General features: G+C 65.5%; 49 protein-coding genes (2 of these 49 cut by a window edge). 30 read left to right on the top strand and 19 right to left on the bottom strand.

Annotated elements, in window-relative coordinates; genetic code table 11:
- On the bottom strand, positions 1–1,267 hold the 5' portion of the coding sequence (locus MF607_RS01565; RefSeq protein WP_242115643.1) for a TonB-dependent receptor domain-containing protein. Its footprint begins 1,196 nt before the window's first position; 1,267 of the gene's 2,463 nt are visible here — the first part of the coding sequence; the start codon lies at positions 1,265–1,267; the stop codon falls past the left edge of the window.
- Between the two features lie 147 nt (positions 1,268–1,414).
- Complete coding sequence (locus MF607_RS01560) at positions 1,415–1,783, bottom strand: tRNA-binding protein (protein WP_242115642.1); 369 nt, start codon at positions 1,781–1,783, stop codon at positions 1,415–1,417.
- A gap of 61 nt (positions 1,784–1,844) precedes the next feature.
- On the opposite strand from MF607_RS01560, the gene MF607_RS01555 reads away from it, so the two are divergent.
- The 3 genes from MF607_RS01555 (at position 1,845) to MF607_RS01545 (ending at position 4,793) form a co-directional block, all read left to right on the top strand.
- Positions 1,845–2,201 carry an FtsB family cell division protein gene (locus MF607_RS01555; protein ID WP_242115641.1) on the top strand — a complete coding sequence of 119 codons (357 nt, stop codon included), beginning with the start codon at positions 1,845–1,847 and terminating at the stop codon, positions 2,199–2,201.
- A 98-nt stretch (positions 2,202–2,299) separates the two neighbouring features.
- Entirely contained in the window at positions 2,300–3,349 is a 1,050-nt protein-coding gene (gene pdhA, locus MF607_RS01550; protein ID WP_242115640.1) for a pyruvate dehydrogenase (acetyl-transferring) E1 component subunit alpha, read from the top strand.
- A gap of 1 nt (position 3,350) precedes the next feature.
- A complete protein-coding gene (locus tag MF607_RS01545) occupies positions 3,351–4,793 on the top strand; it encodes a pyruvate dehydrogenase complex E1 component subunit beta (protein ID WP_242115639.1) in 1,443 nt (480 codons plus the stop codon).
- 15 nt (positions 4,794–4,808) lie between these two features.
- On the opposite strand, the gene MF607_RS01540 is transcribed toward MF607_RS01545, so the two are convergent.
- Genes MF607_RS01540 through MF607_RS01525 form a run of 4 tightly spaced genes read right to left on the bottom strand, consistent with a single transcriptional unit; the run spans position 4,809 to position 8,037 of the window.
- The gene (locus MF607_RS01540) at positions 4,809–5,540 is read right to left on the bottom strand and encodes a histidine kinase (protein ID WP_242115638.1); all 732 of its coding nucleotides are present in this window, start codon (positions 5,538–5,540) and stop codon (positions 4,809–4,811) included.
- Positions 5,537–6,130 (bottom strand): TadE/TadG family type IV pilus assembly protein, encoded by a 594-nt coding sequence (locus MF607_RS01535; protein ID WP_242115637.1) that lies wholly within the window; start codon positions 6,128–6,130, stop codon positions 5,537–5,539. Before MF607_RS01535 ends, MF607_RS01540 begins: the two co-directional genes overlap by 4 nt.
- Positions 6,127–6,522, bottom strand: a complete 396-nt coding sequence (locus MF607_RS01530) for a hypothetical protein (RefSeq protein ID WP_242115636.1) — start codon at positions 6,520–6,522, stop codon at positions 6,127–6,129. Before MF607_RS01530 ends, MF607_RS01535 begins: the two co-directional genes overlap by 4 nt.
- Positions 6,523–6,531: 9 nt before the next feature.
- Entirely contained in the window at positions 6,532–8,037 is a 1,506-nt protein-coding gene (locus MF607_RS01525) for a TadE/TadG family type IV pilus assembly protein (RefSeq protein ID WP_277925641.1), read from the bottom strand.
- A 97-nt stretch (positions 8,038–8,134) separates the two neighbouring features.
- Between MF607_RS01525 and MF607_RS01520 the strand changes: the two genes are divergently transcribed.
- The 4 genes from MF607_RS01520 to MF607_RS01505 are packed head-to-tail and all read left to right on the top strand — an operon-like array spanning position 8,135 to position 11,568.
- Positions 8,135–8,779, top strand: coding sequence for a squalene/phytoene synthase family protein (locus MF607_RS01520; RefSeq protein WP_242115634.1), 645 nt, complete (start codon positions 8,135–8,137; stop codon positions 8,777–8,779).
- Between the two features lie 41 nt (positions 8,780–8,820).
- Positions 8,821–9,282, top strand: coding sequence for an EF-hand domain-containing protein (locus MF607_RS01515; protein WP_242115633.1), 462 nt, complete (start codon positions 8,821–8,823; stop codon positions 9,280–9,282).
- A gap of 32 nt (positions 9,283–9,314) precedes the next feature.
- Positions 9,315–9,761, top strand: coding sequence for a MerR family transcriptional regulator (locus MF607_RS01510; protein WP_242115632.1), 447 nt, complete (start codon positions 9,315–9,317; stop codon positions 9,759–9,761).
- Between the two features lie 4 nt (positions 9,762–9,765).
- Complete coding sequence (locus MF607_RS01505; RefSeq protein ID WP_242115631.1) at positions 9,766–11,568, top strand: acyl-CoA dehydrogenase C-terminal domain-containing protein; 1,803 nt, start codon at positions 9,766–9,768, stop codon at positions 11,566–11,568.
- A 178-nt stretch (positions 11,569–11,746) separates the two neighbouring features.
- Here the strand turns inward: MF607_RS01505 and purC are convergent, their stop codons facing one another.
- A complete protein-coding gene (purC, locus tag MF607_RS01500; protein WP_055755990.1) occupies positions 11,747–12,526 on the bottom strand; it encodes a phosphoribosylaminoimidazolesuccinocarboxamide synthase in 780 nt (259 codons plus the stop codon).
- A 142-nt stretch (positions 12,527–12,668) separates the two neighbouring features.
- Positions 12,669–13,520, bottom strand: a complete 852-nt coding sequence (locus MF607_RS01495) for an alpha/beta hydrolase (protein WP_242115630.1) — start codon at positions 13,518–13,520, stop codon at positions 12,669–12,671.
- 145 nt (positions 13,521–13,665) lie between these two features.
- Between MF607_RS01495 and MF607_RS01490 the strand changes: the two genes are divergently transcribed.
- The 3 genes from MF607_RS01490 to MF607_RS01480 all read left to right on the top strand — a co-directional run bounded on the left by MF607_RS01490 (position 13,666) and on the right by MF607_RS01480 (position 18,418).
- Positions 13,666–14,247 (top strand): TetR/AcrR family transcriptional regulator, encoded by a 582-nt coding sequence (locus MF607_RS01490; RefSeq protein ID WP_242115629.1) that lies wholly within the window; start codon positions 13,666–13,668, stop codon positions 14,245–14,247.
- A gap of 60 nt (positions 14,248–14,307) precedes the next feature.
- Positions 14,308–16,560, top strand: a complete 2,253-nt coding sequence (parC, locus tag MF607_RS01485) for a DNA topoisomerase IV subunit A (protein WP_242115628.1) — start codon at positions 14,308–14,310, stop codon at positions 16,558–16,560.
- 124 nt (positions 16,561–16,684) lie between these two features.
- Positions 16,685–18,418, top strand: coding sequence for a putative bifunctional diguanylate cyclase/phosphodiesterase (locus MF607_RS01480; RefSeq protein ID WP_242115627.1), 1,734 nt, complete (start codon positions 16,685–16,687; stop codon positions 18,416–18,418).
- On the opposite strand, the gene MF607_RS01475 is transcribed toward MF607_RS01480, so the two are convergent.
- From MF607_RS01475 to MF607_RS01460, 4 genes are read right to left on the bottom strand one after another with little or no spacing between them, the layout of a single operon-like run.
- Positions 18,388–19,593 carry a CCA tRNA nucleotidyltransferase gene (locus tag MF607_RS01475; protein WP_242115626.1) on the bottom strand — a complete coding sequence of 402 codons (1,206 nt, stop codon included), beginning with the start codon at positions 19,591–19,593 and terminating at the stop codon, positions 18,388–18,390. The genes MF607_RS01480 and MF607_RS01475 overlap by 31 nt on opposite strands.
- A complete protein-coding gene (locus MF607_RS01470) occupies positions 19,584–20,174 on the bottom strand; it encodes a CoA pyrophosphatase (RefSeq protein ID WP_242115625.1) in 591 nt (196 codons plus the stop codon). Before MF607_RS01470 ends, MF607_RS01475 begins: the two co-directional genes overlap by 10 nt.
- The gene (locus tag MF607_RS01465) at positions 20,171–20,734 is read right to left on the bottom strand and encodes a DUF1285 domain-containing protein (RefSeq protein ID WP_242115624.1); all 564 of its coding nucleotides are present in this window, start codon (positions 20,732–20,734) and stop codon (positions 20,171–20,173) included. Before MF607_RS01465 ends, MF607_RS01470 begins: the two co-directional genes overlap by 4 nt.
- A gap of 41 nt (positions 20,735–20,775) precedes the next feature.
- Positions 20,776–21,273 carry a GNAT family N-acetyltransferase gene (locus MF607_RS01460; protein WP_242115623.1) on the bottom strand — a complete coding sequence of 166 codons (498 nt, stop codon included), beginning with the start codon at positions 21,271–21,273 and terminating at the stop codon, positions 20,776–20,778.
- Positions 21,274–21,415: 142 nt separating this feature from the next.
- Between MF607_RS01460 and MF607_RS01455 the strand changes: the two genes are divergently transcribed.
- Positions 21,416–21,787 carry a dihydroneopterin aldolase gene (locus tag MF607_RS01455; RefSeq protein WP_242115622.1) on the top strand — a complete coding sequence of 124 codons (372 nt, stop codon included), beginning with the start codon at positions 21,416–21,418 and terminating at the stop codon, positions 21,785–21,787.
- Positions 21,784–22,527: an SDR family oxidoreductase gene (locus MF607_RS01450; protein ID WP_242115621.1), complete on the top strand. Its 744-nt coding sequence runs from the start codon at positions 21,784–21,786 to the stop codon at positions 22,525–22,527. Before MF607_RS01455 ends, MF607_RS01450 begins: the two co-directional genes overlap by 4 nt.
- A 4-nt stretch (positions 22,528–22,531) precedes the next feature.
- Here the strand turns inward: MF607_RS01450 and MF607_RS01445 are convergent, their stop codons facing one another.
- Positions 22,532–23,389 (bottom strand): hypothetical protein, encoded by an 858-nt coding sequence (locus MF607_RS01445; RefSeq protein WP_242115620.1) that lies wholly within the window; start codon positions 23,387–23,389, stop codon positions 22,532–22,534.
- A 222-nt stretch (positions 23,390–23,611) separates the two neighbouring features.
- On the opposite strand from MF607_RS01445, the gene MF607_RS01440 reads away from it, so the two are divergent.
- From MF607_RS01440 to MF607_RS01420, 5 genes are all read left to right on the top strand, one after another.
- Positions 23,612–24,304, top strand: a complete 693-nt coding sequence (locus MF607_RS01440) for an energy transducer TonB (RefSeq protein ID WP_242115619.1) — start codon at positions 23,612–23,614, stop codon at positions 24,302–24,304.
- A gap of 86 nt (positions 24,305–24,390) precedes the next feature.
- Positions 24,391–25,182 carry a MotA/TolQ/ExbB proton channel family protein gene (locus MF607_RS01435; RefSeq protein WP_242115618.1) on the top strand — a complete coding sequence of 264 codons (792 nt, stop codon included), beginning with the start codon at positions 24,391–24,393 and terminating at the stop codon, positions 25,180–25,182.
- Positions 25,183–25,255: 73 nt separating this feature from the next.
- Positions 25,256–25,741, top strand: coding sequence for an ExbD/TolR family protein (locus MF607_RS01430; RefSeq protein ID WP_242115617.1), 486 nt, complete (start codon positions 25,256–25,258; stop codon positions 25,739–25,741).
- Between the two features lie 12 nt (positions 25,742–25,753).
- A complete protein-coding gene (locus MF607_RS01425; protein ID WP_242115616.1) occupies positions 25,754–26,182 on the top strand; it encodes an ExbD/TolR family protein in 429 nt (142 codons plus the stop codon).
- Positions 26,183–26,308: 126 nt separating this feature from the next.
- Positions 26,309–26,680 carry a tetratricopeptide repeat protein gene (locus MF607_RS01420; protein WP_242115615.1) on the top strand — a complete coding sequence of 124 codons (372 nt, stop codon included), beginning with the start codon at positions 26,309–26,311 and terminating at the stop codon, positions 26,678–26,680.
- A 127-nt stretch (positions 26,681–26,807) separates the two neighbouring features.
- On the opposite strand, the gene MF607_RS01415 is transcribed toward MF607_RS01420, so the two are convergent.
- On the bottom strand, positions 26,808–30,173 hold the full coding sequence (locus MF607_RS01415; RefSeq protein WP_242115614.1) for a TonB-dependent receptor: 3,366 nt from the start codon (positions 30,171–30,173) through the stop codon (positions 26,808–26,810).
- Positions 30,174–30,440: 267 nt separating this feature from the next.
- Here MF607_RS01415 and MF607_RS01410 point away from each other — a divergent pair, with 267 nt between their 5' ends.
- Positions 30,441–31,946, top strand: a complete 1,506-nt coding sequence (locus tag MF607_RS01410; protein WP_242115613.1) for a tryptophan halogenase family protein — start codon at positions 30,441–30,443, stop codon at positions 31,944–31,946.
- Positions 31,947–31,991: 45 nt separating this feature from the next.
- Here MF607_RS01410 and MF607_RS01405 read toward each other — a convergent pair whose 3' ends face one another.
- Positions 31,992–34,286 carry a glycoside hydrolase family 3 N-terminal domain-containing protein gene (locus tag MF607_RS01405; protein WP_242115916.1) on the bottom strand — a complete coding sequence of 765 codons (2,295 nt, stop codon included), beginning with the start codon at positions 34,284–34,286 and terminating at the stop codon, positions 31,992–31,994.
- Positions 34,287–34,558: 272 nt separating this feature from the next.
- Here MF607_RS01405 and MF607_RS01400 point away from each other — a divergent pair, with 272 nt between their 5' ends.
- From MF607_RS01400 to MF607_RS01375, 6 genes are all read left to right on the top strand, one after another.
- On the top strand, positions 34,559–35,656 hold the full coding sequence (locus MF607_RS01400; protein WP_242115612.1) for a LacI family DNA-binding transcriptional regulator: 1,098 nt from the start codon (positions 34,559–34,561) through the stop codon (positions 35,654–35,656).
- A 105-nt stretch (positions 35,657–35,761) separates the two neighbouring features.
- Positions 35,762–37,171: a sugar porter family MFS transporter gene (locus tag MF607_RS01395; protein ID WP_242115611.1), complete on the top strand. Its 1,410-nt coding sequence runs from the start codon at positions 35,762–35,764 to the stop codon at positions 37,169–37,171.
- A gap of 70 nt (positions 37,172–37,241) precedes the next feature.
- Positions 37,242–39,023, top strand: coding sequence for an IlvD/Edd family dehydratase (locus tag MF607_RS01390; RefSeq protein ID WP_242115610.1), 1,782 nt, complete (start codon positions 37,242–37,244; stop codon positions 39,021–39,023).
- 10 nt (positions 39,024–39,033) lie between these two features.
- A complete protein-coding gene (locus tag MF607_RS01385) occupies positions 39,034–40,173 on the top strand; it encodes a fumarylacetoacetate hydrolase family protein (RefSeq protein WP_242115609.1) in 1,140 nt (379 codons plus the stop codon).
- 23 nt (positions 40,174–40,196) lie between these two features.
- On the top strand, positions 40,197–40,991 hold the full coding sequence (gene xylB, locus MF607_RS01380; RefSeq protein WP_242115608.1) for a D-xylose 1-dehydrogenase: 795 nt from the start codon (positions 40,197–40,199) through the stop codon (positions 40,989–40,991).
- 1 nt (position 40,992) lies between these two features.
- Positions 40,993–41,883 (top strand): SMP-30/gluconolactonase/LRE family protein, encoded by an 891-nt coding sequence (locus MF607_RS01375; protein WP_242115607.1) that lies wholly within the window; start codon positions 40,993–40,995, stop codon positions 41,881–41,883.
- 5 nt (positions 41,884–41,888) lie between these two features.
- Here the strand turns inward: MF607_RS01375 and MF607_RS01370 are convergent, their stop codons facing one another.
- The gene (locus tag MF607_RS01370; protein ID WP_242115606.1) at positions 41,889–42,260 is read right to left on the bottom strand and encodes a MerC domain-containing protein; all 372 of its coding nucleotides are present in this window, start codon (positions 42,258–42,260) and stop codon (positions 41,889–41,891) included.
- Between the two features lie 41 nt (positions 42,261–42,301).
- Positions 42,302–43,324: a LacI family DNA-binding transcriptional regulator gene (locus MF607_RS01365; RefSeq protein WP_242115605.1), complete on the bottom strand. Its 1,023-nt coding sequence runs from the start codon at positions 43,322–43,324 to the stop codon at positions 42,302–42,304.
- A gap of 199 nt (positions 43,325–43,523) precedes the next feature.
- On the opposite strand from MF607_RS01365, the gene MF607_RS01360 reads away from it, so the two are divergent.
- The 6 genes from MF607_RS01360 to MF607_RS01335 all read left to right on the top strand — a co-directional run bounded on the left by MF607_RS01360 (position 43,524) and on the right by MF607_RS01335 (position 54,953).
- Positions 43,524–46,295, top strand: a complete 2,772-nt coding sequence (locus MF607_RS01360) for a TonB-dependent receptor (protein ID WP_242115604.1) — start codon at positions 43,524–43,526, stop codon at positions 46,293–46,295.
- A gap of 54 nt (positions 46,296–46,349) precedes the next feature.
- Positions 46,350–47,864 (top strand): tryptophan halogenase family protein, encoded by a 1,515-nt coding sequence (locus tag MF607_RS01355; protein ID WP_242115603.1) that lies wholly within the window; start codon positions 46,350–46,352, stop codon positions 47,862–47,864.
- Entirely contained in the window at positions 47,861–49,645 is a 1,785-nt protein-coding gene (locus tag MF607_RS01350; protein WP_242115602.1) for an alpha-amylase family glycosyl hydrolase, read from the top strand. Before MF607_RS01355 ends, MF607_RS01350 begins: the two co-directional genes overlap by 4 nt.
- Complete coding sequence (locus tag MF607_RS01345; RefSeq protein WP_242115601.1) at positions 49,645–51,249, top strand: alpha-glucosidase family protein; 1,605 nt, start codon at positions 49,645–49,647, stop codon at positions 51,247–51,249. The genes MF607_RS01350 and MF607_RS01345 overlap by 1 nt, the downstream gene beginning before the upstream one ends.
- A 17-nt stretch (positions 51,250–51,266) precedes the next feature.
- Positions 51,267–53,309: a glycoside hydrolase family 97 protein gene (locus tag MF607_RS01340; RefSeq protein ID WP_242115915.1), complete on the top strand. Its 2,043-nt coding sequence runs from the start codon at positions 51,267–51,269 to the stop codon at positions 53,307–53,309.
- A 144-nt stretch (positions 53,310–53,453) separates the two neighbouring features.
- The gene (locus MF607_RS01335) at positions 53,454–54,953 is read left to right on the top strand and encodes an MFS transporter (protein WP_242115600.1); all 1,500 of its coding nucleotides are present in this window, start codon (positions 53,454–53,456) and stop codon (positions 54,951–54,953) included.
- On the opposite strand, the gene glgX is transcribed toward MF607_RS01335, so the two are convergent.
- Positions 54,940–56,709, bottom strand: a complete 1,770-nt coding sequence (gene glgX / locus MF607_RS01330; protein WP_242115599.1) for a glycogen debranching protein GlgX — start codon at positions 56,707–56,709, stop codon at positions 54,940–54,942. The two genes, MF607_RS01335 and glgX, sit on opposite strands and share 14 nt — an antisense overlap.
- A protein-coding gene (gene glgA / locus MF607_RS01325) for a glycogen synthase GlgA (protein ID WP_242115598.1) crosses the window boundary here: on the bottom strand, positions 56,706–57,671 show its 3' portion. Its footprint extends 450 nt past the window's final position; 966 of the gene's 1,416 nt are visible here — the last part of the coding sequence; the start codon falls outside the window, past its right edge; it ends in the stop codon at positions 56,706–56,708. The genes glgX and glgA overlap by 4 nt, the downstream gene beginning before the upstream one ends.

The raw sequence follows: 57,671 nt of genomic DNA, 5'->3' as shown, positions 1-57,671 counted from the left end.
CGCCGCCGCCGAGCGTGAACACGCGGCTGGCGCGCACGTCGTTGGTGACGTTGTCGAGGCTGTTCAGCTTCACGTCGAACACCACGATCTGCGCGAGCAGGCCGTTACCGTTGAGCGCGGCGGGGTCGGTGATCGCCTGTCCAACGGACGGGCCGCTGGCGAAGCGCAGCGTCGCACCGGCGCCGCCGAGCGCGGTTGCGATGTCCGACGCAGCGGCCACGTTGGACGGGAAGTTCGACGAGAAGCCGCCGCTGATGTCGGCGTAGCGGAACCGGTCGGTCACGGTCCATCCGGACAGGTCGATCTGTGTTTCCACGCCGAACGCCTTTACCACCGGATGCTGGCCGTCGCGAAGGTCGCGCGTGACGACATTATTCTGGCCGTCGAGCGTCAGGTTCGTGGTGAAGTTGCGCGACAACAGCGCGTCGCGCGTGATCGAGAAGCCGGGCAGGCTGGCATAGCGCGGATCGGCGTTGCTGCCGGTGACCCGGACCGGATTGGGCAGATAGCCGACCGCGCGATCGTCGAGATATTTGCCGTAGAAGCGGATATAGCCGCCCGAGAAGGTCTTGGTCAGGTTCGCCTTGAACTGACCGCCGCGATTGCCGTCATAGCCGACCCGGCGCGGCCCTTCGCCCTGACGGTAGAAACCGCCGACGTGATAGCGCAGGCTGCTGTCGATCTTGCCGCCATAGTCGAAATCGACGCGATATTCCTGATAGTCGAGCCCCGCGCCGAATTGCAGCGCGCCCCCTTCCTGTTCGCCGGTCTTCGAGATCAGGTTGAGCACGCCGCCCGGCGAATTGGACGAGAAGGTGGAGGCCGATCCGCCCCGGATCGCCTCGACCGACGACAGGTTCAGGTCGGCGCGCAGAAAGATGTCGGCATTGCCGAAGGTGATGTCGCCGAATTCGAGGACGGGCAGGCCGTCCTCCTGTAGTTGCAGGAACTTCGCCCCGCCCGAGGCGATCGGAAGGCCGCGGATCGAGATGTTCGCATTGCCTTCGCCGCCCGAGCTTTCCGAACGGACGCCCGGTACGTTCCGGAAAATCTCCGCGGTCGAGCGCGGCGCGGCCTTCAGTATGTCGGCTTCGCGGAGCGAACTGGTGGAAATGGCGCTGTCGAGTCGGTCGCGACCCCGCGCGACCGCGGTGACGATGATGTCGCCCGCCGGCTTGGCGGCGTCTCTGGTCTGCTCGACCGGCTTGTCATTACCCGCCGTCGTCGACTGCGCATGCGCCGACGCCCCGGCGATGAGTGGCAGCACGCAGGCTGTGGTATAGAATAGGCGCAATTCCCTGATCCTCCCCGCAAATTGATCGGGGCTGCGCCTATTGCAATCGGTTTAAGGATGGGTTGACGTGTGCGCGCGGCCGACACGGCTCGCAAAGAATGACCGATGGGTAGATCGGTTCTAGAACAGCCGCCCGCCATCCGGCACCCGCTGATCGGGCGCGAACAGCACCACCGCGCCGCTTCCATCGGGAAAGCCCAGCGTCAGCACTTCCGACACGAACTTGCCGATCTGTCGGGGCGGGAAGTTGACCACCGCCGCGACCTGTCGCCCGATCAATCCCTCGCATCCATAATGTTCGGTGATCTGCGCGCTCGACCGCTTGCGGCCGATCACCGGGCCGAAATCGATGACCAGCTTGATCGCAGGCTTGCGCGCCTCCGGATAGGGTTCGGCGGCGACGATGGTGCCGACACGGATGTCGACCTTCAGAAACGTGTCGAAATCGGTCGGGTCGGTGAGCGTCGCAGGGTCGTGCAGCAGGTGCATATCGGCTCCTTGGGGCGGCAGGTGGCTTGCGTGGGGGCGGGCTATAAACGACATACGCGCCATGTCGCGTTCCTCGCCCCTTCGTCAGATGTTGAGACGTGCCGGTTGGCCGGCGCTGGTGATCCTCGTCATCGGGTTCTTCGCCTATCACGCGGTACTGGGGCCGAACGGGGTGCTCGCCTATCGCGATTATCAACGCAAGCTGGCGGTGCGGAAGGCGCAATATGCCTGTCTGGAGAAGGTGCGCGCCGATCTGCGCAACCGGGTCGAACTGCTCGATCCGCGCCATGCCGATCCCGACATGGTCGACGAACTGGTCCGGCGGAAGCTGAACGTCGCCCACCCGGATGAGTTCATCGTGCCGATCGGCGGTGAGGCGGCGGCGCGCACCCGCTGCGGAATCCGCATCGACGACTGAATCCGGACCGGAACGGGCTGGCTCGGTTGCGCGAGGGGATAATTCGCGCCATAGGCGGCGCTTCCTACCCATCCTTTCAGGAACGAGGCATCCGAACCGTGGCAAAAGCACCGGCGCAAGGCCGCACCAGCGAACCCGTCATTCCCAATCGCGAACGGCCGGGTGAGCCAAAGCGGTACGAGGCGTCGAAAGAGGAACTCCTCTCCTTTTACAAGGAGATGCTGCTGATCCGTCGTTTCGAGGAGAAGGCGGGGCAATTGTACGGCCTCGGCCTGATCGGTGGTTTCTGCCACCTGTATATCGGTCAGGAAGCGGTTGCCGTGGGGCTGCAGTCGGCACTCGAATCCGGCAAGGATTCGGTCATCACCGGCTATCGCGACCATGGTCACATGCTTGCGTACGGCATCGATCCCAAGGTCATCATGGCCGAGCTGACCGGACGCGAAGCCGGCATCAGCCGCGGCAAGGGCGGGTCGATGCACATGTTCTCGACCGAGCATAAATTCTATGGCGGCCACGGCATCGTCGGGGCGCAGGTGTCGCTGGGCGCGGGTCTCGCGTTCGGGCACAAGTACAGCAACGACGGCGGCGTCTGCATGGCCTATTTCGGCGATGGCGCCGCGAACCAGGGCCAGGTGTACGAATCGTTCAACATGGCCGAGCTGTGGAAGCTCCCGATCATCTTCGTGATCGAGAACAACCAATATGCCATGGGGACCAGCGTCAATCGCGCCTCGGCCGAGGACCAGCTGTACAAGCGTGGTGAAAGCTTCCGCATTCCGGGCATCCAGGTCGATGGCATGGACGTGCTGGCGTGCCGCGGGGCCGCCGAAGAGGCGCTGGCGTGGGTGCGCGCGGGCAAGGGGCCGATCATCCTCGAGATGAAGACCTATCGCTATCGTGGTCACTCGATGTCCGATCCGGCCAAATATCGCAGCCGCGACGAAGTGCAGGCGATGCGCGACAATTCGGACCCGATCGAGGGGCTGAAGCGCGAGCTGAACGCCGCCGGGGTGCAGGAAGACGAGCTGAAGGCGATCGAGGCCGAAATCCGCAAGGTGGTCAACGCCGCCGCCGACTTCGCCGAAAGCGCGCCCGAACCGAACCCGGAAGAACTGTACACCGACGTGCTGGTGGAGACCTACTGAGATGCCGATCGAACTGAAGATGCCGGCGCTGTCGCCCACGATGGAAGAAGGCACGCTGGCCAAGTGGCTCGTCAAGGAAGGCGACACGGTCAAGTCGGGCGACATTATGGCCGAGATCGAGACCGACAAGGCAACGATGGAATTCGAAGCCGTCGATGAAGGCACGATCGCCCAGATCCTCGTCGCCGAGGGTACCGACAATGTGAAGGTCGGCGCGGTCATCGCGGTCCTGGCGGGCGAAGGCGAAGACGTCGACGCCGCCAAGTCGGCCCAGCCGACCGAAGCGCGCGCCGGCGATGCCGCCGCCGCGACGCCGAAGGCCGACGAAAAGAACGACGACAAGGCTCCGCCGACCCCCGAAGGTACGTCGCAGCAGCATGCTGAAACCGGTGCGCGCCAGCTGTTCGACGCCGCCGATCAGGAAGGCGAAGCCGATCCCGAGATCCCGGCCGGTACCGAGATGGTCAAGACCACGGTCCGCGACGCGCTGCGCGACGCGATGGCCGAGGAAATGCGCGCCGACGACCGCGTGTTCGTGATGGGCGAGGAAGTCGCCGAATATCAGGGTGCGTACAAGGTCACGCAGGGTCTGCTCGCCGAATTTGGCGACCGTCGCGTCATCGACACGCCGATCACCGAATATGGCTTTGCCGGCATCGGCACCGGTGCGGCGATGGGCGGGTTGCGCCCGGTCATCGAATTCATGACGTTCAACTTCGCCATGCAGGCGATCGACCACATCATCAATTCGGCGGCCAAGACCAACTACATGTCGGGCGGCCAGATGCGCTGTCCGATCGTGTTCCGCGGACCCAACGGCGCGGCGAGCCGCGTCGGTGCGCAGCACTCGCAGAATTACGGCCCGTGGTATGCCAGCGTTCCCGGCCTGATCGTGATCGCGCCCTATGACGCGGCCGATGCGAAGGGGTTGCTGAAGGCGGCGATCCGCTCGACCGATCCGGTCGTCTTCCTAGAAAACGAACTGATGTACGGCCGTTCGTTCGACGTGCCCAAGCTCGACGATTTCGTCCTGCCCATCGGCAAGGCGCGGATCATGAAGCCGGGCAAGGACGTGACGATCGTCAGCTATTCGATCGGCGTCGGCCTCGCGCTCGAAGCCGCCGAGAAGCTGGCCGGCGAAGGCATCGATGCCGAAGTGATCGACCTGCGCACGCTGCGCCCGCTCGATACCAGGACGGTGCTCAAGTCGCTGAAGAAGACCAACCGGCTGGTCGTGGTCGAGGAAGGCTGGCCGACCTGCTCGATCGCGTCGGAAATCGCCGCGGTGGTGATGGAACAGGGCTTTGACGACCTCGACGCGCCGGTGCTGCGCGTCACCAACGAAGACGTGCCGCTGCCTTACGCCGCGAACCTCGAAAAGTTGGCGCTCATCACCAGCGACAAGGTCGTCGCGGCGGTGAAGAAGGTCACCTACAAGGCCTGATCCCGATCGACCCCGTCACGTCGCGCTGTAGGCATCGCAGTAATAGCGCGGCGCGGCGGGGTCCGGATTATAGATCTGATCGAAATTACGTCGATCGCGCACGACGAACGCCGCCGTCGCATGGATGCGTGCCGATCCGCCGGGTAGCCACGCGGTGCCTACGACCGGGCGATATTCGTAATTCACTTCGATATACATGACGCCCGACCCGGCCGGCGACTGGACCTTGGGATCCTGATCGCCCATGCCGTTCGGCATCTTCACCCCGGCATTCTGTGAACCCGTGCCGATGCCGTCGTCCCGGTCCATCGTGCCGTGGGTGCGATCGTAGCTGGAATCATAGTCCGGACCGCTTTTCAGGCCGATGCAGCGTTGCCAGTGCAGATACTGTACCCCGTCTGAATTCTGTTCGAGGCTGGAGATGGTGATCCGCCCGCGCGTCGTCAGCTCGAACCGGTCGCCCTGCAGCCGGGTGGCGGTAAGCACGTCGTTGATATCGATCTCGCGCAACTGCTTGATGCTGTCGCTGTTCATGTCGCCGACGCGTGACGCATTATCGGCAAGGTTCTGGGCGATCTGGTTGATGCGCATGGTAGTCAACGCGAGGTTGGCCGTTTCGGTGGCGTAGAGGCCGACGCCCAGAAGCAATGGGAGGCCGAGCGCGAATTCCAGCATGGCGACGCCACGCCGGTCGCGAAGCAGGGCACGCAGAGACGGGCGAGGTAGCGTCCGGGGCGGCGTGGTCATGGCAGGCACACGCGCGGAATCGACCGTACCGTCTGTCGGGCATAGGGCTGGTTCTTCAGCAACGTGGAAGCCTCGATCGTCATGGTCGGCGGGAAGCCGAGCAGTTCCGCGACGGGGAACGGGCGGGTATAGACGACGCGCATCGTGTAGCGGGTCACGTCGTCGGCGCCCCCCTGACCCATGCGCGCCGGATTGGTGTCGTAGGTGCCGTTGCCGTTGATGTCGTCGAAGCATTCGCCCGAATCGAGCCGCCCGTTGCCGTTGGCGTCCTGGATGGGTTCGGGCTTTATCAACGCGAAGGCCGAATAGTTTTCGCGCGAGGACGTGAAGGTCGCGTCCTTCGCGATGCTGCCGACGGCGGCCTTCACCTGATCGTCGATCGCGCGCTGGTCCGACGCATTTTCCTCCAGCGTCGAATCGCGTCCGGCCTTCTGCACGGCGCCGTCGAGGATTGCCTGGACATAGGGTTGGTAGAGCAGGTCGCCGAGCCCCATCAGCAACATCATCAGGACCGGGGCCAACAGCGCGAATTCGGTCACGCTGACGCCGCGACGGTCACGATACACGTGGCGAGGCGAACGCATCCTCATCGCGAAATCCGCAGCATGGCGACCGCCTTCGCGATCTTCTTGAACGCATCGGACAGCCCGGTTCCTGACGTGGTGGCCAATGCCTGATCCGAGGAGGAAGCACAGCTTTTCAGTTCGGCCGTGCTGCCCATGCTGAGGGCAACCGTCCATACGTCGATCCCCATCGCCCGCGCCTTGTCGCACAGGGCGAGGAAGCGGGCGTTGTGGTAGGGCTTCAGGTCGCTGTCGCCATTGGCGATGCGGCGATCCCAATATTCCATCCCGTAGAGGCCGTAGATCGTGTCATTGGGACTCATGTCGCCGTCGGTAAGGAAGACGATGACCTGCTTCGCGGCCGAACGACTGCCCTGGCCGCCATTGTCGCTGGCGAAGATCCCGTCGCGCGACAGCAATCGCAGCGCTCATAGCATGCCGGTATCGTGTTCGGTTCCCCCCAATGGCGAGAAATCGGCATCGTTGATATAGGTCCGCACCTGGTCCCGGGACAGTGCAGACAGCCGCTGTACGGGTTTGCCGCAGCTTACGAGGCCGGCCTTCAGATTGCCGTCGGAACCCAGCCAGTAGTAGTCGTTGATTTCGCCCTGGCTGTAGAGCGTGCCACGGTATTTGTTATTGTTATAATAGCGAGAATAGGCGACTTCCGGCCATAGCGGCTGCCACCGGTCCTGCCCCGACGGCTTGAGGCTGGGGTCGAGATTAGGAGGGAGGCTGTTGGCGTCGAACTGCCGCGATCCGCTGGTAGTTCGGTCGGTTTCCTCGATACAGCCGAGCCATGCGTTGTCGGTCGGTCTGATCCGCGTCGAGTTGCGAGCCGATGCGGCGGAAATATAGTCGCTCACATCAAGTGCATAGGGTTCGTATGCCCATACCGGGCCAAGCGACGACCGGGTTTCGGTGCAGCGCTCGCGATCGCTGTCCCATTCGCGCGTCGTGAGCGTGGCGTTGCCCTCCGAATCGAAGGTCAGCCTGGTCGCCGGGTCCCGAACCGGCACGAATGCTTCGCAACTTTCCCGTGAAACTCTGACCCTGTCAGAGGTGGAGCGAACCCGATATTCGTCAACGATATGTCTGGTCTGATAGGTTGCGGTGTCGTTGCGGCCATTGCTGCCGACCAGATAGCTGGCGGACATCGCGCGGATCGCGGCACCGGCATTCACCCCCGTTGCGTACGGCACGAAACCATAGCGGATGCGCGTGTTCGCCTGCTTGGCGGTTTCCATCGTATCGTAGAAATCAATGACCGCGGTCCGCAATGCCGCGATCCGCGAACCTCGTTTTTCCTTCAGGGCATAGCCCTTGCTACCGGCATAGCCCGGCGTGGTATCGGCCGTCGAACTGCCGGGGCGATCGTAGCTGTACGACTCGGCCCTGCTTTTCTCGCAGTCCGCTGCGCTTTCGCTTGGCAGGCACATCATCGACCCGGTGGTATCGAGGACGAACATGATGTCGGTATCGGCGATGTCGAGACGGGCTTCGCATGCGACCGCCAGCGTCACATCCGGCGCGCCGAACATCTTCATGACCGTCATTGGCACGACCACCTGCGCATCCCCGGCGACGCGGTTGTCGCCCGTGCGGTGCGGGGTGAACTTCGCGTCGGTGATGCCGAGCCAGCCATTGGCGACGTTGCTCAGGAAAAACGCGTTGGCCTGTTTCGTGGCCTTTTCGTCGAGCGTCGTGCCCTTGGTGTCGTCCATGAACTTGCGGCCGGCGAGGACGCCCGCGTCGCATGCCTGTTGTAAACGGTTCTTGACCATATAGACCCGGGCGATGTCGACGCCCGATCCGCCGAGCGCGGTGATGGGAATGAGCGCGATCGCCATCATGGCCAGCGTGTTGCCGCGGCGATCCCGCGCCAGTCGCGTCAGAATGCCATCTGGACACCGCCCATGCCGTCGCCCGTTCATCCTGTGCTTGCCCGTCCTGTCGACAACGTGAAACCGCAATTCCCTGATTTCCATCGCAGGTCGGGGTTGACGGCCGGTTAAGACACGGCTTGGGACGATGGCCATGGAGACCGATCCCGAACGCCGTCTCGCGCTTGCCTACGCCCCGGATGACGGACGGCGGGCGGCGCTGTCGGCGCTGCTCGCGCTCGACGCCGCGCTGGCCGAAGTCGTCCGTACCACGACCCAGCCTGCGATCGGACAGATCCGGCTGGCATGGTGGCGCGAGCAGCTGGCGAAGCTCGATCATGCGCCGCCACCCGCCATGCCGGTGCTGACCGCGCTTGCCGGGAACGCGTTGCCGCGCGGCGTGACCGGTACGGCGCTGGCGAAGGTGGTCGAGGGATGGGAAGTGCTGATCGAGGAGGAAACGCTCGATCGCGATGCGCTGCACCGGTTCGGGGCGGAGCGGGGCGGGCAATTGTTCCGACAGGCGGCGCTGATCCTTGGCGGCGATGCCGGACGGGCGGCGACGCTGGGGCAGGGCTGGGCGCTGTCCGATCTGATGCGGCATCTCGACGACCGGAGCGTTGCCGAGGCGGCAGGCGCGCTCGCCCGCACGGCACTGGCGACGCCGTTGCGCGGGGTTGCCAGGCCGCTCGGCCTGCTGGCGCTGTCGGCGCGGCTCGATCTGGCACAGGTTGCACCCGGTGGGCCGAAGCGCGCGGCGCGGCTGGCCTGGTTCGGACTTGCCGGGCGATAGGGGCTGTCCGATACAGGCGGCGGGCAGCATAGGGGTAAGCGATGTGGCGGTTCCTGGCCGGGGTTGGGTCGGCATTGGCGCTGGTCGCGGCGGGACTGTTCCTGTTCCGAGGCGACGCCGCCACCGAGACGCTGCCGCCACCGCCTGCGCCGCCCGCCATCGGCCAGACCGCCGATACGGAAATGCCCGAACCGCCCGCCGCAACGGCGCGCACGCGCGAACAGAAGCGGTTCGACCGCTATGACAAGGACCGCGACGGCCGCATCACCCGGGACGAATATCTGGCGTCGCGGCGCAAGGCCTATGCGAAGCTCGACACCAATGGCGACGGGCGGCTGAGCTTCGAGGAATGGGCGGTCAAGACGACGACCAAGTTCGCGGCTGCCGACAAGGGGCGCGACGGCGCACTGGACGCCGCCGAATTCGTGACGACGGCGGTCAAGCGCAAGCCGGCGAGGCGGGCCGACTGCCCGCCGGCGTCGCCGCCTGCCGACGAAAGTTGACGTTCACGTCAACGTAAACTAGTTTGCCGGACATGATCGCTGCAACCGCTTCATCGTCCGAGTCGTCCGGAGAAGCCGATCGCTTCTCGATCACCGACCTGTGCGGCGAGTTCGGTGTGACCGCCCGCGCACTGCGCTTCTACGAGGATGAGGGGTTGATCGCGCCCGAGCGGCGCGGCCTTTCGCGCATCTATTCGCAGCGCGACCGGGCGCGGCTGGCGTGGATCCTGCGCGGCAAGCGCGTCGGATTCAGCCTCGCCGATATCCGCGAGATGATCGACCTGTACGATATCGGCGACGGGCGCGTCGTGCAGCGGCAGGTGACGGTCCAGAAATGCCGCGACCGGATCGCGCTGCTCGAAAACCAGCGGCGCGACATCGATGCCGCCATTGCCGAACTCAGCGACTTCGTGACCACCATCGAAGCGCTGCCGCACCAGACCGCCCCGTCAGAGGGCGTATCCCCGGAGAAGGATTGACCCGATGCCCAGCTATACCCCGCCGGTCCGCGACACCCGCTTCATCCTCGACCATGTACTCAAGATCGGCGACCATGCCGCGCTGCCCGGTTTCGCCAATGCGACGCCGGACACGGTCGAGGCGGTGCTGGAAGAGGGCGGCCGCTTCGTCACCGAGGTGCTGTTCCCGCTGAACGCTTCGGGAGACCAGCAGGGTTGTACCCGCCACGCCGATGGCAGCGTGACGACGCCCGACGGGTTCAGGGACGCCTATCGCCAGTTCGTCGAATCGGGCTGGGGCACGCTGTCGGCGCCGGAACAGTTTGGCGGGCAGGCGATGCCGCATGTCGTGGCGACGGCGTTCGAGGAGTATCTGATCTCCGCCAACATGGCTTTCGCCATGTATCCGGGGCTGACGCATGGCGCGATCGCCGCGCTGCTGGTCAAGGGTTCGCCCGAACAGCAGGCAATGTACGTGCCGAAAATGGTGTCCGGCGAATGGGGCGGCACCATGAACCTGACCGAACCGCAATGCGGCACCGATCTGGGCCTCATCAAGACGCGGGCGGTGCCGAACGAGGACGGGTCCTGGGCGATCACCGGCACCAAGATCTTTATCTCGTCGGGCGAGCATGACCTGACCGACAACATCATCCACCTCGTCCTTGCCAAGACGCCCGGCGCACCGGAAAGCTCGAAGGGGATTTCGCTGTTCGTCGTGCCCAAGTTCCTCGTCAACGAGGACGGATCGCCGGGCGCGCGCAATCCGGTTACCTGTGGCTCGATCGAGCACAAGATGGGCATCCATGCCAATTCGACGTGCGTCATGAACTATGACGGCGCGAAGGGCTGGCTGGTCGGCGAGGAGATGAAGGGTCTGGCGGCCATGTTCATCATGATGAACGCGGCGCGCCTCGGCGTCGGTTTGCAGGGGCTGGGCGTGGCCGAGACCGCCTATCAGAACGCCGTCATCTATGCCGGCGACCGGCGGCAGGGGCGGGCGCTGACCGGTCCGGCGCAACCGGAGGAAAAGGCCGACACGCTGTTCGTCCATCCCGATGTCCGCCGGATGCTGATGGAGGGCAAGGCGCTGACCGAGGGGTTGCGGGCGCTGTGCCTGTGGGGCGCGTTGCAGGTCGATCTCGCGCATATGAGCGACGATGCGGCGACGCGCGAACTGGCCGACGATCTGGTGTCGCTGCTGACCCCGGTCATCAAGGGCTATGGCACCGACAAGGGCTATGACGTCGCGACCAATGCGCAACAGGTTTATGGCGGGCATGGCTACATCGCCGAATGGGGCATGGAGCAATATGTCCGCGATGCCCGGATCGCGATGATCTATGAAGGCACCAATGGCGTGCAGGCGATGGACCTGGTCGGGCGCAAGCTGGCGCAGAATGGCGGCCGGGCGATCCAGCATTTTTTCCGCATCGTCGGGGAGGAAATTGCGGTGGCCAAGGGTGCGGACGCCACACGTGACTTCGGCGAGCGGCTGGAGCGGGGGCTGAAGGACCTGCAGGCGGCGACGATGTGGTTCATGGCTAACGGGATGCAGAACCCGAACCATGTCGGCGCGGGCGCGCATTCGTACATGCACATCATGGGGATCGTCGCCACCGGCCTGATGTGGCTGCGCATGCTGACCGCCGCTGAGGCGCTGGCGGCGTCGGGCGAGGGTGATCCCAAGTTCGTCGAGGGCAAGCGGGTGACCGCGCGCTTCTATGCCGAGCGGATCATTCCGGACACCGGCGCGCTGCGGCGCAAGATCGAGGGCGGGGCTGACGCGGTGATGGCGCTCGACCCGGCGCTGTTCGCGCGGGGGTAGGCTTTCCCGCCATACGTACCCCCGCGCAGGCGGGGGTATCTTTCGACCAATACCGGCCACCATGGCCGACAAAACACGTCACCCCAGCGCAGGCTGGGGTCTCTCAGGGTCACTGCAATGCGGTGCCCACGAAAGAGACCCCAGCCTGCGCTGGGGTGACGTATTGGTCAAAGTGTCCTTACTTCTCGCGCTTCTTCCGATGCGTCTCGAGATCGAGCACCGCTGAATCCGCGCCCTCCGGCAACAGGCCCAGCCGCCGCGCGACTTCCTGATAGGCCTCGACCTCGCCGCCGAGGTCGCGGCGGAAGCGGTCCTTGTCGAGCTTTTCGTTGGTGGTCATGTCCCACAGGCGGCAACCATCGGGGCTGATTTCGTCCGCCAGGATGATCCGGCTGAAATCATTGTCCCAGATGCGGCCGAATTCGAGCTTGAAGTCGACCAGCCGGATGTTGATCGCCGCGAACATGCCCGACAGGAAGTCGTTCACGCGGATCGCCATGTCGGCCATCTCGTGCAGTTCGTCCTGCGCCGCCCAGCCGAAGCACAGGATATGTTCGTCCGACACCATCGGATCGCCGAGCGCGTCGTCCTTGTAATAATATTCGATGATCGTGCGCGGGAGTTGCTGGCCCTCTTCGATGCCCAGCCGCTTGCTGATCGAACCGGCGGCGACGTTGCGCACGACGACCTCGATGGGCACGATCTCCACCTGCCGGATCAGCTGCTCGCGCATGTTCAGCCGGCGGATGAAGTGGGTCGGCACACCGATATTGCCGAGCAGCGTGAAGACATGCTCGGAAATCCGGTTGTTCAGCACGCCCTTACCGTTGATCGTACCCTTTTTCTGGGCGTTGAAGGCGGTGGCGTCGTCCTTGAAATACTGGATCAGCGTACCCGGTTCCGGACCCTCGTACAGGATCTTTGCCTTGCCTTCGTAGATCTGGCGGCGGCGAGCCATGCGATTCCCTTCGACGAAACTGCCCGGCCGCCGATGTTCCGGCGACCGGTGGATAAAGCCGCCGCATAGCGGAAGGGGACCGGCCGCGCAATCAGGCCGCGGGCGCGATCCGCCGCCACACGGACCGGGACCGGCGCGCGATTTAGGCGAACAACGCCGCTTCGATCGCGGCTCTGGCCATTGTCCAGGCGGGGGTGCCGGGCGCGATCAACTCGACATGACCGGTATCGTCGATGCGATGTTGCCCGACCCGATCGCCGGCCGCCCGGGATGCAGCCGCGAAATCAGGGGCCATTCGTGCCGGAACGATGCGGTCCTGCGCGCCGTCGATCAGGTCGATCGGCACCCCGACCGGCAGCAATTCGGCGACCGACGTATCGGCGAAGCGGTCCGGCCGGTCGCCGCCGACCAGTTGCGCGATGACGTCGGTCCCGCAACCATTGTCGGGACTGGCTTCGACTGCGGCGAGATCGGGCAGACCGCCGAGGCTGACGACATGCGCGATCGGCAGCGGATCGCCGGTCGCGAGCGGGCTTTGCGGCGGCAGACGATGGCGTGCCGCCAGCCAGAGCGCCAGATGCCCGCCCGCCGAATGCCCGACCGCAACGATCCGCTCGACATTCAGCCGACAGGCGTCGGCATGGTCGCGCAGCAGGTCGGCCGCCGCCGCCGCATCGCGAAACGTTCCCGGATAGCCGCCGCCGTCGCGATCGACCCCGCGATAGTCGATGTTCCATATAGCAATGCCTGCATCGCGCAGGTCCGCGGCAATCCAGTCCATCAGCCGTCGATCGGCGATCGCGCTCTGCCAGCAACCGCCATGGACCATCAGCACCGTCGGCCAGCGTTCGGCCGGATCACCGCGTGGCAGCCACAGATCCGCCACCTGCAACTGGTCCGGCCCATAACGGAACGTCCGGTCGGGCGCGGCTTTCGGCCTGGTCGTCAGGTCCGGCCAGGTCATCGGGGTCCATGAAGCGACGGGTTCGTTCATTACGGGCATCCCAGCGGTTGGAGGTCGCAAACGTACGAAACGGAGAAAATCGTATAATAAAAGTCGCGCATGTGGATTAATTTGGTCTAAGGAAGGATTGGGGAAGAGAATGGCGGGCATATGCCGGCCGCAAAGGGGCGTTACCGTGGGTAGAACTCGTACCATCGAGCGTGACAAGCTGTTGGATGCCGCCGAGGCGGTAACGCTGGAAAAGGGGCCGGCCGGCCTGACCATCGCTGCCGTCGCCGAGCAGATGGGCATCACCAATGGCGGTGTGCAATATAGTTTCCGCAGCAAGGAATCGCTGATCGCCGCGATGTTCGAACGCTGGCAGGAGGAATATGCGGAGCGGATCGCCGAACTGGGCGCCAGCGATCCTACCGGCCCGTGCGCCGTGCGCAAGCATATCGATTATGCCGCCGACTATGCCGACCGCTCGCGACGCGGCGCGCCCAGCCTGCTGGTGACGCTGCTCAATTCGCCGCAGCATATGACGCTGGTTCGCAAATGGTATCGCGATCGCGTCGACATGATCGACGTGGCCGGCGAACGCGGCCGTCGCCTCCGGCTGGCGTTCCTGGCGATGGAAGGCGCGTTCCTGATGCGCCTGTTCGGGCTGATGGAGATGGGTGACGCCGAATGGCAGTCGATCGTCGCCGATGTCGTCGCGCTGGCGGACGGCGAGCCGGAACGGGATGGGGCAAAGGTGGGGCGCGCGGCCGCCTGATCCCGGTTCGTTCCATTTCGGCCCTCGCAGGAGCGCGGTTCGCCTGCTATCGCGGTTGCGATGGCAAGTGAACTGACCGATCCTTCGACGCCGATCGGCGTCTTCGACGCACCCTTCGACAGCGCGCTGTCCGAGCGTTATCTCGTCTATGCGCTGTCGACGATCACTGCCCGGTCGCTGCCCGATGTGCGCGACGGGCTGAAGCCGGTGCACCGCCGGCTGCTCTGGGCGATGCGGCTGCTCAAGCTCGACCCGGCATCGGGGTACAAGAAGTGCGCGCGCGTCGTCGGCGACGTGATCGGGAAATATCATCCGCATGGCGACCAGTCGGTCTATGATGCGATGGTCCGCCTCGCGCAGGATTTCGCGTTGCGCTACCCGCTGGTCGACGGGCAGGGCAATTTCGGCAATATCGACGGCGATAACGCCGCCGCCTATCGCTATACCGAGGCGCGGCTGACCCAGGTCGCGATCGACCTGATGGCCGGCCTCGACGAAGACGCGATCGATTTCCGCCCGACCTATAATGGCGAGGAGCAGGAACCCGAACTGTTCCCCGGCATGTTCCCCAACCTGCTGGCCAATGGCGCCAGCGGCATCGCGGTCGGCATGGCGACCAGCGTGCCGCCGCACAACGCCGCCGAACTGTTCGAGGCGGCGATCATCCTGGTCGACCAGCCCGAAGCGGATGACGCCGCCGTGCTCGCCCATGTCCGCGGTCCCGACTTTCCGACCGGCGGCATCGTCGCCGACCCGCCCGCCGCGATCCGCGAAGCCTATGCCACCGGTCGTGGTGGATTCCGGGTCCGTGCGCGTCACCTGATCGAGCGGGAGAAGGGCGGCGGCTGGCAGATCGTCGTGACCGAAATCCCGTACGGCGTGCAGAAGGGCAAGTTGATCGAACAGATTGCCGCGCTCATCAACGACAAGAAGCTGCCGATCCTGACCGACGTCCGCGACGAATCGGATGCCGAGATCCGCATCGTCCTCGAACCGCGCAGCCGCACCGTCGATCCGCAGGTGCTGATGGACGGTCTGTTCCGTCTGACCGACCTCGAATCGCGCGTGCCGCTCAACCTCAACGTGCTCGACAAGGACCGCACCCCGCGCGTGATGTCGCTGCGTGAGGCGTTGAAGGCGTGGCTCGATCACCAGTTCGTCGTCCTGCGCCGCCGCAGCGAGCATCGCCTTGCGCGGATCGCCGACCGGATCGAACTGCTCGACGGCTATCTCGCCGCCTATCTCAATCTCGACCGGGTGATCGCGATCATCCGCACCGAGGATGAGCCGAAACCGGTGCTGATCGCCGAGTTCAGCCTGACCGACCGGCAGGCCGAGGCGATCCTCAACATGCGGCTGCGCTCCCTCCGCAAGCTGGAGGAGATGGAAATCCGCGGCGAGCGCGCCAAGCTGGAGAAGGAGCAGGCCGAACTGACGCTGCTGCTGTCGAGCGAAGCGCGCCAGCGCACGCGGATGAAGCGCGACCTGTCAAAGATGCGCGACCGCTATGGCAGCGAGACCTTGCTGGGGAAGCGCCGTACCGCGATCGAGGAATCCGCGCCGGCGCGCGAAATCCCGGCAGAGGCGATGATCGAGCGCGAACCGCTGACCGTCATCCTGTCGCAACGCGGCTGGGTCCGGGCGCTCAGGGGCCATGTCGACCTCGCCTCCGCCGATACCGCGCGGTTCAAGGAGGGGGACGGTCCGGCCTTCGCCTTCCACGCGCACACCACCGACAAGCTGTTGCTGACCACCGATGGCGGACGTTTCTACACGCTGGGCGCCGACAAGCTGCCCGGCGGGCGCGGCTTCGGTGAACCGGTGCGGGCGATGATCGACCTCGACGGCGATGCGCGGATCGTCGCGCTGTCACGCGCGGCGACGTCGGACCGGCTGCTGCTGGCAGCGACCGACGGACGCGGTTTTGCCGTCAGGGTTGCCGATGTGCTCGCCGAAACGCGCAAGGGCAAGCAGGTGATGACGCCGCGGCCGGGCGCGAAGCTGAAGGTCGTGCGGCCGATCGCGCCCGAAGACGATTATGTCGCGGCGATCGGTGACAATCGCAAGCTGGTGCTGTTCCCGCTGTCCGAACTCGCCGAAATGGCGCGCGGGCAGGGCGTGCAGTTGCAACGGTTTCGCGATGGCGGCCTGTCGGACGCCCGCACGCTGCGTTTCGCCGACGGGCTTAGCTGGACGATGGGCGGCGAGACCGGGCGGATCCGCACCGAAGGCGACTTGGCGCCTTGGCGCGCGGCCCGCGGTGCCGCCGGGCGGATGCCGCCCAACGGTTTCCCGCGCGACAACCGGTTCTGATCCGACGGTCGTTTTCGCCACGACCGGCAATTCCGGGCCGGTTCAGTGCGTTCGCGCATCATCCTTTGGAATCGTTTGCCGGACTTCAGAAGCTTTTAACCACTCTCGCCCTATAGCGAGGCAAATGGCTTTCGGTCGGCAGTTCCTTTCCGCGTTCAAGGCGCATCCGTTTCCGGACGGTCCCGCGGCTGCCCGGGTGGAAACTGCCTATGTGCCGGGCACATCGGACGGGCCCGATCCGGGGGCGCTCGACCTGATCCCGGCGCCGACCGCGATCGCGCAGCTGGTCGAGGGTCGGTTGGTGTTCACTGCCAGCAACGTCGCGTTTCGCGCCGCCGGTTTCGTCGGGGCGGGGCAGGCGGCACTGCTTGGCGGCATCGGCGAACAGATCGCGACGTTCCTGCAATCGACCGAAACGCGCTGCCGCCTGTCGCTGCAGGTCGGCGATTCGGTCGACAGCCGCTATTATGACGTCACGCTGGCCCGCCGGCCCGAGGCTGTCGCGCTGGCGCGCTGCCTGATCACCCTCCTCGACCAGACCGCCGAACAGCGTACCGAGGCGAGCCTGCGGCGCGAGATGAACACCGATTCGCTGACCGGTCTCGCCAACCGCATGGGGTTCGGCGATCTGGTCGACGAACGAATATCGGGCGGAAATCGGGCCCGCTATGCCGTTCTGGCGATCAATCTCGACCGGTTCAGCCGCGTCAACGCCTGTATGGGATCGCTGTCGGGCGACGAACTGCTGATTTCGGTCGCGCGCCGGTTGAAGGGCGTGCTGCGCGGGTGCGACGTGCTGGCGCGGACCGGGGGCGACGAATTCGCGGTGTTGCTGATGCTGCGTGAGGGGCCGGACGATGCGATGCTCGTCGCCGGGCGGCTGCAACAGGCGCTGGTGCAACCGTTCCAGCTGTCCGATTTCAGTATCCGGGTCGACTGTTCGATCGGCATCGCGCTGGGCGAGGATGCCGAGGACGAGGCGGAAGACCTGATCCGCCATGCGCAGTTCGCGCTCAAACGGTCGAAGCGTACCGGCCAGACCGAAATCTATCGCCCGCATCTGTTCGACATCGTCCGCAGCCAGTTTTCGATCGAAACCCGCCTGCGCAGCGCGTTGGAGGAGGGGCAGCTCCGGCTGGCGTTCCAGCCGATCTACGACCTGTCGAACGGCCGCATCAACAGTTTCGAGGCGCTGGCGCGGTGGCGGACGCCGGATGGTCAGGATATCTCGCCAGTCGAATTCATTCCCGTCGCCGAAGAATCGGGCCTGATCGTGCCGCTCGGTCGCTGGGCAATGGATGAGGCGGCGCGGACGCTTGCCGCGTGGGATCGCCAGTGGGGCGGACAGTGCGACGCCAAGATGGCGGTGAACCTGTCGGCGGTGCAGCTGCAACGCGACGATATCGCCGGGATGTTCGCCGATGTGCTGGCGCGACACGACATGCCCGGCAGTCGGTTCACCATCGAATTGACCGAGAGCGCGTTCATCGTCGACCCCGACCGGACGTTGCAGACGATGCTGGCGCTCAAGGAAATGCACGCCACGATCGCGATGGACGATTTCGGTACCGGCTATTCGAACCTCGCCTATCTGCAGAAGCTGCCGATCGACAAGCTCAAGATCGACCGCAGTTTCGTCTCAGGTATGCTCGCCGATCGCGACAAGGTGGCGATCGTCCGCGCGATCCTGAGCCTCGCGCAAGCGCTCGGCATGCGGACCACTGCCGAGGGGATCGAGACGCAGGAACTCGAACAGACGCTCGTCGCGCTCGGCTGTGCCTTCGGTCAGGGCTATTTCTATTCGAAGCCGATCGAGGCCGATGCGGCCTATGCGATGCTGGTCGCGCGCAACGCCTGAGCGACGACCTCGTCGGCGATAGCGCCGGTGCGTACCGCGTCCGGAAACCCTTCCGCGATCCAGCGATCCTCTACCGCCCGCAACGCCTTTGCCACATCGGGGCCGCGCGCAAGGCCGCGTTCGACCAGCGCCCCGCCCGACAGCGGCAGCGAAGGGCGGGTCCAGTCGACCAGACTCGCCGCCGCCGCGACCTCGCCCGACAGCAGCAACCGGTCGATCGCGCTCTCCACGCCCAGCCGATATCCCAGCGCCTGTGGCGGTTGTGCGCCGTCCTGGCCCAACGCGGTCGCGACGCGCTTGCGATGGGCGTTCGACAATTTCAGCCGCGCGGTAACCGCTTCGGCATTCCCGGTGCGAAGCAGCGCCGCAAGCCGGCGGATCGGTTCGGGTGCGATGGCGGCGGTTGCTTCGCTGGCGGCCAGCGCGGCGAGACGCTCGACCGCCGCGGCATCGATCTCCGGCAGGACGGGGGTCCAGATGCCATGCTCGACCATCAACCGCATCACCGCGACGGCATCGCGCGCGACCAGCAGTTTGAGCAGCTCATCGGCGATCCGTTCGCGTGACAGCGCCATCAGGTCGTTGGCCCGGTCGATACATGCGGCCAGACCTTCGGCGTCGGGCGCATCGCCGAACCGTGCGAGGAAACGATAGAAGCGCAGGATGCGCAGATGATCCTCGGCGATGCGTTGCAACGGATCGCCGATGAACCGCACCCGGCCGGCGCGCAGGTCGGCGATACCGTCGAAATAATCGTGCAGGGTATGGACCTGCATATCGGCATAGAGAGCGTTCATCGTGAAGTCGCGCCGCGCGGCATCGGCTTGCCAATCGTCGGTGAAGGCGACTTCGGCATGGCGTCCGTCGGTGGTCACGTCGCGGCGCAGCGTCGTCACTTCGACGACGGTGCCGTCGGCGACTGCGGTGATCGTGCCGTGCGCGATCCCGGTCGGCACCGCCTTGATCCCCGCCGCCTCCAGCCGGCGCACGACCTCCTGCGGCGGATGGATCGTCGCGACGTCGATGTCGGACACTGGGAGTCCCAGCAACGTGTCGCGGACCGCCCCGCCCACATAGCGCGCCGCGCCGTCGCCCGCGCCCAGCGCTTCGGCCAGTCGATCGAGGCCCGGACGTTGCATCCAGTCGGCATCGGGGAGCGTGTCGGTCAGGGCCATGTCAGTCGTCGCGCCAGATTGAGGATCATCGCCGCCGTCGCACCCCAGATGCGGCGCTCGCCGAACATCAGTTCATAGTAGAATCGCTCGGTACCCTCGTGCCAGCGACTGCCGACCGAGAAATTGTCCGCATCGAGCAACAGCCGCAACGGCACCTCGAAGATCGCCTCGACCTCCTGCGGCGCCGGGACCAGCGGCAGGTCGGGCGGCACCGTCGCCAGCACCGGCACGACCTCGAACCCGGTCACGGTATGATAGCGGTCGAGCGTCGCGACCACCGTCGCTGCCGAGGTCGGCAATGCGATTTCCTCCGCCGCCTCGCGCAGCGCCGCCGCCACGGGGCCGCCGTCCGCCGGATCGATGCTGCCGCCGGGAAACGCCACCTGCCCGGCATGGGTGCGCAGATCGCCGGTCCGCTGGGTCAGCAATATGCCCGGTTCGTCGCGCTCGGTCACCGCGATCAGCACCGCCGCCGCCCGCCACCCGGTCGCCGGCATCGGCGCTGCGCCGTTCAGGTCGCCGGTCAGCAGTGCCTCAGCTGGTTCCGCCAGCCGCGCGCGCAGCCGGTCGGCCAGTGTCATGCCGGTTCGAACGGAAAGAATGCGCCCTCGCTCCACAGCCCGCGTCGCCCGTCCGGTCCGGTCGCCAACTGCTCGACCAGTTCGTAGAAGACCGGCCGCGCGATCAGCGCATCCATGCCTCCACGCACGCGCAGATAGGGGCGCGGCGCCGCGTCGCTTCCCTCGATACGGATCGGGTGATCGGCATCGGCCACCACCAGTTCGTCGGTATTCAGCCGGAACGCGATTCGCCCCTGTTCGCCCTGTCCCGACAGCTTCGCTTCGACCGCGACGAACGGAGCGTCGTCGACCGCGATCGACAGTTTCTCGACCGGCGTCACCAGGACGTATGTTCCGTCGCCCTCCCGCCGCAGGATCGTCGAGAACAACCGCACCATCTCGCCGCGCGTGATCGCGCTGCCCTGATGATACCAGCTGCCATCGGCCGCGACCCGCATTTCGCTGTCGCCGCAATGGGTCGGGTTCCAGCGGTCGACCGGCGGCAATTTGGCTTCGGCGGCAAGGCGGGCGACCTCGGCCAGCGAAAGCGAGGCGAAATCGGCGGGGGGCTGCATCGGCATGGCCGTCCGTTAGCTTGGACGGCGCGCCCGCGACAAGAGGTTCACGCTGCCAGCGCGACGCGCGGCCCCATCATTCCGCTGCAGTCCGGCACTGCGCCACGCGCCAGCAACCGCCGCTGCTCGTACGGCCCCGGCATCCGCCAGCCGCCGGTCCGCGCCGCATCGAAGCCGAAGCGGCCATAATATTCGGGATCGCCGATCAGCATCAGCGACGCATCGTCGCCTGCCGCCGCGATCGATGCCGCCATCAGCTGTTGTCCGATGCCGGTCCCCTGCCGATCGGGGGCGACCGCGACCGGCCCGACCATCACCATCGGTATTGCGCGTCCGTCATCGGTGTTCAGCTGTACCGGCCAGCACTGGATACAGCCGGTCAGCCGATCGCCCTCGACCCGGGCGAGGCTGAGCGCGCCGATCGGCTGCAACCCGACGCGCACGCGATAGGCGGTTCGCCGATGCCGATCGGTCCCGAACGCCGCGTCGAGCAACGCTTCGACATCGGCGGGGGCAATGGTAGCAAGCGGGCGCAATTCGGACAAGTGCGGGGTCCAATCCAATCGGGATGCGCGCCTGTACCGCCACGACGGACGGGCACAAGGGGCAAGATTCGTGGACGGCCTGCTTTCGTGGCCGCCGGCGTCTGCTATCGCGCCAATATTCCCAGCAGATGACAGGTGCCGCTTGCGCGATTCGCTCCAACTCGAAGTCCACGATATCGAGGTGAATGTCCTGACCGGCATTTATTCGGAGGAGACCCACCTGCCGCAACCGCTGCGGATTTCGATGACGGTCGATCTCGACTGTCCCGAACGCTTCGCGCCGGACACGCCGCTGTCGGCCTCGAAAAGCTATATGGACCTCAAGCACGCCGCGACCGACGCGTTGCCGCAGGGGGTACATTTTACCCTTATCGAGGGCGTGGCCGATCACATCGCCGACACGCTGTTCCTGTCCGATCCGCGCGTGCAGCGGGTCAAGATCCGCATCGTCAAGCTGGCCATTGCCGAAGCCGGCGAATCGATCGGCGTCACCATGGTCCGGCACCGGCGGTGAGCCGCCCGCTAGCGCTGGTCACCGGCAGCTATCGGCGGCTGGGCGGCCATATTGCCGTACGGCTGGCACGGGCCGGCTACGACGTCGCGCTGCATGCCAGTGCCCCGGGCGAGCCCGATCCTTCGGTCGTCGCCGGGATCGGGTCGGCGCGACATGAAACCTTCGCCGCCGATCTTGCCGATGCGGCGGCGGCGGCATCGCTTGTCCCGCAGGTGGCGGATCGATTCGGCCGGCGGGTCGATCTGCTGGTCAACAACGCGTCCTGTTTTCGCGCCGATGACGACAGCTACCCTGCGGTCCAGTCGCTTGCCGCGCATTTCGCGGTCAACGCCGCCGCGCCGTTCGTGCTCGCCACGGCGTTGGCGGGGCAGGGCGGGTCGGCGGTCGTCAACATCCTCGATCAACGGATCGCCCATCCGCATCGCGACCAGCTGGCCTATACCCTGTCGAAACAGGCACTTGCCGAAGCGACGCGGACGCTGGCGCTGGCGCTGGCGCCAGCCGTGCGCGTCAACGGCGTGGCGCCCGGCCTGACCATCGCGACCGACGACTATGAGGCCGGACAGCTGGAACGTCTGGCGGCGATGATGCCGCTCGAACGCCTGCCGACCGCCGACCAGGTCGCCGATGCGGTGCTGTTCCTTGCCGGCGCGACCGCGTCGACCGGGCAGTTGCTATTCGTCGATGGCGGGGCCGGGCTGGTGCGGTTCGAACGCGACTTCGTCCATCTCGGCCGCTGATCGATCAGCGGTCGCGGCCGTCGTCGCACCGCCCGAGCTGCTGCCGCACAAAGCCATAATCTTCGCGTGCGATCGTTGCATTCTCTTCGTCCTGCGACTGGAGGCTGGTGTCGGGCAGCGTCTCCGGCAGGCCACACGCCAACCGATACCATGCCAGCGTATCGCGCTGCGGCGCACCGCCGGCTTCGTCGATGATATCGCCCAGCGACAGTGCCCAGCGTTTCTCCTCACCCGGCCGCCGCAGGATCAGCAGCGACACCGGGTTGCTGTTCGCGGTCTTCAGGAAAATCTGCGTCTCGCCTTCGCCGGGCAGGGTACCCGGAACATGGAATGCGTTGCCGATCCCGGTCACCGCCGGCGGGGCGTCGGGAGCGATCACGTCGCGCACGACGCCGCGCACCCGTTGGTCGAGCGCGGGCGTCCATGGAAATTGGGCATCGGGTGTCAGCAATTGTACCTGATCGGGACGCCCGGCTACGGCGCGGGCGAAGGCGACGACCCGCTGCCGCTTGAGATTCGGCGCGCGACCGCGCGGATCGAACGGCACGTCGACCAGATACCCGACCCGCGCCGGCAGCGGGCCGTTCGCGCGGATCAACGCGCCGACATCGGCGGTGACGTAGAACCGGACATGCCCCGGCGCGAGGCCGACCGCTTCGGCCGGCGGAATGCGCGCTGCGGAGCGAATCGTCGCGTCGAGCACGATATCGCCGTCGAGCGCCAGTCTGGCGAGCTGCGCATAGGGCGGACCGGATGATTCGGTAGCGATAACATCGGGCGTGCCGTTCTGGCGCGCGATGACCGGGCCGCACCCGATCAAAAACAGCGACATGGCGGTCAGGGCGGGGAAGGAGCGTTTCATCCGCCCGACCTTAATGCGCGGAAAAGCGTGGTTACAGACTTATTTCGGTAATGGCACGTTTGTACGATTGTTTCGTCCGACAAAGCGTTTGCGTCGTTTAAAAGGCCGCGATAGACAATCGCGTCCGGAATGCCGCGTAGCCCCGGACACGACGGTCGTTGCGTGCCGGTTTCGCCGGACGGACCGACCCAATGTACCGGGCTAGAGGAGTTTGGTTGCTGAATGGCTTACGCTGACCAAAAAGCAGGTAGTGGCCGGATCGTCGCTCTGATCATCGTGGGGATTCTCCACGTCGTGATCGGGTATGCGTTCATCTCCGGCCTTGCCTATAAATATGTGAAGAAGGTGACTGAGGATACCGAGACGTTCGACGTCGAGGAACCGCCACCCCCGCCCGAGGAGATTCCTCCTCCCCCGCCGCCGCCCGATCAGCCGCAGCCGCAGTCGCCGCCGCCGGTCGTGACGCCGCCGCCGATCGTCCAGACGCAGGCACCGCCGCCGGTGGTGATGCAGACGGTGACGACGCCGCCGCCGACCTACGCGCCGATCCCGACCGCCGGTCCGCCTGCGCCGCCCGCACCGGTCGCGCCGCCTGCGCCGCCGGCGCCGGTCATCAGCAAGGCCGCTGGTGCGAAGGGTGACCCGTCGCAGTGGATCACGCAGGAAGACTATCCCGCGTCGGCGCTGAACAGCGGTGACGAAGGTGTTACCGCGATCTCGTGGGACATCAACGCCCAGGGTCGCGTCGAGAATTGCCGCGTGACGTCGTCGAGCGGTTCGGCCGCGCTGGACCGGGCCGCGTGCTCGGCCCTGCAACGTCGCGCCCGTTACTCGCCGGCGCTCGATCAGTCGGGCAATCCGATCCGTTCGAGTTCGTCGCGTCGCGTACGCTGGCAGTTGCCGGCCGACCGGTAAGACCGGGTGCCTCGCGGCAAATATGTCGCGAGGCGGTCCGGGGCATAATTCTTCAAGAACATAATCAGCTCTAAGGAAACTATCCGATGCTCACCATCCTTGCCGCCGGCGCGCCCGCCGGGGCTCCGAACTTCGGCTTCTGGGAAGCGCTTCAGCAGGGCGGCGCGATCGCGTTCGGCACGCTGGGCATCCTGGTCATCATGTCGGTCGGTTCGTTCTACATCCTCTTCACCAAGCTGTTCGAACAGCAGAAGATCATGAACCAGGCGAAGCGCGTCCGCGCCACCTTCTGGCAGTCGAACTCGCTGCGCGAAGGCGCCGCCAAGCTCGACAAGAACTCGGCCTATCGCCAGATCGTCGACGACGGCCTCGCGGCGCAGGACCAGCACGGCAAGCTGACCGATCCGGTCGAGGCGCATGACTGGCTGCACGGCTCGCTGGCCCGTTCGGAAGCCGCGATCAACTCGAAGCTCAACGGCGGCCTCGCCTTCCTCGCGACCGTCGGCGCGACCTCGCCGTTCGTCGGTCTGTTCGGTACCGTGGTCGGCATCTACCGCGCGCTCGTGAAGATCGGTGCCGCCGGTCAGGCCGCGATCGGCGACGTCGCCGGTCCGGTCGGTGAAGCGCTCATCATGACCGCCATCGGTCTGGTCGTCGCGGTTCCGGCCGTGCTCGCCTACAACTGGCTGCAGCGCCGCAACAAGTCGATCGCGGAAGATCTGTCGGCCTTCTCGAACGACGTGCTCGGCTATCTCGCCTCGAACGGTGCGGTTCGTCCGGCCGTCGCCGCTCGCGGCCCGGCGCCCGTCGCCAAGCCGGCGACCGGCAGCACCACCGCCGGCCAGGCCGGTGGCGTGCCGACCGCGCCGCGCGTCTGATCCGACGCTGACACCGCCGGGGTCGTCTCCGGTCCCGGCGGTTCGATTGAGTATAAGTGGATAGGATAGCCTCATGGCGATGAGTGTTGGCGGCGGCGGCGATGAAGCCCCCCTCTCGGACATCAATACCACGCCGCTCGTGGACGTCATGCTCGTGCTGCTGATCATCTTCCTGATCGCGGTTCCGGTCGTGGTGCAACAGGTGAGCGGCCTCAAGGTCCCGAAGGTCGTGTTCGAACCGACGACGACCAAGCCCGAAAACGTCTCGCTTTCGGTGCAGGGCCTCGACGGTCAGTGTGCCGTCTATTGGGGTCTCACCCGCGTCAATGCGGACGAGCTGCGGACCCGCGCGGTCAAGAAGCTGGAAGACGAAGTCGCCCGTCAGGGTGGCGTCGGCAACCCGAACCTCGAACTGCCCGAAGTGCATATCCGCGGCGACGTGAACACGCCGTATCGCTGCATCGGCGGTACGATCTACACGATGCAGTCGGCCGGGTTCACCAAGGTCGGGTTCATTTCCGAGCCGGACCCCAATACCACGCCGCGCGCGCGTCAATAGGAGTAGCCTGACATGGCAATGAGTGGTGGCGGTCGCGCAGACGACGAACCGATGATGGACATGAACACGACGCCGTTGATCGACGTGCTGCTCGTGCTCCTGATCATGTTCATCATCACCATCCCGATCCAGAGCCACGCGGTGAAGGTCGATCTGCCGCAGCCGGACAACCGGCCGCGCGAGAATGTCGACCCGGTCAAGAACAAGATCGCGATCAACGCGCAGGGCCAGACCTTCTGGAACGGCACGCCGGTCGACGAGGTCACGCTGACCCAGTATCTCGACCAGACCGTGGCGATGAACCCGCAGCCCGAACTCCACTTCCAGCCCGACGCGACGGCGCGGTACGAAGTGGTCGACGGCGTGCTGGCGATCGTGAAGCGGGCGAACGTGACGAAGCTCGGCTTCGTCGGCAACGAACAGTATCGCGCCGACTTCTAAGTCACACGCAGCACTGTTTCGCAAAGGGGCGGCTTCGGCCGCCCCTTTTTTTGTGCCCGTCTTGCGGAGCCGTCTTAAAAGTGAAACATTGATGTCATCACGATGTAACAAAGTGGAGATGATGTCATGCGAATCGGAACGCTCCTACTGCTTGCCCCGGCGCTGGCGGCCATGGGGATCGCTGCCAGCGCGAACGCCCAGGATGCACAATATGCGCACGCCGCCATTGCTGCCGGTAACCTCCCGGCCGCGGAACGTGCGTTGGAGCGCGATACCCGCGCGGGAAGTCGCGAGCCGCAGGTGCTGCTGAACCTCGCCGCCGTCTATGCGATGACCGACCGCCCCGATGCGGCGCGTGCGTTGTACACGCGGGTGTTGGCTGGCGAAGATGCATCGCTGCTGATGCCGTCGGATCAGGTCGCGACTGCCCATGACGTCGCGCGCCGCGGACTGCGGATGCTCGACAAGTCGAACGCGGTGTTGCTGACGTCGCGCTGATCTCGACGGTCGTACGGCCGGCGGTTGAGACCTCGGCTTCAGCCCTGACCTGGCCGCCCGAAACGAACGAACAAAAACGCCGCCGGGTTATCCCGACGGCGTTTTCGTTTTCGCCTTCTGAACGACGTCAGAAATTCATGCGCGCGACGATCGAGTAGCGCCGATCATTCACATACCATTGCCGCGGCACGCGTCGGATCGCGTCATTCTGGTCGGCCACGGCGGCTTCGGTGACCGTCATCGCATTGGTCAGGTTCACACCCTGGATGCCGATCCGGAATTGCGGCGTAACCTGCACAAATGCCGATGCGTCCATCTGCCCATAGGCCCGCTGGAAGATCGGATCGAACGGGGTGATGACGTCGCGCAGCGTCAACAGATAGTCGGACCGCCAGTTATACGACGCCCGCAGCGACAATATCCCGATGTCGATGAACGGGGTGATGTTGATCTGGTGCTTCGACAGCCCCTGCAGCGGGAAGTTGGTTCCTGTGATCGTCGGCTGCTGACCGGCGGCGACCGCCGGGTCGGTGGCGGACAGCACCGCCTGCGGCACGCCCGAACTGCTGATGAAGGTGTAGTTGGCTTGCAGACCCAGCCCCTTCAACGCGCCCGGCAGGAAGTCGTAGGTCTGCTGATAGCCGACCTCGACCCCGCGGATATGACCGGTCGCGTCCGAATTGACCGGCGTGGTGACGATCGCCTCGAAACTCTCGCCATTGTTGGTGAAGGTCTGACGCTGGGTATCGTTGGTCAGCACCTTGCTCAGCCGCTTGTAGAAGCCCGACACGGTGATCGATCCGACGCGCGAGAAATACCATTCGCCGGTCAGGTCGAAACTGTCGGCCTCGGTCGGCAGCAGATACGGGTTGCCGGCGTTGAACTGGCCGAACACCTGCACCTGGTTCGGGGGCAGGGTGCCGTCGGGATTGACGACGATCGGGACCTGCGCACCGGTGCTGTCGAGCTGCGACTGGGTGGTGAGGCTCACGGTATAATAGTTGCGCACCAGGCCCGGCGACGGCGGTGACACGCCCTTGCCATAGGCGGCGCGGAATTGCAGGCCGTTGCCGACTTCGAGCCGGACGTTGAGGCTCGGCAGCCAGTAATCATAGGTCAGGTCGACATTATTAGCGACGACCGCACCGTTCAGGAAATTCTGATAGCTTGCCTGCTGAGCGCTCGGCAATGCGCAGAAGGCGGGGACGGTGGCGCCGGTCTCGCCGGCGTTCACCTGACCGATCGCTTCCGAACATTGCGCCGCGGTCGGCAGCGACGTGACGGTCGGGAAGGACTGGAAGCCCTGGCTGATCCGCTGCGTGCTGGTGTAGCGGACGCCGACATTGCCGTTCAGCTTCCACCCATTGCCGAATTCGGTGTCGAACCGCGCCATGACATAAGCTGCCTTGTTGCGTTCGGTCTGCGGATTGACCTCGCCACGCAGATAGTCGGTGCCGGGCACGACGTCGCAGCGCTGGTTGAGCGGGTTCCAGCCGGCATTGATCGCGCGGCCGTCGGCACAAGTCGTGCCCGGTTGCCATTCGCGACCGATCAGCAACCCCAGTTCGCGATATTGTTCGAGATTGCTGGCCGGACGCCCCGAATAGAACAGGCGGCCGGGGCCGGCGGGGCTGGGCGTGCGGCCCTGGAGGAAGTTGTTGTAGAAGAAGGGCTGCGTCACGTTCAGCGGCGCGCCGCCGTCAGTGGTCGGATCGCCGTCGACATTGTCGGTCAGCCAGACCGGGCCGTTATTGCCCCATTGTTCGGACAGCACACCCCAATTGTAGGCCGAGAAACGCGACACCGTATCACGCTGTGCGAAGCGACCACCGGCGCGGACCGCGCGGAGGAAGCCCGATTCGGGGAAACTATATTCGAGGTCGAGCCGCACCGCGTCCGAATTGCCGTCCGATTCCTCGGCATGGTCCATCGCCGAGCGATAGAAGGTGTTGTACGGATCGATGAAGCTTTGATGCGTACCGCTGAAATAGGTCGGATAGACGTCGGTCCCGGGCGTGCCGACACAGGTCGTGTCGCAGGTTTGCGGCGCGATGAAGTTGACCTCCGGAATACCCTTTCCGTTCAGGCGGATCTGCGCGTCCTGATAGCTGGACGTCCACAGCCCGTTGTCGACGGTGCGGTTGGCCGAGACGACGTGCTGGTAATCGAGGTTCAGGCCGAGCCGGCTGCTGACGTCCCATTTCAGGTTGAACGAATAATCGGTCGTGACGTTCTTCGAAATCTGTTCGCGGCCCTGATTGTTCGATTGCAGCCCCGACGCGGGGGTACGCGGGTCGAGGCCCTGCTGGTCGGCGCGCCAGCCGGTCGGCGCGGTGATGATGCCGCTCTCGAACAGGCCGCTATCGTCGAAGTTCAGCGTCGTGCCGGCACGGGCGCGCGAGTCGCCGTTGGTGGTGACGTTGTCGGTCGCGATCTCGATAGTGCGTTCGTTCCAAGCCTGCCGCGCGTCGGAGCGCAGGAACTGGGCGGTCGCCTCGATCGAGCCGTCGTTCGAGCGCCACTGGGCGGCGGCGGAATAGCCATAGCGTTCGCGGTTGAAATCCTGGCTGCCCATCACCGCACCGCGCGGGAACAGCCCTTCGCCGGTCTGGGTTGCGCCGTCGAAGGCGACGACGTCGTTGCGGGTGCCGTCCGAGTAGATCGGGCGCACGCGGAACGACGAGATGCCGAGCCGGTCGGCGCGGGTGTAAAGCTGCGAGTAGCTGATCGAGCCGAGCAGGCCGAATTCGCCGATGCCGGTCTGCCAGCGGTTGCTGACCAGCGCCGACAGCGACGGTGCACCCTTTTTCGCAAACTCGCCGTAATTCATCTCGGCATTGGCGGAGACAAGCAGCCCCTTCTGATCGAACGGCTTGCGCGTGCGCAGGTTGACGACGCCGGCGATGCCGCCCTCGATCCGGTCGGCCGAGGGTGATTTGAACACGTCGACGCCGCCGAGCAGTTCGGACGGCACGTCGGCAAAGCTCAGCCCGCCGCTGTTCCCCGCGGAAAAGGCATCGCGTCCGTTGAATTCGGAGCGGACATAGGTGAGGCCACGGACGACCACGCCTGACCCCTCGACCGAGAAATGGTCGGGATCGACGCCCGCCGCAAAGCGGTTGATCGACACACCGGGAATGCGTTGCAGCGTTTCGGTGACCGAACGGTCGGGCAGTGCGCCGATATCCTCGGCGGTGACCGAGTCGACGATCACGTCCGAATTGCGCTTGATGCCCTGCGCGCTCGACAGCGACTGGCGGAAGCCGGTGACAACGATGTCAGGGGCAGCGGTATCGTCAGGCGCCTGGGTCGGTTCGGCCTGGTTGTCAGCGCTGTCAGTGCCGGGAGCGATCGAGCTTTGCGAGACGTCGCCGGCGGCGGTCTGGGCAAGGGTCGGTGCGGCAAGGCATAGTGCGACGAGCGAAGCGCCGGCTTTCAGCGCGACCGCGAGCGACCGATCGCCACAGGACGAATATGTTGAATGGAATGGCACGTAGAACTTCCTCCCCGGAATATGGTAGCGCTATCATTACGGCGCACATTTTTGGTTCGGGGTCGGGCTTAGGAGAGAAGCCGGCGCTGGAGCAATAGCCTAGCAAGTGTGCCGTATTGAATAAATGTGCATGTGTTGCAAAAGTGTCGCCGTCGGCGTGCTCCGTGCCCGATCCTGCACAACGAACGAAACGGAATTTCGCAAAATGGAATGGCGCAAAAGGACGTTCGCTATGGCGATGCCGTTGACACGCGGACCCATCGCAGCATGAGCGACGATCGTATCCGCCGGATCGTCATCGTGGGGGGCGGGACGGCGGGGTGGATGGCCGCTGCCACCTTCGCCAAACTGCTGACCACAGACTATTGCGCGATAACGCTGGTCGAATCCGACGCGATCGGCACGGTCGGCGTGGGTGAGGCGACCATCCCGCAAATGGCGACGTTCAACCGCATGCTCGGCATCGACGAGGCGGAATTCCTGCGCGAGACGCAGGGCAGCTTCAAGCTCGGCATCGAATTCGTCGACTGGACGCGGATCGGCCACCGTTATTTCCATCCGTTCGGCAGCTACGGCATCAACATGAACGGCATCTCGTTCCACGCCTATTGGCTGCGGTTGCATGCCCTGGGCGAGGCACCGACGATCGAACCATGGTCGTTGCAGGCGATGGCGAGCGAACAGGGCAAGTTCATGCGCCCGATCGATGCCGGCAATTCACCGCTCAGCGACATCGCCTATGCCTATCACTTCGATGCGGGGCTCTATGCCCGCTATCTGCGTCGCTATGCCGAGGCGCGCGGCGTCGTCCGGCACGAGGGACGGATCGAGCGCGTCGAACTTCGCCGCGAGGACGGGTTCGTCGAGGCGGTGACGCTGGCGGACGGCCAGCGGATCGAGGGCGACCTGTTCATCGACTGTTCGGGGTTTCGCGGGCTGCTGATCGAACAGACGCTGGGCGCGAAGTTCGTCGACTGGTCGCACTGGCTGCCCTGCGATCGCGCGGTGGCGGTGCCCTGCGCGGGGACCGAGGCGATGGCGCCCTTCACCCGGTCGACCGCGCGGCGCGCCGGCTGGCAATGGCGCATCCCGTTGCAGCACCGCATCGGCAACGGCCATGTGTTCAGCAGCGCGCATATGAGCGACGATGAGGCGACAGCGATCCTGCTCGCCAATCTCGACGGCGAGCCGCTCGCCGAACCGCGCTTCGTTCCGTTCCGCACCGGGCACCGCGACGCGATGTGGATCAAGAATTGCGTCGCGATCGGCTTGTCGTCGGGGTTCCTCGAACCGCTCGAATCGACCAGCATCTGGCTGATCCAGTCGGGTCTGTCGCGGCTGATGGCGATGTTTCCCGACCGGCGCTTCCGCAGCGCCGAGATCGAGCGCTACAACCGCATCCTGTCGACCGAATATGCCGAGATCCGCGACTTCATCATCCTGCACTACCACGCCACCGAACGCGACGATTCGGAGTTCTGGCGGCATTGCCGGACGATGGCGGTGCCCGAGCGGCTGGCCGAAAAGATGCGGGTGTTCCGCACCCATGGCCGGACGTTTCGCGAAAATGAGGAACTGTTCAACGATACCAGCTGGTTCGCGGTGATGAACGGGCAGGGGATGCGTGCCGAGAGCCATGATCCGATCGCCGGGACGCTGTCGCTCGACGAAACGCGGGCACGGCTGGCGCATATCCGCGATGCGATCGGCAAGTCGGCGGATTACATGCCGACGCACCGGGCGTTCCTGGAGGCCTATTGCGGGGCAGGGTGATGTTCGCATGGACGTACCCCCGCCTGTGCGGGGGTACGCTATCGATCAGCGAACCGTCAGCGTCGCCGCCTTCAACGCGGTCGAGCTGTTACCCGCGCTGATCGTGAAGGTGCCGGGTTCGACCACGCGGTGCATGTCGACATTCCAGAAGGCGAGGTCGGCGGGTTTCAGGTCAAAGGTCACCGTCCGCTTCTCGCCCGGTTGCAGCGTCACCCGCTGGAAATGCTTGAGTTCGAGCACCGGCCGGGTAACCGTCGCCTCGTCGTCGCGAACATAGAGCTGCACGACCTCGTCCCCGGCACGGCGGCCGGTATTGGCGACGTCGACCGACACGCGCACGGTTTCGTCCCGGCCGATCGTCGCCTTGGCGAGCCGCGGCGCGCCGACGTCGAAGCTGGTATAGGACAGGCCATAGCCGAACGGATAGAGCGGGGCGGTGCTGTCGAACAGATAGCCGCGCCGCGACGTCGGCTTGTGGTTGTAGAAGATCGGCAGCTGCCCCTCGCTGCGCGGCACCGACACCGGCAGCTTGCCGCCGGGATTGGCGCGGCCGAGCACGACATCGGCGACGGCATTGCCGGTCTCCTGCCCCAGATACCAGCCCTCGACGATCGCCGGAGCATTGGCCTCCAGATAGGTCGCGGCAAGCGGCCCGCCGTTGAGCAGCACGACCACCACCGGCTTGCCGGTCGCGAACAGGCGGCGGGCCAGTTCGTTCTGCTCGCCGATCAGGTCGAGCTTCTGCCGGTCGCCGAGATGCTGGTCGGCCCAGGCCTCGCGGCTCAACTGCTCGTTCTGGCCGAGCACCAGCAGGATCGTGTCGGCCTGTGCCGCCTTGCGCACCGCTTCCTCGATCAGCGGGGCGTTCTCGGCCGGCGGGACCAGTTCGACCTTGTCGCCGGCCCATTGGCGGCTGCGGGTCAGGCGCACGCCCTCGGCATACTCGACCGCGAAGCGGCCCTGTGCAGCCTGCTGCATCCCCTCCAGCACGCTGACGACGTGGTGCGGCACGTCCGAATAGCCGCCGATCGGGGTGTCGCGGGCATGGGTGCCGACGACCAGCATCTTGCCGACCTTGGCCGGGTCGAGCGGCAGCAGATCGTTCCGGTTCTTGAGCAACACCATCGAGCGCACGGCGGCTTCGCGGGCCAGCGCGATCGCGTCGGGGGTTGCGGTCTTCGCCTCGGCGGTGCGGGCGTCGGCATAGGGGTTTTCGAACAGACCCATCTGGAACTTCATGGTCAGGATGCGGCGGACGGCATTGTCGACCTGTTCCTGCGGCACCTGTCCCGACTTGACCATCGCGGCCAGCGTCGACCAGCCATCGGCGTCGGGCAGCTCCATATCGACCCCGGCGTCGAGCGCACGGCGGCCGGCGGCGGCGCTATCGGTGCCGTACATCTTGTGGCGGGTGTTCAGCTCCTTGATCGCGAAATAGTCGCTGACCACCGATCCCTTATAGCCCCATTCGCGGCGCAGCACCTCGTCGAGCAGCCATTTGTTGGCATGGCTGGGGATGCCGTCGATCTCGTTGTACGACGCCATCACCGCCTGCACTGGCAGTTCCTTCACCGCGCGTTCGAACGGCGGGAAGAAATTCTCGCGTAGCGTGCGTTCGGAGATGTTGGCCGGGCCGACATTAGTGCCGTTCTCGGGCTGGCCATGGCCGGTCATGTGCTTGAGCGTGACCATGACCTTGTTGGGCGCCAGCGGCAGGGTGGTACCCTGGAACCCGCGAATCGCGGCAAGGCCCATCTCGCCGACCAGATGCGGATCCTCGCCATAGGTTTCCTCGATCCGGCCCCAGCGCGGATCGCGCGCGACGTCGACGACGGGGGCGAGCGCGAGATTGGCACCGCGCGCGCGCATCTCGCGCGCTGCCACGCCGAACACGCGCTCGACCAGCGCCGGGTCCCATGACGAGGCGAGCGCGATCGACTGCGGGAAGCTGGTGGCGCCGCGCGCGACATAGCCGTGCAGCGCTTCCTCATGCATGATGAGCGGGATGCCGAGCCGGGTCTGTTCGACCGCCCAGCGCTGCGCGGCGTTGATATAGTCGGCGGTTTCCTGCGCGGTGCGGTTGACGGCATCGGCGGTGACGCCCGCCGCATTGTTGCCGGCGGTGACGCCGCGCTTGTCCGATGGCCGGGTGATCTGGCCGAGGCCGTTGGGGAAGGCGCGCGCGGCCTTCGTCACCGAGAAATTGCCCTTCGCATCCTGGACGTCGCGCTTCTTTTCCCAGATGCCGATCATCTGCGCGACCTTTTCCTCCAGCGTCATGCGGCGCAGCAGGTCCTCGACCCGCGCGGCGACAGGTTGCGAGGCGTCCTTGTACAGCATGCGCTCGGACGAAGCTGGCCGGTTGGGCCGGGTCTGCGCGACGAGGGTGCCGGTCGCGGCGGTTGCCAGCAGACAGGCGAGCGCGATGCGAACGGGCTTGGGCGCTAGGGTCACATTCTCTCTCCCGGGATATACGGCATCCGGTTCACCCGCCGCCGCTATTTGGTAGCGCTATCAGCTATCTTTCCCGCTCCGGGCCGTCAACCGATCGCACGATTTGCATTCGCCCGTTCCGCGCCATAAGCATTGCGGCAAGGGAGCGGTTTTTATCCATGGAAAAGCCAAGTCGTCGCAGCGGTGGCAGCATTACCGTGCAGGACGTCGCGCGTTCGGCGGGCGTGTCGGCGATGACCGTGTCGCGCGTCGTCAATGGCGGTGCCAATGTTCGCCAGTCGACGCGCGAGGCGGTTTTAGCCGCGATCGAACAGCTCAACTATTGGCCCAACACCGCGGCGCGCAGTCTGGCGGCGGGGGAGGCGGCACAGATCGGGCTGCTCTACGCCAATCCGTCGCTCGCCTATCTGTCGAACTTCCTGATCGGGGCGCTGGAGGGCGCGCGCAAGGTCGGCTGCCATCTCGTCCTCGAACCATGCGAAGGTGACAGTGCCGAGGAACAGGCCGAAGGCGCGCGCCGCTTCGCGTCGACGGCGGTGCAGGGGGTGATCCTGCCGCCGCCCCTGTCGGATTCGGTGCCGGTCCGTGACGAACTCGACGCGGCCGGCACGCCTTCGGTCGCGGTGGCGGTCGGGGTGGCGCAGCCGGGACGCGCATCGGTGCGGATCGACGATCGCGCAGCGGCGCAGGCGATGACCCAGCATCTGATCGACCTCGGCCATCGCCGGATCGGGTTCGTGGCAGGCGACCCCAATAACGGGTCGAGCGCCGAGCGCTGGCGCGGATTCGTCGCGGCGATCGAGGCGGCGGGGCTCGATCTGGCCGACATGCCGGTCGAACAGGGGTATTTCACCTTTCGATCGGGGATCGATGCCGGCGAGAAGCTGATCGACCGCGACGACCGCCCGACCGCGATCTTCGCCAGCAACGACGACATGGCCGCCGCGGCGATCAGCGTCGCGCATCGCCGCGGACTGCAAGTGCCCGAGGATCTGAGTATTGTCGGCTTCGACGATACCTCGCTTGCGACCACCACCTGGCCCGAGATCACGACGATCCGCCAGCCGATCGCGGCGATGGCCGAGGCGGCGGTCGAGATGCTGCTGGCCGAGATCCGCGATCGTCGCATGGGCCAGGGGGAGGGCGCCGGCGAGGACCGCGTGCTCGACCATGAACTGATCGTGCGCGAATCGTCAGGACCGGCACCGGTGGCGGCCGGGCGTCCGGGAATGGCACGGCGGCGCCCTGCCGCGTAAAAGGCGCGGCCCTTTCATTGCGGGCGCTTGCATTCGTCGTAATAATTCGCCACCGTTACCGCTAACACGCCGTTTCGAACGGCGGTGAACATGGAGTGGATGGGGATGGTAGAGGCGACGGGGGAGCGCGTGAACATCGCGCTCGTCATCGCGATCGTTGCAGTGGCGACGATCGGGGGGCTGTTGTTCGGATATGACAGCGGGGCGGTAAACGGCACGCAGGAGGGGCTGAAAAGCGCGTTTGGCCTCAGCGAGGCCGGGCTCGGCTTCACGGTCGGATCGCTGCTGATCGGCTGTTTCGTCGGCGCGTTCCTTGCGGGCAAGCTGGCCGATGCCATGGGCCGTCGCAAGGTGATGATGCTCGCCGCGGTGCTGTTCCTGATCGGCGCGCTGGTGCAGGGATTCAGCCACGTCCAGCTGCTGTTCGTCGTCGCCCGCTTCATGGGCGGCATGGCGGTCGGCGCGGCGTCGGTGCTGTCGCCCGCCTATATCTCCGAAGTGGCCCCCGCGAACATTCGCGGGCGGATGACCACCATCCAGCAGATCATGATCATCACCGGCCTGACCGCCGCGTTCGTGGTGAACTATTATCTGGCCGCCGCCGCCGGTGCGTCCACCTCGATCTGGTGGGGGGGCTATGAGGCATGGCGCTGGATGTACTGGATGCAGGCGATCCCGGCCGCCGTGTTCCTCGTCGCGCTGCTCTTTATCCCGGAAAGCCCGCGCTACCTCGTGCAGAAGGGCCGTCTGGACGAAGCGCGCATCGTGCTGACCCGCCTGTTCGGTCCGGCCGCCGCCGCGATCAAGATCCGCGACATCGAAGCCTCGTTCAGCAAGGACCATCGTCCGGCGCTGCGCGACATTCTCGACCCGGTAAAGGGCGGCATCCGTCCGATCGTGTGGGCGGGCCTCGTGCTGGCCGTGTTCCAGCAGTTGGTCGGCATCAACGTGATCTTCTATTATGGCGCGACGCTGTGGCAACTGGCCGGCTTCACCGAAGACCAGTCGCTCCAGATCAACATCCTCTCGGGTGTCGTCTCGATCGCGGCCTGTTTCGTGACGATCGCGCTGGTCGACAAGATCGGTCGCAAGCCGCTGCTGCTGATCGGTTCGGCGGGCATGGCAGTGACGCTCTGGGCGCTGGTCTATTGCTTCCACAACGGTACGCTCGATCCGGCAGGCAAGCTGCAGCTTTCGGCCGAACTCGGCACGCTCGCGCTGTGGGCGGCGAACCTCTACGTCGTGTTCTTCAACGTCAGCTGGGGCCCGATCATGTGGGTCATGCTCGGCGAAATGTTCCCGAACCAGATGCGCGGATCGGCGCTGGCGATCTGCGGCTTCGCGCAATGGTTCGCTAACTATTTGATTGCGCAGAGCTTTCCGGTCATGGCCGCGGGCCTCGGCCTGACGATCACCTACAGCTTCTATGGTGCCTGCGCGGTCATCAGCTTCTTCCTCGTCCAGAAATTCATCCATGAAACCAAGGGCAAGGAACTGGAGGACATGCAGGGCTGAGAATCTGCGTTACGTGTAACCTTCGCCACCTTCGGCCCCGCGTTTCGCGGGGCCTTTCGACCGAGTAGCCATGATGACCCGTACCCCCGCCCGTCCGTTCCGATCGCGCGAATGGTTCGCCGCGCCCGGCCGCCTCGACATGGCCGCGCTGTATCTCGAACGGTTCATGAACTACGGCATCACGCCGAAGGAACTGACCAGCGGGCGGCCGATCATCGGCATCGCCCAGTCGGGATCGGACCTGACGCCATGCAACCGCATCCACCTGGAGACGGTCAAGCGCGTGAAGGCGGGGATCGAGGCGGCGGGCGGCATTCCGATGGAATTCCCGACCCATCCGATCTTCGAGAATTGCCGCCGCCCGACCGCCGCGATCGACCGCAACCTCGCCTATCTCGGGCTGGTCGAGATTCTGAACGGCTATCCGATCGACGCGGTGGTGCTGACCACCGGCTGCGACAAGACGACGCCCTCGGCGATCATGGCGGCGTCGACGGTCGATATCCCCGCGATCGTCCTGTCGGGCGGGCCGATGCTCGACGGCTGGCATGACGGCGATCTGGTCGGCTCGGGCACGGTCATCTGGCGCTCGCGCCGCAAGCTGGCGGCGGGCGAGATCACCGAGGAAGAGTTCCTCGAAGCCGCGACCGCTTCGGCGCCGTCCGCCGGTCATTGCAACACCATGGGCACTGCCTCGACGATGAACGCCATCGCCGAAGGGCTGGGCATGTCGCTGCCCGGTTGCGCGGCGATCCCGGCGCCCTATCGCGAGCGTGGGCAGATCGCCTATGAAACCGGCCGCCGCATCGTCGACATGTCCTATGACGATCTGCGCCCGTCCAAGATCCTGACGCGCCAGTCGTTCCTGAACGCGATCGCGCTCATCACCGCGATTGGCGGATCGTCGAACGCGCATCCGCACCTCCACGCCATGGCGCGCCATGCCGATATCGAGCTCAAGCCGTCCGACTGGATGGACTATGGCTATGACCTGCCGCTGCTGGTCGACGTGCAGCCCGCCGGACGCTTCCTCGGCGAACGCTTCCACCGCGCCGGCGGTGTGCCGGCGGTGCTCAGCGAACTGATCGCGGTGGGCAAGGTCGACGGCAATGTCGCGACGGTCACCGGCCGGACGCTCGGCGAGAACGTCGCCAACCGCGTCGCTACCGATCGCGAGGTCATCCGGCCCTACGATCAACCGCTCAAGGAACAGGCGGGTTTCCTCGTCCTGTCGGGCAATCTGTTCGACGTCGCGATCATGAAGACCAGCGTCATCGGTCCCGATTTCCGCGCACGCTATCTGTCGCAGCCGGGCAACGAAGGCTGCTTCGAGGGGCGGGCGATCGTGTTCGACGGATCGGACGATTACCATCATCGCATCGACGATCCGGCGCTCGAGATCGACGAGAATTGCATCCTCGTCATCCGTGGCGCGGGCGTGATCGGCTGGCCCGGATCGGCCGAGGTCACCAACATGCAGCCGCCCGCCGCCCTGCTCCAGCGCGGTATCCAGAGCCTGCCGACGATCGGTGACGGGCGGCAGTCGGGAACGTCGGACAGCCCGTCGATCCTGAACGCCTCGCCCGAAAGCGCGGTCGGCGGCGGCCTAGCATGGCTGCGTACCGGCGACACGATCCGCATCGACCTGAACCATGGTCGCTGCGACATGCTGGTCGACGATGCCGAGATCGCGCGGCGCAAGGGTGAGGGCATTCCGCCGGTCCCGGCCAGCCAGACGCCGTGGGAGGAAATCTACCGCGAGAAGGTCGGCCAGCTCGGCGATGGCGGCGTGCTCGACCTTGCACTCAAATATCGCCGGACGTCGGAAACGACGCCGCGCCACAATCACTGAGGAAACGGACATGAAAAGCGAACATGCCGCGCGGATGCTGCCGGTGGATCATGACAAGGCGCTGCTGGTCGGGCGGATGCAACTGGCCGATGGCCCGACGCCGGTGGTGGTGAAGGGGGGCAAGGTCATCGACGTGTCGGCCCATGCCGCGACCGTCGCCGACCTGCTGGAGCGGAGCGATATCGCCTCGCTCGACGGTCCGGTGGTGTGCGACACCGCCGCGCTTGCCGATGCGGCGGGCGAACATCCGCCGATCCTGTCGCCGATCGACCTGCAATGCGTGAAGGCGGCGGGCGTGACCTTCGCCGTCTCGGCGCTGGAGCGGGTGATCGAGGAACGCGCGCGCGGCGATGCCGATGCGGCGCAGGGCATTCGCGGCGATCTGGAAGCGCGCATCGGCGGCGGCATCCGGTCGGTGAAGCCGGGATCGAGCGAGGCCGCCGAACTGAAGGCCGCGCTGATCGAGGCGGGCATGTGGTCGCAATATCTGGAGGTCGCGATCGGCCCCGATGCGGAGGTGTTTACCAAGGCGCCGGTGCTGTCGACCGTGGGCTGGGGCGCCGATGTCGGCATCCGCTCGGACTCGTCGTGGAACAATCCCGAGCCGGAAATCGTCGTCGTCGCCACCAGCGACGGCAAGGTTGTCGGCGCGACGCTCGGCAACGACGTCAATCTGCGCGATTTCGAAGGGCGCTCGGCACTGTTGCTCGGCAAGGCGAAGGATAACAACGCCTCGACCGGCATCGGCCCGTTCATCCGCCTGTTCGACGGCGACTTCACCATGGACACGGTCCGCGACGCGGTCGTCGACCTGCGCATCGACGGTCCCGAAGGCTATGTCCTGACCGGTACCAGCACGATGCGCGAAATCAGCCGCGATCCGGAGGATCTGGTGCGGCAGGCGCTGTCGGAGCATCAATATCCCGACGGCTTCGTCCTGTTCCTCGGCACGTTGTTCGCACCGGTGCAGGATCGTGACGAGCCGGGCCGCGGCTTTACCCACAAGCCGGGGGATGTAGTGCGTATCTCGACCCCGTCGCTCGGCGAACTGGCGAACACCGTCACCACCTCCAAGGCTGCCGACCCATGGGGTTTCGGCATTCGCGACCTGATGCGCAACCTCGCGCGCCGCGGCCTGATCGCCGCCTGACACCTCTTTGCTGGATATCTTCCATGTCGCCTGACGATTTCGCCTACCCAATCGCCCCCGAAGCCCGCGCTTCCTATCCCTCGCTCGCCGGCAAGCGCGTGCTCATCACCGGCGGCGGGTCGGGGATCGGCGCGGGCGTGGTCGAAGGATTCGTCCGGCAGGGCGCGCACGTCACCTTCTTCGACATCGCCGAAGCCGATTCGCTCAAGCTGATCGAGGAACTGGCCGGCGTCGGCCCGACCCCGTCGTTCCAGCGCGTCGACCTGACCGATATCGCCGCATTGAAGGCCGCGATCGAACAGGCGATTGCGGAGGGTGGCGAGTTTGACGTGTTGGTCAACAATGCCGCCAGCGACGACCGGCATTCGATCGAGCAGGTCGACGAAGCCTATTGGGACAACCGGATGGGCGTGAATCTGCGCCACCTGTTCTTCGCGGCGCAGGCGGTGATCCCGGGCATGAAGGCCAAGGGCAAGGGCGTGATCGTCAATATGGGGTCGATCAGCTGGCACCTCGCGCTGGAAGAACTGACCCTCTACCAGACCGCGAAGGCGGCGATCGAGGGGCTGACCCGCAGCTTCGCGCGCGAACTGGGCGGCGACGGCATCCGCTCGGTCTGCGTCATTCCCGGCAATGTCCGGACCCCGCGCCAGCTGAAATGGTACACGCCCGAGGGCGAGGCGGAGATCGTGAAGGCGCAGTGTCTGAACGGACGGTTGGTCGCAGGCGACATCGCCGCGATGATCCTGTTCCTTGCCTCCGACGATGCGCGGCTGGTAACCGGGCACAGCTTCTTCGTGGATGCAGGGTGGCGATAGGATGACGAAGGTACAGAAGTCCGAACCGGTCAGCGTCTGGGACCTGTCGGCGCCGTTGCTGGAGGGGCCCAACTGGGTCGACCGCGACAACGCGCTGTGGTTCGTCTGTATCAAGACGCCGCGCATTCACCGCTACGACCCGGCGAGCGGCGAGCGGCGCAGCTGGGCCGCGCCCGGCCAGTGCGGTTTCGTGCTGCCCTCGGCCGATGGCAAATTCATTGCCGGGCTGCAAACCGGGTTGCACCGCTTCGACCCGACGACCGGCGCGTTCACGCTGCTGGTCGATCCGGAGCCCAATCTGCCCGGCAACCGGCTGAACGACGCGACCGTCGCGCCGAACGGCCAGCTATGGTTCGGGACGATGGACGATGGCGAGCGCGCGGCGACCGGCGCGATCTATCGCCTTGCCGCCGATGGCACGGCCATCGCGTCGAGCCCGCAGGTCGCGATCACCAACGGACCGGCGGTCAGCCCCGATGGCAGGACGCTGTACCATGTCGATACGCTGGGCGGGCATATCTATGCCTGCACCATCGCTGCCGACGGATCGCTGACCGACCGGCGGCTGTTCGTGACGATCCCGAATGCTGAGGGCTTTCCCGATGGCCCGGCGGTAGATGCCGAGGGTTGCGTGTGGATCAGCCTTTATGCCGGCTGGGGCATTCGCCGCTATTCGCCAAAGGGCGAGTTGCTGGAGACGATCAAGATGCCGGTCGATGCGATCACCAAGATCGCGTTCGGCGGCCCCGACCGCAAGACGGTGTTCGCGACCACCGCGAACAAGCATCACGATGCCGATCAGGCCGCGGCGCAACCGCTGGCGGGCAATCTGTTCCGGTTCGAGGTCGACGTGCCGGGCGTGGCCGGACCGGAAGTCTCGATCGGCATCTGATCGCGTCAGGCGGTCTGCAACCGTCGCCAGTTGCCGATATGCGCCATGGCGAGCGCGAGGCTGCCGGCGACGGTCAGCGCGGTTTCCGCGCCGGGCACGCTGTCGAACGCCAGCCCCGCCGCCAGTCCAGCCAGTCCCAGCGCGCCGAGCAGCATCGGCACGACCCGGCCATGCGCGCGCCATCCGCCGACCAGCGCCAGCGCGCTGACCGGTATCGCGGTCAGCAACAGCAGCAGATGCAGCCATTCCGACGACGGCAGACCGATGCTCGCCAATGCGGGCAGCAGTGCGAACAGGATCGGCAGCCCGATGCAATGGATCAGGCAGAGCAGCGACGCACCGATCGCGGCGCCGTCGAGAAGGGTGGTACGTTGCATGGTTGCGCAGATGTGACTTTATATCATCTAACGCAAGAGGCTCAGCTTGATTTCCGGACGACCAGTTCGGGGGGCAACAGTGTCGGCGCGGTTTCCCGCCGGTCGATCCGGCGGATCAGCATGTCGACCAGCAACTCGCCCGCCCGCGCATAATCCTGTCGGATGGTGGTGAGCGGCGGCTGCGCCAGCGAGGCGGCGGGAATATCGTCGAACCCGACCAGCGCGACGTCGTCGGGCACGCTCCGCCCCGCCTCGACCAGCGCACGCACCGCGCCCAGTGCGATCATGTCCGACGCCGCGAAAATCGCGTCGAATTCGATGCCGCGCGCGATGAGTCGGCTGGCAGCGTCGTATCCTGAAGCCTCGCTGGAGAGCGCATCGACCTGCAATCCCGGATCGACCGGCAGCCCGTTCGCCTGCAATGCGGCCGACAGCCCGCGATACCGGTCGCGCGATTCGGGATATTGGCTCGACGCATCACCGAGAAACGCGATCGCGCGCCGCCCGCGTTCGATCAGGTGGCGCCCGGCATCATGGCCGCCCGCGAAATTGTCGCAGCCGATGACGGTGCCCGGATGCGCCGGATCGGGCGATCCCCAGCGGACGAAATGCGTCCCCTGCGCCACCAGCTGGTCGAGCCGCCGCGAATAGGCGTCGAAATCGCCATAGCCGAGCAGGATCAGTCCGTCGGCCTTGCGGCTGTCCTCGTAATCGACATGCCAGTCGGCGGAGAGCTGCTGGAACGAGGTCAGCAGGTCATAGCCGCGCGCGCCGCACGTGTGCAGGATCGACCCCAGCATCGACAGGAAGAACGGATTGATCCGCGAACCGTCGGGCGCGGGGTCTTCGAAGAACAGCAGCGCCAGCGTCGAGGTGCTGCCCCGGCGGAGCGCGGAGGCGTTCTTGTCGACCTTGTAATTCAGTTGCGCGGCGATCGCCTCGATCCGCAGGCGCGTGGCGGCGCTGACCGTGCGGTCGCCGCGGAGCGCCCGGCTGACGGTCGGTTGCGACACGCCGGCCAGCGCCGCGATATCGAAGGAGGTCGGCTTGTCGCCCGACGCCATGCCTGGTCCTTTATGGCCGCCTTGGCCTGATCCGTATCCGTGAACGACCGGTGTAGCGCCCGCCATCGGTCACCGGCAAGCACCGACTGAATACGTATGCTGTCCGCTTCTCAACCGGCCCGGATGGTTTCAATAGGAGGGTACGGACGAACCGGGCGAAAGAACCGGGGAATCAATCATTTCTGGGGAGGTTTGGGAAATGCGGTATTCATCGCAGGCGCGGTCGTGCGCCCGGCTGGCGCGCGGTGCCAGCATCACGGCATTGATCGCGGCCGGTGCGCTGGCAGGAGCCGGCAGCGCGTTCGCACAGACGGCGACGACCACCCCGGAGCCGAGCACGGCCCAGACCGACGGCACCGACCCGACCGATCCCACCGCGAACGAAGACGTCGATATCGTCGTCACCGGCTTTCGCGCCAGCCTCGAAAACGCCGTCGCCGAAAAGAAGAACCGCGATCAGGTCGTCGAATCGATCAGCGCCGAGGATATCGGCAAGCTGCCCGACGCCTCGATCGCCGAGTCGATCGCGCGCCTGCCGGGTCTGACGTCGCAGCGCGTGTCGGGTCGGTCGAACTCGATCTCGATCCGCGGCTTCGCCCCCGACTTCTCGACCACGCTGCTCAACGGCCGCGAACAGACCTCGACCGGCGACAACCGCGCCGTCGAATATGACCAGTATCCGGCCGAAATCATGAGCCAGGTCGTGGTCTACAAGACCGGTCAGGCGAATCTGATCGGACAGGGCCTGTCGGGTACCGTCGACCTGCGCACCGTCCGTCCGCTCGAATATGGGCGGCAGGCGATCTCGATCGGCGCGCGCGGCACCTATGCCGATCTCGGCAAGCTGAACGCCGGGTCGCGCGACAAGGGCTACCGGGTCAGCGGCACCTATATCGACCAGTTTGCCGACGACACGATCGGCATCGCCCTGTCGGCTAACTATCTCGACGAACCCTATCAGATCCAGGAATTCAACGCCTGGGGCTATGCCGGCTTCAACGGGCAGGGGGTGATCGGCGGATCGAAATCCTATGTTACCTCGACCCGGCTAAAGCGGCTCGGCCTGTCGGGCACGCTGCAGTACAAGCCGGTCGATAACCTGACGGTGACGGTCGACGGCTTCTATTCGGACTTCAACGACGATCAGCTGAAGCGCGGCATCGAACTGCCGCTCGGCTATGGACAGGCGTTCAACGATCCGACCCAGCCGCAGGGCGTCAAGCTGACCGGTACGACCGCGAACAGCGACGGTTTCATCACCTCGGGCACGTTCGGCAATGTCGAAGGCGTCGTCCGCAACGACGCGTTCGAGCGCAAGGCGAAGCTCTACGCCTTCGGCTACAACATGGCGTGGCGCGGCGACGATGGCTGGAACGCGACGCTCGACGCCAGCTATTCGCGCACCGACCGTGAGGAGATCATTCTCGAAAGCTATGCCGGTACCGGCTACGGCCAGAATGTCGGCGCGAAGGACACCATCGCTTTCACCAGCGGCAAAACGGGTACGCGCTTCAGCCCGACGCTCAACTATTCCGATCCGAACCTGATCCTGCTGACCGATCCGCTCGGCTGGGGCGGATCGAACCTGCAGGCCGGTTACTATAACGACCGCAAGGTGCAGGACCGGATCGCGCAATATCGCTTCGAGGTTGAGAAGGAGCTGGACGGCTTCTTCGGCGCGGTGAAGGCGGGGCTGAACTATACCGATCGCGACAAGTCGCTCGATCCGGTCGAGGCGCTGCTTGCGCTGAGTGGCGGGCTGCGCTCGCTGCGCATTCCCGACCAATATGTGCAGGAGCCGACCAGTCTCGATTATCTGGGTCTCGGTCCGATGCTCAGCTACGATCCGCGCGATCTGCTGGCGGGTGGTGTCTACCAGCTGAACCCGAATACCAGCCTTGACGTGCCGGCCAAGGCGTTCCGCATCGCCGAGGACCTGATGACCATGTACGTCCAGGCGGACATCAACCAGGACATCGGCGCATCGGTTCTGACCGGCAATGTCGGCGTACAGGCGGTTGCGACCGAACAGAAGTCGTCGGGTCTGGTCGCGGCAAACGGGACGCTGGTCCCGACGATCCGTGGTGCCGATTACTGGGATTTGCTGCCCAGCCTCAACCTGTCGCTGCGTATGCCGGGCGACTGGGTGATCCGCGCCGGTGCTGCGCGGCAGGTACAGCGTCCGCGCCTCGACGATATGCGCGTGTCGCAGGGCTATGGCTATAATCCGCAGGAACAGATCATCACCGGCGGCGGCGGCAATCCCTTCCTGCGGCCGATCCGATCGAACTCGTTCGATCTGACGGTCGAGAAATATTTCGGACGCGCCGGCTACATCGCGGCACAGGGTTTCTACAAGGACCTGAAGTCGTTCGTGTATAATCAGACGATCCCGTTCGATTACGGTGGTTTCCCGACTCCGACCGGTACCCCGGCAGGCACCCCGACGCTCGGTCGATCGGACGTGCCGATCAACGGTGAGGGCGGCAGCATCTACGGTGTCGAACTGGCGGCGACGCTGCCGCTCAACACCTTCGTATCGTTCCTCGACGGCTTCGGCGTGACCGGCGGCGGTTCGTGGACCAAGACGCAGATCAAGCCGACCCCGACCTCGCCCGCCGAAGACATTCCGGGCTATTCGAAGTGGGTCGTCAACGGCACTGCCTATTTTGAGAAATGGGGGTTCAGCGCGCGTGGATCGGCGCGGTACCGGTCGAGCTTCGTCGGCGAACTGTCGGGCTTCGGCGGCAATCGCCAGCGTCGCCGCGCGCTGGACGAGACGATCATCGATGCGCAGATCGGCTATGAATTCCCGAAGGCCACCACGCTCGAAGGATTGTCGCTGTTCGTGCAGGGGCAGAATCTGACCGACGAACGCTTTGCGACCGTCGATCCGGCGTACGACCTCGCGGTAATCGATTATCAGAGCTATGGCCGGCGCTTCCTTGCCGGGGCATCGTTCCGGTTCTGATGCCACAGCCCGCCCGTCCGCATGTCGGACGGGCGGCGGTGACGGGAGGCGTTGATGGCGATCGATCAGAACCCCGTCCGCAGCGTCGCGATCGTCGGCGGCGGTTCCGCCGGCTGGATGACGGCGGCGGCGCTGGCCCGGTTCCTGCCCGCCGATACCCGTATTACGCTGATCGAATCCGATGCGATCGGAACGGTCGGGGTGGGCGAGGCGACGATCCCGCAACTGCGGCTGTTCAACCAGCATCTGGGCATCGACGAGGATAATTTCGTCGCCCGTACCGGTGGCAGCTTCAAGCTCGGCATCGAGTTCGCCGGCTGGAACGGGACGGACAGCCGTTACATCCACGCATTCGGCACGATCGGCCGTTCGCTGGGGCTGGTGCCATTCCATCATTACTGGCTGGCGGCGGGTGGGGGCGACGCACCCGCATCCTTATGGTCGCACAGCGCTTGCGCCGGGGGGGCGGCGGCGAACCGGTTCGATCGCGATCCGGGCAATCCGCAGGCACCTTCGGGGATCGCCTGGGCCTATCATTTCGACGCCGCGCGTTACGCCGCCTATCTGCGTGAACGCGCTGAGGCCGGTGGCGTCGAGCGGATTGAGGGGCGGGTGGTCGCGGTAGACCAGAACGATGCCAGCATCGCCGCGGTTACGCTCGACGATGGCCGCGTTATCGCTGCCGATTTCTTCATCGATTGTTCGGGGTTCGCCGCGCTGTTGATCGGGCGGATGCCGGGCGATCGTTGGGACGACTGGTCGTCGTTGCTCCCCTGCGACCGGGCACTGGCGGTGCCCTGCACGGCGACACAACCGATTACGCCCTATACCCGCGCTACCGCGAGGAGAGCGGGTTGGCAGTGGCGCATTCCGTTGCAGGCACGGACCGGCAACGGGCTGGTCTATGCCAGTACGCATATGTCCGACGACGAGGCGGCGGCGACCTTGCTCGGCACTCTCGATGGCGCGGCGCTGGGCGATCCAAAGCCGCTGCGCTTCACCACCGGGCGTCGCCAAGCGCCTTGGATCGGCAACTGTGTAGCGCTGGGGCTGGCCGCAGGGTTTCTCGAGCCGCTGGAATCGACGTCGATCCACCTGGTGCAATCGGGGATCGCTCGGCTGCTGTCGCTATGGCCCGCAGCCCGACCGCGTCCGGCCGATATCGCCGAGTTCAACCGCCAGTCCGAACGCGAATGGCTCGGCGTGCGCGACTTCCTGATCGCACATTATGCATTGAACGGTCGCGACGAGCCGTTTTGGCAGGAACGGCGCGCAACCCCGCTGCCCGACAGCCTCGCCGAGCGTATCACGCTGTTCCGCGAATCCGGCCGCATCGTCCGCGACGAGCATGAATTGTTCGCCGAGGTCGCGTGGCTGCAATTGCTGGTCGGGCAGGGGGTGCGGGCGGAAGGCTATCACCCGCTCGCCGACGCGCTGCCCGCCGATCGCCGAACCCAGTTTCTCGACATGCATTCTAAACATGTCGCCGCCACGGTCGCGCGAATGCCGACCCATGACCAGTTCCTGCGCGCCCATTGTCCGGCGCCCGATGCAAAGGTTGCCGCGTGATCCGATCCCTGCTTCTGGCCCTTACCCTCGGCTCCAGCGTCCTGCCTGCCGCCGCGCAGGATTTTCGCGCCCGCGCGCCCGAGGACGAGGTGATCTATTTCGTCCTGCCCGACCGGTTCGAAAATGGCGACCGATCGAACGATCGCGGTGGCCTTCGCGGCGACCGCATGGTCCATGGCTATGATCCGACCGCCAAGGGCTTTTATCATGGCGGCGACCTGAAGGGGCTGACCGCGCGGCTGCCCTATATCCAGTCGCTGGGCGCCACCGCGATCTGGGTCGGGCCGATCTTCAAGAACAAGCCGGTGCAGGGCGGTCCGGGGCAGGAATCGGCCGGCTATCACGGCTATTGGATCACCGACTTCACGCAGGTCGACCCGCATCTCGGCACCAATGCCGATTTTAAGGCGCTGGTCGATGCGGCGCATGCGCGGGGGATGAAGGTCTATATGGACATCATCGCCAACCACACCGCCGACGTAATCCAGTATCGCGAATGTGCCAACAAGAGCGCCTGCGTCTATCGCAGCCGCGCCGACTATCCCTATGCGGCTAAGGGCAAGAACCCCGGTTTCGCCGGGGACAATGTGCAGACGGCGGACAATTTCGCAAAGCTGACCGACCCATCCTTCGCCTACACGCCCTATGTCCCCGCCCCGGAAAAGGCGGTGAAGGTCCCGGCATGGCTCAACGATCCGATCTATTATCATAATCGCGGCAACACGACCTTCACCAACGAAAGCTCGCAAATGGGCGATTTCGTCGGGCTGGACGACCTGATGACCGAGAATCCGCGCGTGGTCGCGGGCATGATCGATATCTTCGGTGGGTGGATCGACCGGTTCGGCATCGACGGCTATCGCATCGACACCGCGCGCCATGTGAACCCGGAGTTCTGGGCGGCGTTCGTGCCCGCGATGCTGGAGCGCGCCAAGGCGAAGGGGATACCGAACTTCCACATCTTCGGCGAAGTCGCGCTGTCGTCGCTCGACGCGGGCGGCCTCGCTGCATGGACCAAGACCGGCAAATTCCCCGCCGTCCTCGACTTCTCGTTCCGGGAGGGCGTCGTGCAGACCGTCGCGGGCAAGAAGGGCACCGACGCCTTCGAAACCGTGTTCGACGGCGATGTACTCTATGCGGGGGGCGAGGCGACGGCACGGCAATTGCCCACCTTCACCGGCAACCACGACAATGGCCGCTTCGCCTTCTACCTCCGGCAAGCTCGGCCCGAAGCGAGCGATGCCGAAATCCTGTCACGCGTCATGCTGTCGAACGCGATGCTGCTGACGCTGCGCGGCGTCCCGACCATCTATTCGGGCGACGAACAGGGATTTGCCGGCGACGGCAATGATCAGGACGCGCGCGAGGATATGTTCGCGTCGCAGGTCGCGTCGTACAACGACAACAAGCTGGTCGGCACGACGGCGACTACCGCGACTGCGAACTTTACGCCGACGCATCCGCTCTATCGCCAGATTGCCGAACTGGCGAAGCTGCGCACCACCAATCCGGCGCTGACCCGCGGGCGGCAGGTGTTGCGCGCGCGGGAGGAAACGCCCGGCTTGCTCGCGATCTCCCGCTTCGATCCGACCAGCAACGCCGAAGTGCTGTTGCTCTTCAACACTTCGGCCGCGCCGATCACCCGCAATGTACAGGTCGAGACTGCCTCGACCGGCTTCCGCGCACTCGCCGGACGTTGCGGCAGCGTGACCGCGCCCGGCGCTGTGCGCGTCGACCTTCCCGCCCTTGGCTATGCGGTATGCGCCGCGGAGACCCGCTGATGACCGAGACTGCGAATACGCGCCGCTGGTGGCACGGCGCGACGATCTATCAAATCTACCCGCGCAGCTTCGCGGACAGCAATGGCGACGGAATCGGCGACTTGCCCGGCATCACCGCGCATCTCGATCATGTCGCGTCGCTCGGCGTCGATGCCATCTGGCTGTCGCCCTTCTTCACGTCACCGATGAAAGATTTCGGCTATGACGTTGCGAATTATTGCGATGTCGACCCGATTTTCGGCACGCTCGTCGACTTCGACGCGCTGATCGCCAAGGCACATTCGCTAGGCGTCAAGATCATCATCGATCAGGTCTGGTCGCATACCAGCGACGAACATCCGTGGTTCGTCGAAAGCCGGTCGAGCCGCACCAATCCGAAGGCCGACTGGTATGTCTGGGCCGATGCGAAGCCTGATGGTTCGCCACCCAGCAACTGGCAGTCGGTGTTCGGCGGACCGGCATGGACATGGGATGCACGGCGCGGTCAATATTATCTGCACAACTTCCTGAAGGAACAGCCGCAACTCCACGGCCATAATGCGGAATTGCAGGAAGCGTTGCTCGACACCGCGCGCTTCTGGCTCGACCGTGGCGTCGACGGGTTCCGGCTCGATGCGATCAATTTCGCGATGCACGACCCGGAACTGCGCGACAATCCGCCAATGCCAAGCAACGGCAAGACGCGCACCCGCCCGTTCGATTTTCAGCGCAAGCTATATAATCAAAGCCATCCCGATATTCCGGCGTTCCTCGAACGGGTGCGGGTGCTGCTCGACAGCTATGATGGCGATCGCTTCACCGTTGCCGAGATCGGTGGCGACGACGCCACGCGCGAGATGAAGCTTTTCTGCGGCGGCGGCAACCGGCTGAATACCGCCTATGGCTTCGACTTTCTCTACGCCCCCGAACTTAGCCCGCGCATTCTGCGCGACGCGATCGAGCCGTGGGACGAAGGCTCGCCATGGCCGAGCTGGGCGTTCGAAAACCATGACGCGCCGCGTGCCGTATCACGCTGGCTGCCCGAAGGTGCCGATGCCGATGCGTTCGGGCGGGTCAAGATGCTGCTGCTCGCCTGTCTCCGCGGCAACATTTTCCTGTACAATGGCGAGGAACTGGGGCTGCCACAGGTCGACATCGCGTTCGAGGATCTGCAGGATCCGGAGGCGATCGCCAACTGGCCGCTGACGCTGTCGCGCGACGGTGCCCGCACGCCGATGCCGTGGGTCGCCGATGCCGAAAATCTCGGCTTCGGCGCGGGCAAGCCCTGGTTGCCTGCGGGCGCTACACATCGGCCGCTCGCCGTCGACAAACAGGAAGCCGACGCGCATTCGCTGCTCAACTTCACTCGCCATGTCCTGCGCCTGCGCAACGCCCATCCGGCGCTGCGTTCGGGCAGCATGACGATCGTCGAGGCTTCCGCTGCGATCCTCGCCTTCGAACGCGAGCTGGACGGACAGCGCATGCTTTGCGTGTTCAACCTGTCGAACGCACCGGCCGCGTTTGCCGGCGGCGACGGGTGGCATGCGATTGAAACCATTGGCGACGTGGACGGGGACCGGTTCGGTCCGTTTGCGGCGCGCGTCGCCATCTGCGACGAAGCATAAGGAACAGACTGTTGAGGATGATGAAACTGGCGCTGGCGCTTGCCGGCATGACCGCGATGGCGTCGCCCGCCTTTGCGGAGGTCGTCGCGCGAGCCGCCTCGCCCGACGGCAAGCTGACACTTGCGGTCAGCCTCGATAACGAAGGCCGCCCGAGCTATTCGATCGCCAAGGACGGCAAGGCCGTGCTGAACGACAGCAAGCTCGGCTTCCTGTTCACCGACGCGCCGAAGATCGAGCGCGGGTTGACGCTGGCGGGAACGAAGCGCGACCGGTCGGACAGCAGCTGGACGCAGCCGTTCGGTGAATGGAAGACCATCCGCGACAACCATACCGAACTGACGGTCACCTTTCGCGAGGCGAAGAACCTGAAGCGCGAGATGGCGGTTACCTTCCGCCTGTTCGATGACGGGGTCGGTTTTCGCTACACGCTGCCGAAACAGCCGAACCTGACGACGGCGAACATCGCCGACGAACTGACCCAGTTCGCCTTTGCCGAACCCGGCACCGCATGGTGGAAGCCGGCGTTCGAATGGAACCGCGAGGAATATCTGTACAACAAGACGCCGCTCGACGCGGTCGGCACCGCGCAGACGGTGATGACGGTCAAGCTGGCCAGCGGTCGTCACGTCGCGATCCATGAAGCGGCGCTGACCGACTATTCGGCGATGAACCTCGCCCGTTCGGAGGGTACGACGTTTCGCGCGGTGCTGACGCCGGGATCGAACGGTCCGAAGGTGACGCGCGCCGCCGGTTTCTCGACGCCATGGCGGACGATCGCGATCGCCGACGATGCCGCCGGCCTCTACAATGCCAGCCGGATCGGGCTGAACCTCAACGAACCCAACAAGCTGGGCGACACCGCAAGCTGGATTCAGCCGGGCAAGTTCGTCGGCGTGTGGTGGAACATGATCAAGGGTGACTGGACCTGGGCGCGCGGGCCGAAACATGGCGCGACCACCGCCAATGTCCGCCGCTATATCGACTTCGCCGCCGCCAACGGCATTCAGGGCGTGCTGGTCGAGGGTTGGAATGTCGGCTGGGACGGCGATTGGCTGGGCAACGGTAACGACATGAACTTCAGCGGACCGACCGCGGATTTCGATGCGGCAGCGTTGGCGGCCTATGCGAAGTCGAAGGGCGTTCGTCTGATCGGCCATCACGAAACCGGCGGTTCAGTGAGCCATTACGACGCGCAGCTCGACAGCGCGTTCAAATGGGCGGCCGATCATGGCGAGCGGGTGGTCAAGACCGGCTACGTCACCGATGCCGGCCAGATCGAGCGCGTCGATGCCGACGGGTCGCAGCACCGCGAATGGCATGAAGGACAATGGATGGTGAACCACCACCAGCGTGTCCTTGACGCAGCGGCGCGCTACAAGGTGTCGATCGACAGCCACGAACCGGTCAAGGACACCGGCCTGCGCCGCACCTACCCCAACTGGCTGAGCCGCGAAGGCGGGCGCGGCATGGAATATAATGCGTGGGAGGGTGGCAAGAACCCGCCCGAGCATGAGGCGAACATGGTCTTTACCCAGTTTCTGGGCGGACCGATGGACTTCACGCCGGGCGTGCTCAGCCTGACCGGCAGCAATGGCAGCGCGATCAAGTCGACGATCGCCAAGCAATTGGCGCTGTACGTCGTGCTGTATTCGCCGGTCGTGATGGCGGCCGATACGCCGGAAAACTATGCCCGCTACCCGCAAGCCTTCAAGTTCATCCGCGACGTGCCGACCGACTGGTCCGACACGCGCGTGCTGAATGGCGAGGTCGGCGACTATGCGACGATCGTGCGCAAGGCGGCTGGCAGCACCGACTGGTATCTGGGCGCGATCGGCGACGAAGAGGCGCGCAGTTCGACGGTGAAGCTCGACTTCCTCGACGCCGGCAAGACCTATACCGCCGAAATCTATCGCGATGGTCCGGGTGCCGACTACCGCACTGATGCGCGCCATTCGATCACGATCGAACAGCGGCAGGTGAAGAAGGGCGACACGATGACGATCGCGCTGGCACCCGGCGGTGGCGAAGCGATCCGTTTCGTGGCAGCGAAGAGACGATAACAAATCCGCCCCGCGCGCGGGGAGGGGACCGCCGCGAAAGGCGGTGGTGGAGGGGGATAGGCCCGAACGCAACGGTGGCATTTGGGGCACGCCCTTCCACCGTCCTGCGGACGGTCCCCCTCCCCATGGATGGAGAGGATTTAGATGCAGACCCGCCCGACGCTTGGCTTCGCCCAGCTCTGGAACATCTCGTTCGGCTTCTTCGGCATCCAGATCGGCTTCGCGCTGCAGAATGCGAATGCCAGCCGGATTTTCCAGTCGCTCGGCACGCCGATCGACCAGCTGGGGCTGATGTGGATCGCAGCACCGTTGACCGGGCTGCTGGTCCAGCCGCTGATCGGCCATTATTCCGACAGGACCTGGGGGCGGCTGGGACGCCGGCGACCCTATTTTCTGTTCGGCGCTATCCTCTGCACCTGCGCGCTGTTCTTCATGCCGAACTCGCCGAGTATCCTTGCTGCGGCAATTACGTTGTGGATACTCGATGCGTCGCTGAACGTCTCGATGGAGCCGTTTCGCGCCTTTGTCGGCGACATGCTGTCGCCGCAACAGCGCCCCGCGGGCTATGCGTTCCAGACATGGTTCATCGGTGCCGGCGCGGTCGTCGCCAGCATCGCGCCCTATGTCCTCGAACACGGCTTCGGCGTCAGCAACACCGCGACAGGAGACCAAGTGCCGGACGCAGTCCGCTACGGCTTCTACTTCGGCGGCACGATGTTGCTAGCGGCGGTGCTGTGGACGGTGCTGACCGTTCGCGAATACAGCCCGGGGGAACTGGCGGCGTTCGGGGAAGAGGCCGGGGAAGCTGCCGACCGGCTGCCCCCCGTCGTTCCGCAACGTGGTCCCTTGTGGATCGCGGGTGGCATCGTCGTCGCGCTGCTGATCGCCTGGGCCGAACGCAGCGGCGCGCTGGAGAGCGGGCGCGAAGCCTATTTCGTCGCTGCCGGCATCGCGCTCTATGGCGTGGCGCAACTCGTGTCGGGCGCACTGGTCCGCGGCGGGCGGGGCGACAATGTGCTCAGCCACATCATCGGCGATCTGGCGACCATGCCGGATACGATGCGGCGGCTGGCGTTGGTCCAGTTCTTTACCTGGGGGGCGCTCATCATCATGTGGGTCTATACGACCCCGGTGATCGCACAGCAGGTCTGGGGCACGATCGATCCGACGTCGGACGGCTATAATCAGGCAGGTAGCTGGGTCGGGGTCCTCTTCGCCATCTATTCGGGTGTCGCGGCCGTGGCGGCGTTCGCGCTGCCGGTACTGGCGCGCCGCATCGGCGCGGCACGGACCCACTTGCTGTGCCTCGCCATCGGGGCGGTGGCGTATATCGGCATCTTCGTGACGCACGACCGGACGGCGATGATCCTGCCGATGATCGGGATCGGCATCGCCTGGGCTTCGGTACTGACCATGCCCTATGTCCTGCTCGCCAACGCGCTGCCGCAACGCAAGCTCGGCGTATATATGGGCATCTTCAACTTCTTCATCGTCCTTCCGCAATTGATCGTCGCGACGGTGATGGGCGGGGTCATCAAGACGTGGTTTCCGACCAACCCGGCCTATACGATGCTGGTGGCGGCGACGGTAATGGCGCTGGCCGCCGTCGCGATGCTGCGGGTGCGGGAGCCTATCGCAGCGTGACAATCCGCCCGGCGCGATCGATGCGGATCGATGCGCCGGGCAGGCGGAGTTCGAAGCCGGGACAGTCGGTCGCTTCCCAATGCATCGGCGTCATCGCTGCTCCGTCGAGGGCCAGCCACGACGCCTGATCGGGCACGTTTCGATCGAACACCGCCGGCCGCTCCCGCCGCCATCGTGCGAGCCCGGCGACATAGTCTTCCAGCTCGGTGTTACGCGCCGTCCAGTCGATCCACGTGATCGCATTGTCCTGCGCATAGGCATTGTTGTTACCTTGCTGACTGCGGCCGAATTCGTCGCCTGCGGTCAACTGGATATGCCCTCGCGTCGCGAACAAAGTTGCCAGCAGGGCGCGCAGATCGGCCGTTCGTGCGGCTTCGATTGCGGGGTCGGCGGTCGGCCCTTCCACCCCATGGTTCCACGACAGATTGTCGCCATGGCCGTCGCGATTGTCCTCGCCATTGGCGTGATTGTGGCGATCGACATGCGCGACGAGGTCGGCAAGCGTGAACCCGTCATGCGCCGCGAGGAAGTTGACGCTGCGGGTGGGCGACCCGAAGATATCGGACGATCCCATGACCCGGGTCGCAAGCGGACCGACACCGCCATCCCCCCGCCAAAACCGGCGCACATCGTCGCGATATCGGTCGTTCCATTCCAGCCAGTCGGCCGGGAAATTTCCCAACTGATATCCGCCGGGGCCGATATCCCATGGCTCGGCGATCATGACCCGGTCGGCGAGCACCAGGTCGGCGGCGATCGCGGCGAAGATCGGGGCGTGCATGTCGAACCCCGGCGACCGTGCGATGACCGGCGCCAGATCGAAGCGAAACCCGTCGACCCCCAGCGATGCGAAGTGGCGAAGTGAGGCGAGGATCAGGTCGCGGACCCCGGCATCGCCGGCGTCCAGCGTGTTGCCGGTGCCGGTATCGTTGATGAGGCTGCCATCGGGTGCATGGGCATAGCTGCGATCGTCGAGCCCGCGCAGCGACAGGATCGGCCCATGCACGTCGCTCTCGCCGCTGTGATTGAACACGACATCGAGGATCACCCCGATATCTGCCGCATGCAGCGCCGCGATCGTGTCCCGCAGTTCGGCGACCCCGCCGGGTGCGAGGCCGGGATCGATTGCCAGCATCGCGACCGGGTTATAGCCCCATGCGTTGCTGAGTCCGAGCGGCGGCAGATGCCGTTCGTCGATCCACGCGACGATCGGCATCAATTCGACGGTGCCGACCCCGATCTTGCGGAGATGCGCGATGACGGACGGGTGTCCGAGCGCAGCGATCGTCCCCCGCTGCGCCTCCGGAACATCGGGATGCAGCATGGTAAAGCCACGCACGTTCAGCTCGTAGATCGGTCGCGCCGGATCGATGCGCGGACCTTCGAACGCGACCGGCTCTAGCAGCGCGGGAACGATCGCGCGGGGCACTATCGCGGCGGTGTCGCTACCGAAGGTTGATAGCGCCGGATCATAGGCGAAGCGTCGATCGAGTTCGATCGCATAGGGATCGACCAGCAGCTTCGCCGGATCGAACCAGCGTCCGCGATCGGGGGCCCATTCGCCGTTGGCGCGATAGCCGTAAAGCTGACCGGGGCCGATGCCGGCAACCTCCACCACGAACCAGTCGCCGTCGCGGGTCATCGCCACGCGGCGTTCGTCGTCGCCATCGAACAGGCACAGCAAGACCGTTGCCGCATCGCGCGCGCGCACGGCAAAGCGGGTGCCGCCATCGAACGGACAGGCGCCGGGCGTCACTGTGCGGTCAGGCTGCGATAGAGATCGGCATAGCGCGCGCCGCTGCGCGTCCACGAGAAGTCCGCGCGCATCCCCTGTTTCTGCATCGTCGTCCACAGTTCGGACCGGGCATGAAGCGCCATCGTCCGACGCAGTGCGTGGAGCAGGCCATCGGTGGTGACCGATCCGAACTGGATACCGGTCGCGACGCCGGCGGCGACCGCCGCCTCATTGGCGTCGATGACCGTGTCTGCCAGTCCGCCCGTTTGTGCCACCACAGGTACGCAGCCATAGGCTAGCCCGTAAAGCTGCGTCAGCCCGCATGGTTCGAAGCGCGACGGGATCAGAATGGCATCGCCGCCGCCCTGCAACAGATGCGACAGCGACTCGTCATAGCCGATCCGCACGCCGACCCGTCCGGGGTGCCGGCCGCGTGCCGCCATGAACGCTCCTTCCAGCGCCGCGTCGCCCGATCCGAGCAGGGCGAGGCGTCCGCCCATGCCGACCAGCGCGTCGACGCAATCGGCGAGCACGTCCATCCCCTTCTGCCATGTCAGCCGGCTGACCACGATGAAGATCGGTCCGTCGCCACGATCAAGGTCGAACGCCGCTTCGACAGCGCGTTTGTTGGTGCGCCGGCGCGACAGGTTGCGGGCGGTATAGCGGGCGGGCAGGGCGGTGTCGTTCTCGGGCGACCACACCGCCGGGTCGATGCCATTGACGATGCCACTGACCCGGTCGCGCCGTGCCTCGATCAGCCCCTCCAGCCCCATGCCGAATTCGGCGCGGCGGATTTCCTCAGCATAGCTCGGCGAAACGGTGGTGATCGCATCGGCCGATGCCAGTCCGGCCTTCAGCAGCCCGACCCCGCCATAATATTCGATCCCGTCGAGCGCGAACGCCGCATCGGGCAGCTCCAGCCCCGGAAAGATCGCCGCGTCGTAGCGGCCTTGGAAGGCTATGTTGTGGATCGTCAGGACGCT

The organism is Sphingomonas lacusdianchii (assembly GCF_022664395.1).
Taxonomy (GTDB): domain Bacteria; phylum Pseudomonadota; class Alphaproteobacteria; order Sphingomonadales; family Sphingomonadaceae; genus Sphingomonas; species Sphingomonas lacusdianchii.
The sequence above is the reverse complement of the archived record's forward strand: the minus strand, read 5'-3'. Positions and strand labels throughout refer to the sequence as shown.

Excerpts from the sequence above, each read along its gene's own strand:
- MF607_RS01560 (WP_242115642.1), bottom strand. The coding sequence starts at position 1,783 with ATGCACCTGCTGCACGACCCTGCGACGCTCACCGACCCGACCGATTTC.
- MF607_RS01555 (WP_242115641.1), top strand. The coding sequence starts at position 1,845 with ATGTCGCGTTCCTCGCCCCTTCGTCAGATGTTGAGACGTGCCGGTTGG.
- MF607_RS01545 (WP_242115639.1), top strand. The coding sequence starts at position 3,351 with ATGCCGATCGAACTGAAGATGCCGGCGCTGTCGCCCACGATGGAAGAA.
- MF607_RS01540 (WP_242115638.1), bottom strand. The coding sequence starts at position 5,540 with ATGACCACGCCGCCCCGGACGCTACCTCGCCCGTCTCTGCGTGCCCTG.
- MF607_RS01535 (WP_242115637.1), bottom strand. The coding sequence starts at position 6,130 with ATGAGGATGCGTTCGCCTCGCCACGTGTATCGTGACCGTCGCGGCGTC.
- MF607_RS01525 (WP_277925641.1), bottom strand. The coding sequence starts at position 8,037 with ATGAACGGGCGACGGCATGGGCGGTGTCCAGATGGCATTCTGACGCGA.
- MF607_RS01520 (WP_242115634.1), top strand. The coding sequence starts at position 8,135 with ATGGCCATGGAGACCGATCCCGAACGCCGTCTCGCGCTTGCCTACGCC.
- MF607_RS01515 (WP_242115633.1), top strand. The coding sequence starts at position 8,821 with ATGTGGCGGTTCCTGGCCGGGGTTGGGTCGGCATTGGCGCTGGTCGCG.
- MF607_RS01510 (WP_242115632.1), top strand. The coding sequence starts at position 9,315 with ATGATCGCTGCAACCGCTTCATCGTCCGAGTCGTCCGGAGAAGCCGAT.
- MF607_RS01505 (WP_242115631.1), top strand. The coding sequence starts at position 9,766 with ATGCCCAGCTATACCCCGCCGGTCCGCGACACCCGCTTCATCCTCGAC.
- purC (WP_055755990.1), bottom strand. The coding sequence starts at position 12,526 with ATGGCTCGCCGCCGCCAGATCTACGAAGGCAAGGCAAAGATCCTGTAC.
- MF607_RS01495 (WP_242115630.1), bottom strand. The coding sequence starts at position 13,520 with ATGAACGAACCCGTCGCTTCATGGACCCCGATGACCTGGCCGGACCTG.
- parC (WP_242115628.1), top strand. The coding sequence starts at position 14,308 with ATGGCAAGTGAACTGACCGATCCTTCGACGCCGATCGGCGTCTTCGAC.
- MF607_RS01480 (WP_242115627.1), top strand. The coding sequence starts at position 16,685 with ATGGCTTTCGGTCGGCAGTTCCTTTCCGCGTTCAAGGCGCATCCGTTT.
- MF607_RS01475 (WP_242115626.1), bottom strand. The coding sequence starts at position 19,593 with ATGGCCCTGACCGACACGCTCCCCGATGCCGACTGGATGCAACGTCCG.
- MF607_RS01470 (WP_242115625.1), bottom strand. The coding sequence starts at position 20,174 with ATGACACTGGCCGACCGGCTGCGCGCGCGGCTGGCGGAACCAGCTGAG.
- MF607_RS01465 (WP_242115624.1), bottom strand. The coding sequence starts at position 20,734 with ATGCCGATGCAGCCCCCCGCCGATTTCGCCTCGCTTTCGCTGGCCGAG.
- MF607_RS01445 (WP_242115620.1), bottom strand. The coding sequence starts at position 23,389 with ATGAAACGCTCCTTCCCCGCCCTGACCGCCATGTCGCTGTTTTTGATC.
- MF607_RS01440 (WP_242115619.1), top strand. The coding sequence starts at position 23,612 with ATGGCTTACGCTGACCAAAAAGCAGGTAGTGGCCGGATCGTCGCTCTG.
- MF607_RS01435 (WP_242115618.1), top strand. The coding sequence starts at position 24,391 with ATGCTCACCATCCTTGCCGCCGGCGCGCCCGCCGGGGCTCCGAACTTC.
- MF607_RS01430 (WP_242115617.1), top strand. The coding sequence starts at position 25,256 with ATGGCGATGAGTGTTGGCGGCGGCGGCGATGAAGCCCCCCTCTCGGAC.
- MF607_RS01425 (WP_242115616.1), top strand. The coding sequence starts at position 25,754 with ATGGCAATGAGTGGTGGCGGTCGCGCAGACGACGAACCGATGATGGAC.
- MF607_RS01420 (WP_242115615.1), top strand. The coding sequence starts at position 26,309 with ATGCGAATCGGAACGCTCCTACTGCTTGCCCCGGCGCTGGCGGCCATG.
- MF607_RS01410 (WP_242115613.1), top strand. The coding sequence starts at position 30,441 with ATGAGCGACGATCGTATCCGCCGGATCGTCATCGTGGGGGGCGGGACG.
- MF607_RS01405 (WP_242115916.1), bottom strand. The coding sequence starts at position 34,286 with ATGCTGTACAAGGACGCCTCGCAACCTGTCGCCGCGCGGGTCGAGGAC.
- MF607_RS01400 (WP_242115612.1), top strand. The coding sequence starts at position 34,559 with ATGGAAAAGCCAAGTCGTCGCAGCGGTGGCAGCATTACCGTGCAGGAC.
- MF607_RS01395 (WP_242115611.1), top strand. The coding sequence starts at position 35,762 with ATGGTAGAGGCGACGGGGGAGCGCGTGAACATCGCGCTCGTCATCGCG.
- MF607_RS01390 (WP_242115610.1), top strand. The coding sequence starts at position 37,242 with ATGATGACCCGTACCCCCGCCCGTCCGTTCCGATCGCGCGAATGGTTC.
- MF607_RS01385 (WP_242115609.1), top strand. The coding sequence starts at position 39,034 with ATGAAAAGCGAACATGCCGCGCGGATGCTGCCGGTGGATCATGACAAG.
- xylB (WP_242115608.1), top strand. The coding sequence starts at position 40,197 with ATGTCGCCTGACGATTTCGCCTACCCAATCGCCCCCGAAGCCCGCGCT.
- MF607_RS01375 (WP_242115607.1), top strand. The coding sequence starts at position 40,993 with ATGACGAAGGTACAGAAGTCCGAACCGGTCAGCGTCTGGGACCTGTCG.
- MF607_RS01370 (WP_242115606.1), bottom strand. The coding sequence starts at position 42,260 with ATGCAACGTACCACCCTTCTCGACGGCGCCGCGATCGGTGCGTCGCTG.
- MF607_RS01365 (WP_242115605.1), bottom strand. The coding sequence starts at position 43,324 with ATGGCGTCGGGCGACAAGCCGACCTCCTTCGATATCGCGGCGCTGGCC.
- MF607_RS01360 (WP_242115604.1), top strand. The coding sequence starts at position 43,524 with ATGCGGTATTCATCGCAGGCGCGGTCGTGCGCCCGGCTGGCGCGCGGT.
- MF607_RS01355 (WP_242115603.1), top strand. The coding sequence starts at position 46,350 with ATGGCGATCGATCAGAACCCCGTCCGCAGCGTCGCGATCGTCGGCGGC.
- MF607_RS01345 (WP_242115601.1), top strand. The coding sequence starts at position 49,645 with ATGACCGAGACTGCGAATACGCGCCGCTGGTGGCACGGCGCGACGATC.
- MF607_RS01340 (WP_242115915.1), top strand. The coding sequence starts at position 51,267 with ATGATGAAACTGGCGCTGGCGCTTGCCGGCATGACCGCGATGGCGTCG.
- MF607_RS01335 (WP_242115600.1), top strand. The coding sequence starts at position 53,454 with ATGCAGACCCGCCCGACGCTTGGCTTCGCCCAGCTCTGGAACATCTCG.